Raw genomic sequence first — 55,565 nt, forward strand, 5'->3', positions numbered from 1 at the left:
GCTTTGTGCCGGCGCTGGCAGCGCCGCCAATAGAGGCGCACCGGCAAGCAGTTGGATAAGGCGTCTACGGTTAATCTCCATCACGGCTGTTGAACCCCAGTTGTACATCAAGCGCTTGCATGGCCTGGTTCAGTGATTCATCAAGAGACTTAAACTGTGCGGTCAGCTCAAGCAGGCTGCTGTATTCCCGACCCAGTGCTGCCACCAGAGAGTCGCCCAGCGGCTCCAGTGAGGCCTCAATCTGCCGGAACCGTTGCTCAATCTCCTCAGCCAGTTCTGCATGGCCCTGCTGTTTAAGCATCAGGTCGAGACCCGCGCTCTCGCCCGTATATAAGCGATGGGCCGCCTGAAGGTTGGCGCGAATGTTGGCAAGTGATTGCTCACTCATCCAGCTTTCGGCGCGGTGCGGGTACGTAGCGTCAGGTCCCCGACTCATGACGGCACGCAACTTGGTGTCGCGGATCATCTCAACCGGCTCGACCAGTGATTTCATCAGGTTGATACTCAGCTCTGGAACCGGACCTGACTCCTCATCATCGTCAGGCGTCACAGTGAGCATCGCCTCGTAGCCTTGTTGCCAGTCGTTTGCTACGGACTGGGTCATCTCTGCCACATTGTTGGCGATGGCGCTGGCCAGGCGGCAGTTCAGACCGGGACCCTGCAGTTGGCTCAATGCATCGTCGTTGTACAGGAGCCGCTCCAGTGCGGGGAGGCCCTTGATAGAGACACTGGCCTGGTGGAAAAAGGTCTCATCAAACCGGGTATCGGCCGGCATCTCCAACACGGACTGCAGCTGGCGACGACCGATGCTTTTACGGTCAGGCCAGTACTGAATCGCGTAGTTCCTCATCAGGAACTGGATCGGCCCGAACTGAATAGCGGACACCCCCTGCCAGGCGTACAGAGTGCTGGAAAATGCGCTGTGCACGCTATCCAGATGGGTTTCATCGGTTGAGCGGCAGAGCTCGGAGGTGGCGGTTGCCAGCGTTGACGCCTTTTCGGCAAGGCGTTGGTAGGCCGGCAAAATATCCTGTTCTACGGTTTCGCGGTTGTAGTCATTCCAGCCAATCGCGTCGGCATTGGCGGGAATGGTGTGGAGTAGCCCTGCCAAAACGAAAAAGCCGCCGCTACCGGCTAAAACCGGAAACAGACTGTTGGTAAATAGATGCTTCATAATGACTCCAAAAACCGGAGCAGAGCGGTCCGGTCAGTTTGCTTCATGTTGATAACCCGGTCTCGCGATGCTTGCCCTTCGCCGCCATGCCAGAGAATGGCTTCCAGCAGCGAGCGGGCCCGACCGTCGTGTAGAAAATTGTAATGGCCGTTAATACGTTTTGTGAGGCCCAGTCCCCAAAGTGGCGGTGTGCGCCATTCCCGGCCCATTGCTTCAAATTCGGTGTGACGGTCAGCCAGACCATCGCCCATGTCGTGTAACAGCAGATCGGTGTAGGGTGAAAACATCTGCTCTGAAAGCGCCGGATAATCGTTATCCCTTCGCGTTTTGTGCGTTGGCGTGTGGCAGGCGCTACAGCCTGCCGCGCGAAAAACCCTTTCCCCGCGTTGCGCTATGGGGTCGTGCTGGATACGGGCAGCTGGCACAGCAATATGCGCCGTGTAGTACTCCAGCACCCGCATCATCGTAGCGGAGGCCTCCAGGCCATCCTGTTGTTCGGTATTACCGTTAAGACGCGCCAGGCAAGCCGTCTGGCGGGCGGTGCAATCACCGTAGGCCGAAGGGTAGATCGGGTTGCCGATACCCAGGTCGCTGTTTAACGCGTTGGCATTTTGCTGGGCCAGGGACGGTTGTCCGGCTTTCCAGCCAAAGCGACCCGGTCGCACCTGTTGAAGCGTTTGGTCATACACCCGGTTTATCCGTCCGGAGATGCCGTCCCGGTCAAGATCATCCGGGTCGGCCAGCTCTTCGAGACGGGACTCGGGTATGCGCTCCAGTAAACCCAAACCAATCATGGGGGGTGCCAGGCGGAGGGAGGTTCGCAAGTCGGGATCAAAATCCCCGTAGGCAGGCTCGGTAACCTGTATATGGGGCTTTCTCAGGGTGAGCTCTGTACCATCTGCCAGCGTTACCGGGTGCTCGCTATAGCGGACCCTAATCTTGGCTTCCGGCTGGGCACCGGCGACAGCGAATAGCTGCAGCTGGCCTCCATAGTGAGGATCTCCGACACGCCCCTGATGCTTCAGAGTCAGGTCATCCCGGCCCTTCTGGGGCGCGATACTCAGGCGCAGCAGCGCTGTAACCTGGTGATTTGCATCCATGTCGGGGTGGCCCCGGCCACCCTGTACGTGACACTGGCTGCAGGAGCGGGCGTTATGCAGCGGTCCCAAACCGTCGCTGGCCGTGGTTGAGGCGGGCGCGGGTACCCAGATTTTCTGAAAGATCGCTTCACCCAGCAGAAAATCCATGCGCTCTTCCAGCCCCAGGTTAGCGGCCGGGCGCGAAAACGCCGTCTCATTCGTCTGCGTGACAGTTGTTGCGCCGCCGGCTGCCGGTGAGGCAGCCGACTGACCGTCAGCACTCACCGCCGCGGAGACGATAAAACCGGCAACGAATACCGTTGATGCATAGCAGAGGCGTAAGCGTTTCACGCGCGCTTTTTACTCCGCCATCACGGCCGACGGGTTATCCAGACTGTCGGATCCTTCCACATGCACGTCACTGAGCTCCAGTTTGGCGATCACCTCTTCGGTGACACCGGTCTGAGCCACCAGTGAGTCGACAAAGTTCTGGATCAACTGCCCACCCTCGGTGTTACCCGGCGCGATCATCACATCAAAGGGAGCGCCGGACTGGGCGGAATCCACCATGGCCTGAGCGTTTTGCTGAGTGGTATTCAAGTGCTGGCGCATTTTTTGATCCAGCGCCGGGTCAGCTTCCGCCACCAGGTCGGACAGAGAAGGGCCATCAACCAGAGTGCCATCTATCCGGGTGTACTGACCCAGATAAACGTTCTGAATGCCCTTGGCGTCGTAGTAGTGGGACCAGTGAGTGTTGTCAGAGAAGCAGTCGTGCTCCTCCTCCGGGTCGTGCAGCATCAGGCCCAGCTTGGTACGCTCGCCGCCCAGCTCACCGTAGGCCAGGCTGCCCATGCCGGTCGTAATCACCGCCAGCCCCTCTTTGCCGTTCTTGCCGTCCAGGAACTGGCGCGCTTCACCGCCCTCTTTCCAGGCACCGACCATCTCTTCCAGGTCGCTGATCAGCAGGTTGGTGGCGCTAAGCAGGTATTGGGAGCGACGCTCACAATGGCCGTGGGTACAGTTGGTGGTATCGAAGTCGGTCCAGGGCCGTTCGCCTGCGCCGGGTTTGGTACCATTCAGGTCCTGGCCCCAGAGCAGAAACTCGATGGCGTGATAGCCGCTTGCCACATTGGCCTCAACACCGTCGATCTCATGCAGCTGTTGGATCAGCGCAGGCGTAATCTCCGTGGCATCGATGGTCTGGCCGCTGATCTCAAGTTTGGGGTTGGCAATGACGTTAGCTGTGTAGAACGGATTCTCGTAGGACTCACTGCCATAACGATCAGTGCTGACGTAGTCGATCAGGCCTTCATCCAGTGGCCAGGCGTTAACGCGGCCCTCCCAGTCATCAACAACCGGGTTGCCGAACCGGAAGGCTTCTGATTGCTGATAGGGCACACGGGCATCGATCCAGGCGCTGCGCGCTGCGCGCAGAGTCTCTTCCGAGGGTGAGGCGATCAGTGCTTCGACAGCGGATTTCAGCGCTTGGGCGCTGGTCAGTGAATCCTCATACTTGGCCAAAGCGATATCCGCGTAGTGTTCTACAACGGCTTCGGCAGTGGTCGCGGCATGGACAGCGCTGGATAGCGCGAGAGGGCTGAACAGTGCGGCGCCGATCAGGCCGGCGCCGAGAGTACGACGGAAGTTCATCGGAAGGCTCCTGTAAATGTTTTGATAGTACCAATCTAAATGAAAAACGTTATCAATAGCAATACAGGAGCGTAAATCCGTTCACTTTTTGTGGTAAACGGATCGACGCATTGTTATCCCCGTGCCTTCATTCAATCCAGCGCCGCCCACTCCTCTGCCAGGTGTTTGTCCTTGAGCTTCACATAATTGTTCGCCGTATAGGTGAAAAACTCGCGCTCTGCTTCTGTCAGCTCCCGTTGTGGCTTGGCAGGCCGGCCCACATAGAGGTATCCGCTTTTGAGGTGCTTACCCGGCGGAACCAGCGACCCGGCACCGATAATCACTTCGTCATCTACCACGGCACCGTCCATAACTGTTGCGCCCATGCCCACCAGCACCCGGCTGCCGATCTTGCAGCCATGCAGCATCGCCTGATGACCCACGGTGACGTGATCACCGATCTCCAGCGGGAAACCGTCCGGGTTATAGGGGCCGGCATGGGTGATATGCAGGATTGAGCCATCCTGAATGCTGGTGGAATGGCCAATCCGAATACGGTGCATATCGCCGCGAATGACCACCAGCGGCCATATTGAGCAGTCATCACCAATCTCCACATCGCCTAGTACAACCGCGCTGGGATCGACAAAGACTTTATTGCCCAACTTGGGGGTCATGCCCTGATAGCTGCGTATCTTCATGCTTCGCTCCTGTTGAAAAGGCTGATGATGCCCTCCATTGTATAGCAATAGACGGGGCGACCGGCCTGACAGATGAGGCGTGATCGCAGGATACAGTTTTCGGAGGCTTTACCTGATGTCCAATCCATTGCTCGAACAGCATCTCTTACCCCCTTTTAGCCGCATTAGCGCTGCAGATGTGGAGCCGGCGATTGATGAATTGCTCGATCGCAACCGCAAGCGTATTGCCGAATTGACCGAGAGCAGCGGTTCGCGGGACTGGGATTCTCTGGTTGCTGTACTTGAGCAGCTTAACGATGAGTTGAGTCAGGCCTGGGCGCCGGTTTCCCACCTGAACTCTGTCATGAACAGTGATGAGCTGCGTGAAGCCTATAACCGTTGCCTGCCCAAACTGTCAGAGTATTGGACCGAACTGGGGCAGAACCAGGCGCTGTATCACGCCTATCAGGCGCTGGCCGACAGTGAAGCGTACAACGCATTGAGCCAGGCCCAGAAAACGGCCATTGACCACGCGCTGCGCGATTTCAGGCTCTCCGGTATTGCGCTGCCCGAGGCGGAGCAGAAGCGCTATGCCGAGTTGCAGAAACGTTTATCGGAGCTGACCACCAAGTTTTCGGAAAACGTGCTCGATGCGACCCAGGGCTGGTACAAGCATGTGACCGATGAAAGCCAACTGGCAGGGTTTCCAGAGCATGCGGTGAGCGCTGCGCGCGAAGCCGCACAGGAGAGAGAGCTGGAGGGCTGGGTTATCACGCTAGATTTTCCTGCTTATTACGCAGTGATGACCCATGCCGAGGATCGCAGTCTGCGCGAGGAGCTTTATCGGGCTTACAGCACGCGCGCGTCCGATCAGGGGCCGATGGCGGGTCAGTGGGATAACTCGGCGATTATGACCGAGATCCTGGATCTTCGCGTTGAACTGGCCAAGCTGCTTGGCTTTAACAGCTACGCTGACTATTCACTGGCCACCAAGATGGCGCAGACACCGGATCAGGTGATCGGTTTTATTGAGGACCTGGCCGCAAAAAGCCGGGCGATGGCTGAGCAGGAGCTCGGCGAGCTCAAGCAGTTTGCACTTGAGATCGATGGCCTCGATGAGCTTTGCGCCTGGGATCTCACCTACTACGGGGAGAAACTCAAACTTGCCCGTTTCGATATTTCACAACAGGCGCTGCGCCCCTACTTCCCATTGCCCAAAGTTCTGGAAGGTTTGTTTGCGGTGGCCGGGCGTCTGTTTGACGTTCAATTCGAACAGGTCCATGACTTTGACAGCTGGCACAAGGATGCTCGCCTTTACCGCCTGAGTCGTGATGGTGAAGCGATCGCGTACTGCTATCTGGATCCGTTCGCACGCGCTAAAAAGCGCGGAGGCGCCTGGATGGCCGATTGCCGTGTTCGCCGCAAGCTGGAAAACGGTTCAACCCAGCTACCCGTGGCCTTTCTGGTGTGCAATTTCACCCCCCCCACCGGCGATCAGCCTGCGCTGCTGACCCATGATGAAGTCACCACCCTCTTCCACGAATTTGGGCACGGTCTGCATCATATGCTGACCAAGATCGACTGTGCTGATGTCAGTGGCATAAACGGCGTTGCCTGGGATGCGGTGGAACTGCCCAGCCAATTCCTAGAAAACTGGTGCTGGGAGCCCCAGGCGCTGGCGCTGATTTCCGGACATCACGAAACCGGGGAGCCGCTGCCGCAGGAGATGCTCGACAAAATGCTGGCCGCCAAGCATTTCCAGTCTGGCATGATGATGCTGCGGCAGTTGGAGTTCGCGCTGTTCGATTTCCGTCTTCACCACGAATATCAGCCCGGTCAGACCGACGTTCAGCAGGTGCTGGATCAGGTTCGAAACGAAGTGGCCGTATTCCAGCCGCCCCGGGAAAACCGCTTCCAGCATGGCTTTAGCCATATATTTGCCGGTGGCTATGCAGCCGGATACTACAGTTATAAATGGGCTGAAGTGCTGTCCGCGGACGCCTTCTCCCGCTTCGAGGAGGAAGGCATCTTCAACCCGGATACGGGGCGCGCGTTCAGAGAGGCTATCCTTGAACAGGGCGGCTCCCGTGAGCCGATGGAGCTTTTCGTAAACTTCCGGGGGCGTGAACCTAAAGTCGATGCGCTTTTGCGCCACTCCGGTATCCAGTAAGCGTACAATAGAGCGCTTGTTACTGATAACGGCGGGTGGAACGCCCGCCGGAGAGAGAGCTGATGACCGTAAAACGTTTTATTGCCGGTGCCGTTTGCCCGCGTTGTGCGGAGATGGATTCGGTGCGGATGTACAGGGATGACGAGCGTGAATACCGTGAATGCGTAAAGTGCGGATTTGAGGACTCATTACGCCTGGATGGCCGTCCGGAGCCCGCCGAACTGGAAACCCGCGTCAGCGGCGAGCGCAGTGATAAAGCGCCTGGTGTTGGCGATGGTGAGCGTGAACAGGTGCAGGTGATCAACTTCCACCCTAACCCGGGAGCGCAACGTCGCGACCACTGAGCGAGCAACCATGGATACAGAGCAGAAGCCCTGTGGCTGGGCTATGCAGAGTGATCTGGAGCGCCAGTACCACGACAGTGAATGGGGTGTTCCCTGTATTGATGATCAGCGGCTGTTCGAGTTTCTGGTACTTGAATCGGCGCAGGCGGGGTTGAGCTGGCGCACTGTGCTGCAAAAGCGCGAAGCCTACAGGCACCACTATGCGCAATTCGATGCCAGTCGAGTGGCGGGCTTTGCCGGGAGTGATGTTCAGCGCATGCTCGCCGATCCGGGCTTGATTCGAAACCGCGCTAAAATTGAAGCGTCCATCGCTAACGCGCGGGTTTTTCTGGAGCTGCAATCCCGGCACGGCTCATTTGCCAACTACCTCTGGGCTTTCGTTGATGGAGAGCCGGTGGTGGGACACTGGACTGAGATGAGCCAGGTTCCCGCGCAGACCGATGTCTCCGTGCGTCTGTCCAAGGCGCTGAAGAAAGCCGGTATGCGGTTCTTTGGCCCGACTATCGCGTATGCATATATGCAGTCGATGGGGTTGGTGAACGATCACTTGCGCTCGTGCCCCTGTTTTGAGAAGTGCACCCACCTGGGCGCTAAGATGGCTGCCAGCCCTGTTGACGACTGATTCGCCAGTAGACCCAGCCCCCACTGATGCCACGTGCCGCAAAGAAGCTGACAAAGGCAAGCCATAAACCGTGGTTAGCCAGAGGCTGGCTGAACCACCAAACCGGCAAAAACACCGCGAACACCGAAAACAGCATCGTGTTCTGCATCGCCCTGACCTGCGTTGTACCGATAAAAACGCCGTCCAATAAAAAGCTCCAGATACCGATCAGCGGCAGCGCTACCAGCCAGGGCAGGTAGATCGCGGCCTGTTCGCGAACCGCCTCGATACCGGTCAGCAGGCTGATAATCCCGTTGCCCGCGATACCAAAAACCAGTGTGAGCAGCAGTGCACTGACCAATGACCAGATCCCGGCACCGGCAACGGTGCGATAAAAACGATCCAGCTTACCCTGCCCCAGCGTTCTGCCGCTCAGGGCCTCGGTGGCGTGCGCAAAACCATCCAGAGCATTGGATATCAGTATCAGGAAGTTCAGCAGCACGGCATTGGCCGATAGAATATCGGTGCCCTGTCGTGCGCCCTGAGCCGTGAAAAAGGCGAAGGTCAGCAGCAGCGTTACTGTGCGGATAAACAGATAGCGGTTAACCCGAATCATCGCGCTATAGGCCTGCAACCGCCTCAGTGGTTCCAGCAGCCACTCACCGGGCATTTGGGCCAACAGTCGGCGACAGAACCAGAGCCCCAGTAGCAGACTGAACCATTCAGCAATAACGCTGGCCAGTGCCACACCGTTTGCATGCATGCCAAAGCCGTAAACGAACAGGAGGTCCAGCAGCATATTAAGCAGATTGCTGGAGGTCAGCAGGATCAGTGGAACACGGGTATTTTCATTCCCCACAAACCAACCGATCAGTGCGTAACTGCAGAGCATGGCTGGCGCCCCAAAAGCCCGTATAGCGGCATATTCACGGGCTTCACCGAGAACGTTGGGGGCCGGGTCCATCAGCGTCAGGGCGATCTCCGTTATCGGTGTCCGCAGAACGATAATCAGGGTGCCGATAACCGTGGCCAGTATCAGTGACTGCGCGAGTAGCGAGCGCACGGCGGTGCCGTCATCCCGGCCCGATGCCTGGGCGACCAGGCCGGTTGTACCCATGCGCAGGAAACCAAAAGTCCAGTACAGGATCGAGAAAATCATGCTGGCCACTGCCACAGCGCCCAGGTAATGGGGGGAAGGCAGGTGCCCGATCACCGCCGTATCGACCAGGCCCAGCAACGGTACGGTGATATTGGACAGCATCATGGGCCATGCCAGCGACCAGATGCGCCGGTGCAGCTCAGGTTCCGGCCAGTAGCGCCAGCGTGTAACCGCTCTCATGCCCGCCGCAGACTTTGTGGCGCGGTGTAGAGGACCAGGAATTCAAGCAGAGCGGCTACCACGACAGATGGCCCTGCCGGCGTGTCCCAGAACCAGGAAGCAGAGAGACCGGCGATAACCGCGAGTGCGCCCAGCAGAGAAGCAAACAGCGCCATCTGTTCAGGCGTCCGAGCCAGTCGCCGTGCGGCGGCGGCGGGGATAATCAGCAGCGAGGTGATAAGCAGGATTCCGACCAGTTTCATTGCAACGGCGATCACGGTGGCGATCAATAACATGAGTGCCAGGCGGACTTTCAGTGTTTGTACACCCTCAACCCGCGCCAGTTCTTCGTTGATCGTAATGGCCAGTAGCTGGCCCCAGAGCCGCCAGACCAGGAACATCACCAGAACACCTCCGCCGTAGATCCAGAACAGGTCTTCAGGTGATATGGCCAGCAGATCGCCGAACAGATAACCCATCAGGTCGATGCGGACGTCATCCAGCACCGATACCGCAACCAACCCCAGAGAGAGTGAGCTGTGTGCCATGATCCCGAGCAGCGTATCGGTAGCGACCAGATGTTGGCGTTGCAGGCTGACCAGGATCACTGACAGCAGCACACAGCAGGCAACCACCGCCAGGTTCAGGTTGATATCGAATAGAAAACCGATAGCGATACCCAGCAGCGCGGAATGGGCCAGCGTATCGCCAAAATACGCCATTCGACGCCAGACGACGAAGGCGCCCAATGGGCCTGCAACGGCGGCGATACCGACACCACCCACCAGAGCCATTATCAGAAACTCAGCCATGGTAGATCAGTGTCCCTTGCAACTGGATGAATGTGAATGCTCACAAACCACATCGCCATGAATGGTATGGCGGTGGTCGTGGTGGTGATTATATAACGCCAGGGCATTGGCCTGGGCCGGGCCGAACAGTTCACGGAATGAGGGATCATTACTGACCGTTTCCGGATGTCCGGAGCAGCAGACATGGTGGTTCAGGCAAACCACATGATCCGTCGCAGCCATAACCAGGTGAAGGTCATGGGAGATCATCAGGACACCGAGCTTGCGCTCCCGGCGGATACGGGCAATCAGATTGTAGAGCTCGATCTGGCCGTTGATATCCACCCCCTGCACCGGTTCATCGAGCACCAGCAGGCGAGGTTCGCGCAGCAGTGCCCGCGCCAACAGAACTCGCTGCATCTCCCCGCCGGACAGGTCGTGTAAGGAGCTGGAGAGCAGGTGTCGTGCACCGACTGCGGCCAGGGAGTCGCTGATAACCCCTTTCTCGATCTTCTTCGGGATGCACATAAAACGGTGGACGGTAAGCGGCAAGGTGTTATCCACGTGCAGTTTTTGGGGCATATAGCCGATTCTCAGGTCTGGGGCGTGCCACAGATTCCCCTGGCTTGGCTTGAGCAGGCCCAGTACAACACGCACCAGTGTGGTTTTGCCCGCGCCGTTGGGGCCAATCAGGGTTGTGATGCAGTCGTCATGCAGATTCAGATTGATATTGTCCAACACCGGCTTGTCATCGAAAATGACGGAGACTTCGCTTAATCGGATCAGATCACGATTGGGCATCGGCGGCCCCCGCTTGGCAGTCCGGGCACAATCCGACCACCTCCACCATCTCCTGCTCGATCTCGAAGCCCAGGTCTGCGGCGCTTTCCTGCAGAGCGTGGTGCACGTTCCCGGTATTGAGCTCAACGGCCCGTTGGCAGCTACGGCAGATAAGAAAACCACTGCGGTGAGGGCTCTCTGGATGGGGGCAGCCCACATACGCGTTCAGCGAGGCGATACGATGGACGAATCCCTGTTCCTGCAGGAACTCCAGGGCTCGGTAAACCGTGGGAGGTGCGGAGTTGAAGCCGGCATCAGCCAGCGCAGGTAATAGCTCATAAGCACCCATGGGTTGATGGTTTTGCCACACCAGCTTCAACACCAGCTCACGAATAGCGGTCAGCCGTTGGGCGCGCTGATTGCAAAGAACACGCGCCGTATTCAGCGCCTGTTCTATACAGTGTTGGTGGTTGTGGTCGGATTCGAATCCCGGGTCTTCAATCTGCATATTGACTCGCCGATCAGTTTGTATTGTTATAGTATAACATGATGATTTACTTAGGTGAGGTAGCCGTGAAATTTCGGTTTGAAAGAATATATCAGCGGGCAGGCGTTCGCGCATTTTCTGTCGCCACCGTGCTTGGTGTCTGCTCTATTGGCAGTGCTGCGGCAGATGTGGTCTCAAGTATCAAGCCCGTTGGTATGCTGGCGCAAGCGATGGCCACCGGCGTTACCGATGCCCGCGTCTTGTTGCCCGATGGCGCTTCTCCGCATCATTATGCGCTGAAACCATCCGATATGAGACACCTGACCGAAGCGGATCTGGTGTTCTGGGTGGGTCCGGAGCTGGAACGGTTTCTGGTAAAACCGCTGGCTCGTATTGAGGGCCGCGCGGTGAACCTGATGGGTGAAGAGATGATCGAGCCGGGTCATCACGACGAGGAGCATGATCATGATGAAGACGATCATCACGATGAGCACGATCATCATGGCGATGCTCATGATCATGACGGTCAGGATGTGCACCCCTGGCTGGATCCGGGTAAGGCGGTAGCCATGGCTCAGCGTATGCATGCGGCGCTCGTCGATCAGTATCCGCAGCAGCGGGAGCAACTGGATGCCAATCTTGAGCAGTTGAAAACGGAAATTGCTCAGGCTGAAGTGGAGATCGAAGCGCTTCTGCAGCCCGTTCATCAGCGGGGATTCTTCGTGTTTCACGATGCCTATTCGGGCTTTGTCGAGCATTTCGGATTGAATCAGTTGGGGTATTTCACCATCGACCCATCCCGTAAGCCCGGTGCCCGCCACCTGGCCGAGATTCGCGATGAACTTGAAAGTCAGCGTGCTGCCTGTGTGATGACCGAGCCTCAGTTCAGCAGTGATATTGTCCAGACGCTGACCGAAGGTTTGGCGGTCAAGCAGGCGGAAGTTGATCCACTGGGGGCCGGTACGGAGATGTCAGCGCACGCCTATGCTGAATACCTTCGCGACCTGGGTCGCCGTTTTGCGGATTGTCTGACGCCCTGAGGCATAGAAAAAGATTTTCGTGGGGGGCTTCACAACAAAAACACGGCTCTATATAATGCGCCCCACTTTCGACGCAGATGTGGTGGAATTGGTAGACACGCTAGCTTCAGGTGCTAGTGCCTTCACGGGCGTGGGAGTTCGAGTCTCCCCATCTGCACCACTCTAATCTTGTTAGAGTGGTGCCAGAGAAAGTATTGAAAGAGCGGCTAACGCGACGCCGCGGCAACTTGCCAAAATCGCAATTACCGACGCAGATGTGGTGGAATTGGTAGACACGCTAGCTTCAGGTGCTAGTGCCTTCACGGGCGTGGGAGTTCGAGTCTCCCCATCTGCACCACCGGTAACCCCGGTGTCCCACCCAGATTAAAATCTCCTTTTTTATCCGTATTCATGGCACCCTGTCAGTCGCTGTTTCATGCTGTGCGCGGGTAATAAAAAACCCGGCCGAAGCCGGGTAAAAGTATGTAGCCCGAGTGGAAACGTTTAGCCTGTCACCAGCAGATAGAGCTGCATCAGGGCTGGGAAAATAGCCACAAGCAGACCTGCCAGGACCATCAGGCTGGAAGGCAGCATTCCAAGGGTTTCATAGCGGTCGTCGTCGTGTGCGTTAGCCATAATGACTCTCCTGTGCGGATTCAGATTGACGTTCCTGACATTCATATCGCAACAAGAGTGCCAACTTTATTACGCTCGCTAATGAAGGTTAATGCCTTGAATTAAAATGGTATTTTCAGTCGATTTGGAACTGGGGTTGGTATTTGCGTCATAGGTGGCATGACGATTCAGGCAGGGCTGTCTTTTCTGGCAGTTTGCTCCGGGTCGGTTTGGCCTGAGTCCCGGTAGAGTACGGAGCGGTTGCGACCGGCTGATTTGGCCCTATAAAGCGCTTGGTCAGCCTGTTCGATAAGCGCGTGGCTGTTCAACGGAGCGCCGGGCGCACTGTAGCTGATACCGATGCTGACAGTGACGACCTGATGGGGAGAAGCCGGATGTACGCGGGAAAGCGCGGCGACCTGCTGACAGATCCCATCTGCAAGATGCTGTGCCTGAGTGGCGTCCAGGTTCGGCGCAACAATGACGAACTCCTCGCCGCCGTAGCGAGCCGCCAGATCCCCTGCCCTGCGTGCGCTGTCTTTAAGTACCGAGGCGATAGCCGCCAAGCATTGGTCGCCTTTCTGGTGCCCATGCTGATCGTTATAGCCTTTGAAGTGATCCACATCGATCAGCAGCAGGGAGAGTGGCTGGTTTGAGCGCTGAGCCCGGGCCGTTTCGGCATCGATCAGCATGTCAAAGCTGCGCCGGTTGGCAAGCCCGGTCAGTTTGTCTTTGGTGGAGAGCTGATAGAGCTTGCGATTGGCGCTTTCCAGTTCCCGCGTGCGCTGGTTTAAGCAACGGATGCTGTATTTCAGGCGGCTGTTGAGGTTGGCAATATAGATTGCCACCAGAATGACGACGGTAATCACTAGGATGCCCGCCGCGAGTGCCTGGTAGAGCCATTTGGGTACGGGATGATCGGGCTCGAATAGAAAACCTTCCAGCCTGTAGTCGGCAGCCAGGAGCCCGGCGGCGACGAATTTGTCCGCTATATGTCGCCAGCGCTGGGGGTTCATATAGCCTGGTTCGACAATATCACTGTTGAGCAGGTTCAGGGTAACCGTTGCCTCCAGCGCCAGCCAGTTAGGATCTCGGCTCGGTTGGTAGGCCCTGTGGATAAGATTGACCAATTCATCCTGGTGGGTTTGGGCGTAGAGCCATCCGTCTATAAGCGCCCGGCGCATGGCGTCCACTGTTTGCGGTTCGGTTTCCGCCAGCGTTTTTGAGGTGAACAGTGTATCCCCGTAAAAGTTGATACCGATCTCCCGCGGGCTGAATAATCGATAGGGTACCTGGTGTTCTACCGCATCGAACGGTTCGCTGGACAGGTACGCCGACGTCGCATCAATGCCGCTTGGGTCATCCTGTTTCAGGTCGGTGATGTCGCCCGTGTGATCGACCAGCTCAACCTGATCCAGATCGACACCGGCAAGGCGCAGATAGGCGGTAAGCTCTTCCGAGTGCGCCTCCTTCATCAGGGTATGGCCCTCCAGATCCCGAACGGTCATCAGGGCCGGGTCACGGCGAGCGATAATAACAAAAGGTGACTGTTGAAAGATGGCGGCGACCGCGACGAGAGGGAGGCCATTGTTATAATCGATGATCAATGAGGAGTTGCCGACTCCAAACTCCGCGCGGCCCTGTGCCACTTCGAGCGACGGGTTAATGGTTGGGCTGCCTTCGATCAGCTCAACGGCCAGCCCTTCCCGTCTGAAGTAGCCTTGCTCAATGGCGGCATAAAACCCGGCAAACTGAAACTGATGTAGCCACTTCAGCTGCACGCGAACGGGTGTGAGATTATCGGGGTATACCCTGGCCCGTTCGGTATCCGCCAGTGCGTTGCTCAGTGTGTTCAGTAGCAGAATGACTGAAACAATGAAGGGGGAGAGGTTTCTCAACTCCGTAGCCTGTGCTGTTGGTGCCCATTTAGCGTAACCCGACCGGACTGAAAAATATACGGATCACTTTGAAGTGGGTTTCAAACTCCCGGTCACTGAGCTCGTCCAGCCAGTACAAACGTTCCATGCCTCTAAATGCGCCAAGAATCGAATGGTTGAATGACTTGCTGCCGTTACTGCTGATGATGGTTGCATCTTCTACCCGGCCATCCCGGGTCAGGCGTAACTCCGCTGTTGCTTTCATGTCGGAGTCAGCGTCTTCCGGAATATCCCAGGCCGCGATGACGGCCGCTTGAATTCGGCTCAGCACGTCGTTCTGCCGCTTTGTAGGTTGGCCCTGCGCCACCTGCTGGAGTGACTCTATCAACTCGCCCCAGGCTTGCGCTTCACCCCGCGCCTTGGCGGCTTCCTCGGCATGTTCCTGCGCGATGGCCAGGGCGTCCTGTCGTGCCTGCTCGGCTTGTTCGGCACGGGCCAACGCCTCCTGCTGACGCTCCCGCGCAAGCTCAATGTCGGGCTCTACGGCACTTACCGATGAATACGTAAATACGAGCGCCAGTGACAATGCTGACATCCAGGTTCGAACCATCTGAGTCTCCCCAAGCTCCCTATCTAAACCTGTTACTAGCTTGCCCCATTCTGTCTCTGATCGAAAGCACTGGAAGACTGAACATGTGCAGTGCGGACTCACTGCTTTATAGTGCCTCCATCGTTTGGTGAGGAAGGCGGGATGACAAAAACAGTATTGGTAACAGGATGCTCCAGCGGTATTGGCCGCCACTGCGCGATGCGCTTGAAGGCGTGCGGGTATCGAGTGTTCGCGACGGCCCGCCGAAATGAAGATCTGGACGACCTGAAGGCCCAGGGTCTGGAAACGGTATTCTTGGATTTGAATAGCAGCAGCTCGATTAAAAACGCTGTGGAGGAGGTCCTTTCATCCACCGGGGGCACGCTGGATATCCTGTTCAATAACGCAGCCTACGGACAGCCTGGCGCGGTGGAGGACCTCTCGCGTGATGTGATGCGCCAGCAACTTGAAACCAATGTGCTGGGATGGCTGGAACTGACCAACCTGATTATTCCTGCCATGCGCCGTCAGGGACAGGGCCGAATTGTCATGAACTCCTCGGTGCTGGGACTGGTGGCATTGAAGTATCGCGGCGCCTATAACTGCTCCAAATTCGCACTGGAGGGACTCAGTGATACGCTGCGGTTGGAGCTGGCCGGCAGTGGAATTCATGTCAGCCTGATCGAGCCGGGCCCGATTGAAAGTGCCTTCCGTAAGAACGCATTCGCGGCGTTCAAGGCGAATATCGATGTCGAGCACAGTGTGCATCGGGCAACGTATGAGGCGGTGGAAGCGCGTCTGGCACGCGAAGCGCCGGGAAAAGAGCCTGCCTTTACGCTACCGCCGGAAGCGGTTCTCAAGCCGCTGCTGCACGCAATCGAAAGCCGGCGCCCCAGGCCTCGTTACTATGTGACTTGGCCCACCCACTTCATGGGCATTGCGCGTCGTCTTCTACCAATACGGCTGCTTGATCATCTTTTGCGTTGGGCGTCGGATTAGCGGGAGATGCCGACGGTGGATTTATGGGTTGTTCGGAAGGACAGACACAAAAAAGGCCTGCATCTAGTGCAAGCCTTCTAAGTAGTGGTGCCCGGAGGCGGAATCGAACCACCGACACGGGGATTTTCAATTTTGATGAAAAATGTCTAACTAGCATAATTCAACTACTTACGTGGTGCTTGCTGCCCTCATGCGCCTCTTATGCTAGGGTGATATCTGTTGTACATGCTGAAACAGACACAGTTGTGGCACACTTAGTAAGAAGGCTCTTGTCGAAGTCAGGGAGTTGACGATGGATGAAGTTGAGAGAAAGCTTGGTTTAATATCCGAGTCGTTATCGCCGGAAAGGCCTATTCGTTCCACGGAGTACTTGCTCGGACGCATCGAGTCATTCGAGCAGATATGTCGAGAGCTTAATCATTTCCACGGAATACCTTTTGTCTATGGCTACCGAGGAGTTGGTAAAACTTCTCTGTCAACCACCGCGGCTCAGATTGTAACCCCCTCAGACAGAGAGTATGTTTATGTGGCATGTGCCCCTGGCTCGCGGATGCTCGATATTTTTAGGGAGATAGGTGAAAAGCTGATTGAGTTAGCGATTAAGCTTGGGGTTGGTTATACGACCGATGCAAGGTACTCGGTGAAAATATCTCTTAGTCCCGAGCTTGCTGCATCATTTGAAAGTAAAAGTCCAAAGCTACCTCGTTTTGAAAATTCTAATGCAGCAGTGCGTGTTTTAAAAAGCTTGGATGAAATAATCCCAGTGGCAAGTAAAACGGTAATTGTTCTAGACGAACTTGAAGAGCTTGACGATGGGGATAGGACAGACCTGGCTTACCTAATAAAGCAGATAGGAGATCAAAACTTTAATCTAAAATTTGTCTTAGTTGGAATAGCTGAGAATGTGCATGAACTTATTGGGGCACACGAATCAGTACCGAGATATATTAAAGAAGTGTACTTGGAACCTCTTCGTCCTGAATTTTTAATGGAAATCGTTAAAAATGCCGCGGATATGATTCAGGTCGATATTCATCAACAAATACTTTATAGAATAGCAATCATAGGGAATGGCTATCCTCATTTTGCTCACCTTATCGGAAAAGCTATTCTAGTTGAGGCTGCGCTTGAAGGTAGCAATATCGTTGATGACAATATTTACCAGAAGGGTATAACGACCGCGGTAGCTGATAGCTTCCAAGAACTTAGGGTATCTTACGAAGCTGCGACTCAGCGAGGTGCAGATCACTATAAATACTTGGTATGGGCGCTTGCTCATAGCGATGTGGTTGACGTGCGAATTGACGATTGGATCGATTTATATAAAGAACTAGCTAAAATGTACAACTTCCACGTCGAGGATGATTCAAAGCTAAAGACCGCGATAAATAATCTAAAGAATGTAAGTTGTGGTGAAATAATTGAAAATACACCAGCAAGATATGGTGGAGTTGAAAAACGATACCGCTATAAGAGATTTTCAAGTACGTTAATGAGAGGACATGTACGTCTCCAAGCTGAAAAGGAAGGATATAAGTTAGGGCGCGAAACTGGACTTTAGAAAGAGCTACTTGGTTATGGGAAAGGAGTTCGGCTCCCTTTCTAGAGAGCAAGTCAGGCAGATATATGCCAGTCTATATGAACTAAATCAGCAGGTACTTGAACTTGGCCAAGCTGTTGCGGAAGCTGAGAACTTACCCGATCTTGTCACTCCTTGGGCTGATTGGTACGAACTGCCGTTCTCCGAACACATAGCCCGTTTCCTTTTGATCATGGGGTTAGGAGAGTATCTTTTAGCTGCCGCATCGACTGATGATCCGAAGCAAGCCTTCCTCGACACTTTTACACCTGATCTCGCAGACCAAGTAGATACTGATAGTCTTGATGAAGAAGACAAGCAGGTAATCACCGGTTTGGTAATGTCGATTGGTGGGCAATGCCAAGCGTTGCAGCAGTTTAGTCAGCCTATGTCGATGTTGGTCGATAAAGTGAGACAGGGCGATATGGATTCCCTGTTCCGGGCTGTATGGGTTGATCGGTCGGCGGTAGCCTGTCCCACCATTGCAAAAGAAATCTCACTGGCCCAGATGCGCGGTGATGAGTCATTCTTAAATCGATTAGCTAAGGCGCTGACACGGACAAAACCCGCTCGACCTGATCCGAAGTACAATGATTTGCGCTATATGCTTGAGGTCGTTCTGGAGGGCAGTGAGCCAGGGCAGCTTACGACAACAAAACTAGAAGACCTCTTAGCGCATGACCTGGAGCTCTATGCTACCGATGGGGACTACTCCCTACGCGCGTTCCGCAAGTTCATTCAGAAACGACACAAGTTGGTGGGAACCTGAAACCGCCTTTTGAGGTTCACCCCCTCTCCTCTCTCTGATCTGATTATCGAGACCGTGTTCAACAGCCTAAGAGGGCATCAACATGGTCAAGCCAACAGATAAACAACCTGTTCAAGATGCATCGCGCCGCGCGACCGAAGGAGCGCCCGATCGGTGGAGGGCGGACGCCGGCCGCGCGAGCGGCGGCAAGCCCGAGTCTGCCGTTAGCAGTGCGCCCCCTAGTAACACAGCACTCGCAAATTACCACGGAGCCAAAATCCTGCGAGCTGGGATAGACAGCCTGTACGTCTCGTATACCGGTGATCTTCGTTCGGAGCTCGAACCTATCCTCGAAAGCCGGAAACAGGCGGGCCAGTCAGAGGACGCAGAGACTCAGAAAGAAGCTACCGTACTCCTCACTGATCAACCCTTTGCGGTGTCGAGCAAAGGCAAGGGGCGTTTCCCTTATGTACTCACCCACAACTGGTACCACGTCCAGGTGTCGAGCACCCGTGCTACCCGGTTACCACTGGCCTATGTCCAGATTCGTAGTGAGGTGCTTACGTTGGCACCCCTGGCCGATATCCTCGGCTCTCTGAATTTGGCTGCGGAGGTGCTGGGAGGCAAGGTAGTTCAGCCCAAGGTCAGCCGAGTCGATCTGTGTGTGGATTTCGTGACGGACTACGACCTGGAAGCCCTACCCCGAGATCACTGGATAACCCGCGCGGTGGGCTATGCGCGCTATTACGACCGTAGTCGGTTTTCCGGTCTGGTGTTTGGTCAAGGCGGCCCGATCTCCTGCCGTCTCTATGATAAAACCCTCGAAATTCAGAAGTCCCAAAAGACCTACCTCTATGAGCTTTGGAAAGCTCAGGGCTGGGATGGTAGCTCGCCGGTCTGGCGTTTGGAGTTCCAGCTCAAAAGTCAGGTGCTTCGGGAAGTGCTGATCAAATCAGTTCCAACCCTGATTGAGCGGCTGAATGCACTTTGGGGGTATTGCACCACAGCCTGGCTAAAGCTCTGTGAGCCAGACGGTGGTGCAAACCAGAGCCGTTGGCCATTGGCTCCTTTGTGGGATGATCTGAGTCGTGCTCAGTTCAACGAAGTTCCCGCCATCCAGCTTAGGCGCATTCGCAAGGATATGTCCCCGAGTGATCAAAGCCTGTTCGTGAATGGCCTGGGGGCACTTACCTCGTTCATGGCCAGAGAAGGGATCGGGTCGATTCAAGAGGCCTTGCCACTCTATCTGGAAGCCGCTACGGACTATCACCGGCGCAATAGCCGTCTGACGGGTAAAGCGCTTGCTGGTTATGTTCGGGAGAAGGTGGAGCAGAAGCGGACTCGCTTCAATACCCGAACCGTGCCCGAGTTTGATAAGAAATCACGGGGACTCAAATGAATGGATACGCTCGATCTAAAAGCGGCTGCCGCTTTCCTGCATATGGCTCCCGGTACCTTGGGCTACCTAGCACGAACCGGACGGATCAAGGCGGCCAAACCGGGAAAACGCTGGGTGTTTCTAAAAACCGATCTTGTCGCTTACCTCGACCGGCTCTATGCTGGTTCTGGGCAAGCGCCGCGAAGTGGTTGTGAAGAGGAGACTTCACAATGGCACTGTTTAAACGCGGAACCACGTGGTGGGTTAGCTTTACCACGCCCGGCGGGGAAAGAGTACGCCGCTCTGCTGGGACTTCGGACAAAACGCTAGCACTGCAGTACCACGATCAATTAAAGCATGAAGCTTGGCGTATACACATGCTGGGGGAGAAACCCCGGCGCACCTGGCAGGAAGCTGTGGTGCGGTGGCTTGCCGATACGAAAGAAAAAGCGGACCACTCGAAAGATATAGGCAAATTGAAGTGGTTGGACGAACACTTGGGCGATAAGCACCTGGATCAGATCGACCGTGATCTGATCGACAGGATCGGACGCCTTAAGCGGGATGAATCCAGCCCTTCAACGGCTAATCGCTATCTGGCCCTAATTCGCGCCATTCTCAGGATGGCTCGGGATGAATGGGACTGGATAGACCGGGTGCCGCGCTTTCGGCTGTATCGAGAGCCACAAAAACGTGTGCGTTGGCTCAAGCCCAAGGAAGCGGAACGGTTACTGGCGGAACTGCCCCCTCACCTTAAGGCGATGGCGGCTTTTTCTCTGGCAACCGGACTTCGGCAACGGAATGTCAGTTACCTGCGGTGGGATCAGGTAGACCTGGAACGGGGGATGGCGTGGATTCATGCGGATCAGTCCAAATCCCGGAAGGCGTTTGCGGTACCGCTGAATGAGGATGCCTGTGGCGTCCTCATCGGTCAGCAAGGGCAGCATCCAGAGTATTGCTTTACCTACCAGGGGGAGCCGGTGGAGCGGACTTCTACCAAAGCTTGGGCACGTGCACTGGAACGGGCGGGTATTACCGATTTTCGCTGGCATGATCTCAGACATACCTGGGCATCATGGCATGTGCAGAACGGAACCAGTCTGTATGAGCTGATGGAGTTGGGTGGTTGGTCGTCGTTCGACATGGTGCTGCGGTACGCGCATATGGCGGGAGAGCACCTAAAAGCGGCGGCGGGACACGTTGTGTGGCGCGACAAATATTTTACGTAGCTGCGTCACTTAGTTTGGTTTGTAAGTCCTGAGCTCCCGCCCGCCCAGAAGACCCGAGCACTTTAGCCCTCCCTAACCAAATAAGCGGTTTTCATCAAACTCAGGAACCAAGTCGCCAACGATCTCTGGCTGGAGGGCCAGCATTAAGTTTCTTACCACTCGCTGAGCTTGGTCACGTGAAAGGTGGACCGTTATTCCATCAGTCTCATCGAAAGCGTTCTCAACCCTGAGGCCTATCCAGCTGCCATCTTCATCCTTAAATGGGAACGTTATCAGGCGGTGTTCGCTACCGCCTGTAGAGATCTCTTGGCGCGGGGCAGCAACGGCTAATGTTTGAGACATATATAGTACCTCTATGAGTTCTAAGAAATATGCTTTTATTAACTTCCAGATTTCTAACGCCCTGTGAGCTACACTTGGAACCGCATGGCTTGAGCATTGGCCCGTTGTGCTCATACCACGAATCGTTCCGGACGTAGGGGCTAGGGCGAGCCATGCACCTCACCGGGTCACTTGCCCGATGTCCTCCAGTATGTCCAAGAATTTTGAGTGCTCGTTCTCTTCGAATATCCCGGTCGCCATCTTCCCACCGGATACGACCTCTACCCGTACAGTGTTAACGCTAGGCGCTTGTACCTGCTGCCCTGGTTGCTGCTGAGGCGCTTGTTGGCTGTTCACCAGGTTGGATGCCTGGGTTACGATGCCCACAAGATCAGCTTCCAGACCTGCGAAGGTATTGCGCATCGCCAGCAGGCGCTTGGCTGCGTCTACATCCCCGGCAGCGATATCACGCTGGTATTGGGCGAGCTGGTCATATTTGGCCTGCACCTTGTCGGCTTCTTCGATTGCCGACTGCTGCATCATCTCCCACCATCGGTTGTAACCGGCGAGGCCTTGGAACCCGCCCTGCGGCACATTACCCTGGGCGATCTTTTCCAGGAGGATCTCGGCGGCGTCATCGCGGCCCTGGGCGCGTAGGCGACTGGCTACTGTTGAGGAGGTTGAGCGCTGCGAGCGTTTGCCGGATTTTTCATCGTCACCACTATCATCGTCTTCATCTTCGTCACCACTGCCGCCGTCTGCCTTACCCTTCATTTTCTCCGCTTCATCGCCAGCAGTCTTGAAACCATCCGCCAGTCTGCCGACTTCTTTCACCAGCTCCCTTATTTCCTTTAGAAGATCGGTCATGGAGCCCTTACCGGCCTTTCCGGCATCCTCCATGGATTTAGCAAGATCGTCGGTCCCACTGGCGGCATCTTTGGCCTCATCCCCCGCATCCTTGGCGGATTTCGCGAGATCCTTGGCTTTCTCATCAACTCTATCGAGCGCCTGATACATCGTTTTTCCAGCTAGGCCGCCTTCTTCACCTAACTGCTCAACCTTTTCACGGAGATATTCAAGATCCTTATCAGTGGTGGTATCAGCGATCGCTTTATTTAGCGCCTTGGTGATCACCTCGCTGCTGTACTCCCCGGACTCAGCCAGGGTGACCATCGCGTCAGTACTTGTTTTACTGGATTCAGTGATCTGGTTAGTGAGCTGCTCATAGCTCAGACCAAGAGCCTCAAAGGCCTTCTGCTCGGCCTCATTTCGAGCTTTACGGTCATCAGCCAGCTGCTGCTCAAATTCCTGAATCCCGGCGAGCTGAGCGGCCTTTTCATTAGTCTGTTCAGTCTGCTGCTGATGCCCTTCGACGCTTTGCTGTAGCCCCTGTGAACGCAGGTCATTCACGTCTGTGATGATCTGGTGAAGCTGTTTTTCAGCGGCCTTGTACCGCTCTAACTCGGCGCGGGCCTCGATCATTTGAGCATAGCGGTTGCGGCCTTGCTCAATCTCAGCCTGCTCCTCATCAACGCGGGCCTGCCAATATTTCTGCGCATTCTGAAGCCGCTGTTCGTAGGCCTCGTGGCCTTCGCGACTGATCCGGCCAAGCTCTTCTTCGGTCTTAACCTGGGCGTTCATCGCATCCAGGTATTTATGCTGTTCGTCGATTGCGTCGAGTGAGCGCTGTTGCATCTCACCGATTGCGTCTTCCGCCGCCTTTTCGGACTCTCGCCAGCGGTCTGCCACCTCTTTGACTGCGACCGACAGCAGCCCTATACCCGTTAGCAGGCGACCGCCCTTGAGTAGATAACCACCAAGGCGTTTCAGCCCGCCACCTGCTGACTTTAGCCAGCCCCAACCGCCGGATACGCGAGCTTGAGCAGCTGCCAATCCATCGGTGGCCGCTGCCAGCCCGGTGGTGGCTGTTGCCGCTGACTTCAGCTTTGGAATCAGCTTGCCCACACTGCCAATAAAAGCGCCAATCTTGACCGCCACGATCGCACCGGCGAGGTAGGCAAGCTGGGTACTCCACTCAATAGTCCACTTGACCACGCCTTTGATGTTATCGGCGAGAGTGATCAGGCTATCGGAGATCTCCTTCGCCCAGCGCTTGAGAGAGCCATCCGCCGCCATCTGCTTGACGGTATCCAGTAGCTCCTGAAGCTGCTGCTTCATGTAATCCAGGAACCCCGCCTCATTAATATCGTTGACGAAGTTCAACCACATGTCTTTGAGATTGCTGACGAGGCCCGTCCAGGTTTTCATCGCTTCGGACGCGGCACCTTCGGACGATTTACCCATCTCTTGAATCAGGAGCGCGATCTCTCGACGCCCCAACTCACCAGCAGATGACATTTCCTGGAGTTCTGTTGTGGTCCTACCAGTAGCTTTTGCCAGCAGATCCCAGACAGGTACGCCTCGCTCGATCAGCTGAAGCGCTTCTTCGCCCTGAAGCTTCTGCTTGGTCCATGCCTGGCCAACGGCGAGGATCACGCCTTCCATTTTCTCTTGGCTGAAGCCGAGCTTGGAGGTCTGGTCGATGATGGCCTGAAAGCTGCCATCCATCGGGTCGATACCGAAGGCTTTCAGGCGGATGAAGCCCTGAGTGACGCCTTCGATATCAGCCGGGGTGGTCTTGGCAAAATCTTTGATCCACGCAGTTGCCTTCTCACCCTCTTCGATGGAGCCCATCAGGGTGTTGATTTGGACCTGCATGTCCTCGAAGCGGGAGCCGGTGTTGATCAGCCCCATGAGGGCATTCTTCAGCGCATTGATGCCAAGGTAGGTACCTGCCAACGCAATGACCTTGGTGGTCAGTCCACCGATACCGCGACCGGCCCGATCGGCGGCTGAAGGAATCTCGGTGAGGTCACCCTTGAAGTTCTTGGTATCAGTGCTGGCTTTCTTCGCGCCCTGGCTGAAACGCTGCCAAAACTTGGTCCCGCGAGTGTCACCATATAGGCGGGAAGATGACTTGCTGGCTTGATCGACGCTATCGCTAAACTCGCGGGTCTTTTGGCCTGTTTTATCCAGGCTTTCGGATAGGTTGTCCGCCTCGGTACCGGCGTCTTTCACCTCGCCACGGAAGCGTTTGACGACGCCACCAGCCATGTCCTTGGCTTTGATCAGGAGGTTTAGCGCGAGATTACGATCAGCCATGGCGGGTGTATGTCCTGTTCAGATGGGGATTAGCTAGAGCGAAGGATATCTTCGGCCAGAAGGGTGAGCTTGGTGGCGGTAAACGCCTCTTTATCAATACCGGTCAACTGGATAACCTTTACCTCCTCGGGTGTCAGTGCCGTTAGCTGCGCCCATGAGGTTCCCCGTGACCGGCAGAACGCTTCCCGTTTGTTCAGGTAGGTGCTGGTGTTCACATAGGCTCTTCCCAAAGCCTTGCGTTCGGCTGAGGACAGGGCCGCTGCTCCGAGTGATGAAGTAGCATATATTGATACGGACTTCTCAGTAGGTGCTTTCAGGGAAGCAACCGCCGTTAGACCATCCAAACCAGGCTTGTTGACCAACGCCGCACTATGGAGTGAAACGGGTACTCCAGTTTTTTTGTCATACGGGAATACCGCCGAGAGGTAACGATACTCACCGTTTTGGATATAGCCCTTGGCGCGCGGCGTCCAAGTAGGTTTGATCCAAAGGCCAGACCCTTCGCGCCATTCGATCTCTTTGAACCATCCAGCAGCTGGCGCTGGCTTACCGTTTTCCTCGCTCAAAAGTGTTTGGTGCTCATAATCCACGACCAGATCGTTGACTCTCGCTTGAACATCTTGAATGAGCTTTTCAGCGCCCTCACGATTGAGAAACCACATCCCACCTGGCACATCGTATGGACGGCCATCCACTGCTCTAAAATGGCCAGATGGGAGCAGTTGCTGCCAGCCATTTTGTGTTGCAGCTCCATTTAGCGAGAGAACAGACAGGCCCGCACCCTGGTGTGCAGAGTTACTCCGCAAAAAGGCCATGACTTCAGGGCTAAGTGGCATTAGAACACTCCTCTTTCCGATGGCTGCTAAGCCAGGATTCAGGCCTGGCCAAAAATCATGGCAACGAGGCGATCATTTCAGTCAGCAGCTGATCTTTCAGCTGTTTAACGCGGCCCCCTTCCATGCTGCCGTATTTATCAGCAATGGGCCGGTTATAGGGCATTTCACTGAACACGTAACCCTCTGCCGCAGCCTTGGCAGCCATGAGCTGCTCTAACACGTCAAACTGAGCCGCCGGAATATCGAACTGACCAAACAACTCCTCATACTTGAGCTTGAACATGTCTTTGTAAGCGGCTGTCACCCCGGCCATTTTGACATTCCTGTTAGCGCCCCAACCCCGAAGCTTCGCATCCAAGTTGTCTTTCAACTGGATGCAGTCCTGGAGTCCCTGTTCTGCCTCTGTAAGAGCTTGACGCGCAGCCTGCACATCCACCGTTGTCGTGGCTTGCCTTAATGCCAGCGCGGCTTGACTCTTTGTGTTTTCGGCAGTTGTAATCGCTTGCTCAGCCTGAGGAAGTAACACTTGGCTGATGTTGGTATTTTCCGCTTCATCGGTATCGAAAGCGGTTTTCAAATCGACATAATTCTGGATCGCTTCTGTCAGTGTCACGGTTCGTTACCTCAGGTGTAATAGATGACTTCTTCGGCCAGAACGGCCATCTTATTTTTACGGTAGGTTTCCGGGTCTATGCCCGTATTTCTGATGACATCGCGGTCAACGTTATTCAGTCCTTTCAGGGCGGCGACGCTCGTATTATTGTTGACCGCATACTGATTTCGCTTTCTGCGGTACTGATCTTCAGCTACGCCCTTAAGAGCGGCTACATTTAGTTCCTCTGGGGTGATTGGTTCATTCATTTGTGGTGCTCCTGGTTCGTTAAAAAGGGGCGCTCGGGGCGCTCTGGGTTTAGGCGCTCGAAGGCGCTCAGCTGGGTAGTTAAAGTGGTTTCATCTCTCGGTCTCGGGCCTCCTTTTGTTTCTTCCTTTCTTCATGAACGACCCGATATACATGCTGCAATGAAATCCCAAACTGGCGTGCTGTTTTTCTGGGTCTACCGCCAGCGCAGTGCCTCATTATTTCGAGATTTCTGACGCGCTGATCGATCTTTACACCACTGGATATATATACCGCGCCACTTTCCTTTCTGATTGCCCACAAACCTCGAAAAAGCGCGGATGTTATGTTCCAGCGCTCTTTTTCCGGCAAACTTTCAGAAGAGAGCTGCTGATCGAGAAATTCATATAGTTCTGCAATTTCTGTTTGGTATTGCTTTAGATCCGCGTCTTCTGCGCTATTGCTGTATTGACCATTAATCACTTTCTTCAAGGTGGCTTTCGGCATACCGGAAAGATGGGCAACCTCATTCGCTTCTTCGGGGTTCTTCTGCCATAAATCGAAAATTCGCTTTTCTTTTAGGAAATCAAAAGACCTTGCCGTACAGCCAACGAAAAGATAACCAGCACCGAAGTTTTTGCACACCATATACAAAAGAGGACGTATGAACTTGAGTAGTGCAGGCCTGGCTGCCAGCTCATGCTCCATAATGGCGATGACATCCCGGAAGCCGAGGATCCAGACGTCCTCCTCTTTCATGACGGCTTCGTAGTCCCCAACCATCAAATCCTGCAATCTGCTCATAACGTTCTATCCATCCCCCCGATCACCTAACGCAAGTTAAACTTTTTACGCGGCTGGATCGGTACTAACACAGGTTGTACATTTGAAAGACGGAGTTCATGGAGGGATAGACATGAAGCCATGCGCGCTATGTTTGGCACGGAAGCCGTTGAGGAAATCGCACGTCATTCCTAACGCGATATTCAAGAGGATCTTCAAGCAGTCATCCGGGAAGGCAATCAGCATCGCTGACGATACATCGACCCCGGTCAGCTATTCCCAGGACAGCTACTGGGAACACCTGCTCTGTGCTGACTGCGAACACCTGCTGAACATCCAATATGAAGGTTACGCCCTGGATGTGATCAGGGAGCGCCGGGGTAAAGCCGAGAAGCACGATACAGCCACATCGCTGAGCCAGATCGATACGACCCGCCTCCAGCTATTTATTTTGTCTGTCTACTGGCGAGCAGCTGTTTCAACCCACGAAGCATTTGCCAAGGTCTATATCCCCGATCCGTGGCGGGAAGAAATCAGAAAGGCCATTCTCAACAAGACGCCCACCCATCCGCAAATAGCTTCAATAAAGCTATACCGGCTCATCGATCCAACTGAGAATGGCGGATTCAGCGACCAGAACCTGAAGGACGTGATCATTACACCGTTTTCCAGGAAGCTGGATAAGCAATTCTCTTTTCACTTCATCCTGGAAGGCTTCTTCATTGAGATCCACACCCCAGGGCTGCGATATAAAGGCAGGCAAGAACGGGGTGTTTTGTTGAAAGGGCGCAAAGCGCTTCTCATCCCGCACCTGTCTATTTTCGATATCCCTGAAGTCCTGGATGCGATGGTCAGCGGGTACGGCAAACACCTGGAAGGAAACCATCGGCTCAAGGAATAAGCACAAAAAAAGCGGCATCACTGAAGAGCGAGCCGCTTCACTGCCTGCGCAATGCCGTTAGAGTCGCGTTAGGCGTCCTCAGGCGCGAAAGCCGTAGCCGATTCGGCCAACGACTCGGAGAATGTCATGCGCGCCTCTGAGGCGCTCTCAGAGCGTCCGACCAAGCGGCCAAGCTCCAGACTGCGTTCCACTCGATCAACCAGGTTCTTCTGGTGATCACTGAGCTCGCCACAGAGCCACATGCCACTATCGATATGATCGATCACATCATGGCTGAATGACTTATTGGTGGTGTACTCCCTCATCATTTCCGAAACCGCTTTAATCGCCATTGAAGCCTGGGATGCATCCCAAAGCATCTTTTGCAGTGAATCGTGAAACTGTTGTGTCGGTGTACTCATCGCTATCCCTCAACCCGCCTTCTTGGTCTCTTGCGCCACATGGTCATCCAGCTTGGCGACGATCTCCCGCCACTTACTGTCATGGTTACGCGCCCTCCGGCGCGCTTCAAACCCATCCGGGTATCGGCTTGGCCAGATCTCTACCGGCTTTACACCGATCGCATACGCGATCGTACGCTCACCAATCAACCAGGGCTGCTGCAATGCACGGGACATGGTTCCAGGTACTTTATAACCTGCTGCGCGGCTCAAGCGGGCAATGGACCATCCGGCTTTTTCCAAGGCAGCTTTGATATCGGCATTATGCCAGTCAACACTTTCCTGTTTACTCATGACCCTCTCCTCCTTTGTGCGGAGTTGCAGCTGCAACCAACCCACCGGTAATATCATCAAGCCCGATTGAACAAGAGCCATTAACCGCAGCATAATTAATAGCGGCAATCAGAAAGTACTTAACTAAGGCAATTCCTTTAACATCAGGGAAACCAAAGAACTCATACATTTCATCATTAAAAACAGAGCTCTCATCACCGCCTGCACGCTGCATCAGATAGCAAACAAAATTTTGTATCTGTTTCCCGCTTTCTAGTATGTCAAGTTTATGCCTTATCATCATTCTGATATCAGCTTCCTGACAATCAAGCTTAAACAACGCTCTCTCAAGGTTGGTAAAATCATCACCAAAAAGTGCCATCCCAACCCTAGCCCGTAAATTGTCACCTTTAATTGGACTATTCACACCAAAGCATCTCAGCAACATTTCAAGAAACTCAGAAGATCCAAAATCAGCATTATCGATCACAACTATATCGATCTCTCTGGAATTAAGAATACTGAATGCATCTTGAATAACCCTGTCGAATGACTTTGGTACTTCATCGCTATGCTCCTTTATAACTGCTTCGAATACATCCCTCATACATTCTCGGATATCATTTGAATGCAAGTCGGCAATAGCTACGCGAATACCGAGGCTTTTTGCACGATTAAGAAAGTAATTAATTGCCGTTGTCTTACCGCCCCCTGCATCAGCTTTAACCGTTACGAAGCTCTTGTAGGCCGCCGCATGGCACAGGAGCCCGCAACAGTGCTCCAGGTTTGGAGTCACGAAGTAATCATCGGCACTGACCAATGGTTCGATGAATGGGTCGAGGTCGAGCCCAAAATGCTCTAACGCTTTCTGTGTTAACATGTCATCTCCAGATTGTGACGTCGATTTGGTACCGGCCTGGCTGAGGTTGCCGCCTCGGACAGGCCACTCTTCACGCAAAACTATCTGTCGTCTCGCCCGCTTCCGCAGACCAAACTACGGTATTCGTATTCGGATCAAATACTTGCCGCACCCGCTGGATCTGAGGTGGCTTAGGCCCGGTGTATCGAGCAGGTACCAGCCGGTACCGTGCAGCAACAGCACGCCGCCCCCTGGTTGCTGGCCGAGTTTTAACCAGGTACTTCGCTTTGTGCAGGTAATGGATATAGTTCTTGGCATCAGTCGGCTTTATCGGCACCTCTTCAGTGCTGGCCGCCATTGCAAGCTCATGAAAATTGAACTCGCCAATAATGCGCATTGCCCGCCACATGTTTTCGCGGTTACGGCCCTGCGTCACTTCGCTACCGTCTTTGCGCAAGCGCGGTGCCTCCACACCACAGTCACGTATCAGCGTGTAGACATACTCCCGAGTGCCGCCACCGCCTTGGCGCTGATCGTTGTCATCCTGGTTAATCCAGCGCTCCCTGGTAATGTCGATATAGCCGCCGTTCTTAAGGCAGGTGAGGTAACTATCGATTGCCTTCCGGTTGTCGCCTTGGTCGTGGTCCAACGCCAGCCATAGCGACTCACGCGTGAACTCACGCTGTTCTCGGATCTGCGACCAGATGGCCTCCCGGCCAGTCAGCTTACCTTGAGCGCTGGCCGCCACGAGGCTCACCGGTTTACGTCCCCGCCCTTTGCCAATAGCCCGCTCTTGATCGTTTCTAACGGTCATCAACGGACCCTCCGTGCCGGAGCTTTACCGGTGAACAGAGGCTGGTTGCCCCAGGTATTTTGATCGACAGTTTCCAGCCCCTCAGACAAGCCAAAGTTACGGATCCGGCTGATGTTTACGACGACACGACGAACTGACCCCTTTGCGATCGACAGGACTTCATCCATCAGATCCGGCGCTATGGTCACTTCTGGGCAGTACATCTCCTGGAGTACTTCCGCATCATCGGCACTGACCGGCTGGGCAGGAACGAACTCCAGAATTCGACTATGGAAACGTTCCCAGCGCTCCAGCTTGGCTGGCAGCTTCTCCTCACCAATCAAGAGGATTGGCGCAAAGCTGCCCTCATAAATGTCACGCACGATCTCAACCGCGTTCTTCTCGACCACGTGATCCATCTCGTCGATGATCAGCGGGCGCTGAGAGAGCGCCAGCTGTTCGCACACCTGGTCACACATCTCATACAGGGTTTTGGCAGGTTCCAGCCCCATCTCTTTGGCCAGGGCCAGCAACAATGCCTTCTTCGTCCAGCTGCTTTTACAGGTTACGTAGTAGGCACGCGTCTTGTTCGCGGCGTAGCTCGCTGCGAGAGACTTACCGAAGCCAGCGGGGCCATAGAGCACAGCCATGCCGGGTAAGTGCTGGTCACGGTGCATAATGCGCTGTAAGGCACCGATGCAAATACCCACATTGGTAATAGGCGCTACGGTCCCGATCGAAACGCTTTCAGGAACATTGACCGCATTTTCAGCTGTCATATATCATCCTTCTGCTTGATGGTTAATTGCCGCTATTGCAGTAACGGCGAGTTATTTGGCATTCCTTGCCTTGAGCGCCAGATGCATTTCTGCCAATTCCTTCTGCCCCACGTATTCTGGGGATCCGGGGAAGTTTTCGTAGAAACGCAACTGGCGTTCATCCTTAATTTCCATGCCCTGGCGCACCTGGTTGTCCAGTTCCAGCCAGCGCTCATACTTCTCTTTTGCAGTTCCCATGCTGATCACATTGCCGCCATCGCCTTCCGGCTTTTTCGCGTTCTGAAGCGCGGCTTTGGCACGTGCTGCCTGCTCAGGATCTTGCTGGGGAATAGATAGATTTGGGTTACGGGTCTGAGCTGCCAACGCCGCTTCGTCCAGCCCGGCACTGGTATATCTCTCTTCACGTTTGGGAAAAGCCGCCAGCTTTTCGGACTCGGCGATACGATGCTCCAACACCACATCAGCGATGTTCTCGCTCACGTCTTTGCTCATCGCCTTATATTCGCGGCTCTGTTCGCTTAGCAACCGCTTCTGCTTGGCCTTCGCAGCCACTGCGGCTTCCTGTTTGGAGATACCAAGCAACTCATAGCAGGTGAGAACACCTACAAAGGCACCCTCGACATAGGCATATAACCGGCCCAAGTCGTGCTCATCGTACTTGAGCATGGCTTCACGCCCGGCATACTCGAACAGGCTGTCGTTGAAGTAGGTATGGTGATTGAAGCGGACACCTTTCTTGCTAATGGTTCGGGTACCCGCCACCTCAGCCAGCAGCATATCCAGGACGCGTTCATCTTCGATGCGCCGAATAGGTCCTTTGCAGGCAGACACGCACTCAAACGGTGTTTTACCGGATAGGCCGCTGTGCGGATTGTGGCTATAGATGTGCTCAACCCACTGATCAAGGCGTTCCTGCAACTCCGCTGAAGTCATGGCGACTTCAACGACTTCATCAGGCTGCATGATTCGCTCAGCAAAGCTCTTACGCGCCTCAATCTGCTTGCGATCTGCGACCGAGTGACCAATGAATCCAGGTAAAAGATCGAGGATGCCGTGACTCATGGTCTGAAGGGCCCGTTCAATGGTGCCTTTCTCCTCGGAGGCGAACGGAATGCAAACTTCCTGGACAATCTCCATATCACGCAGTACACCGCTAAACTGCTCGGAGACGTAATCCTTACCGTTATCCGTTCTAACACCTTCTGGCACACCCCAATCCAGTACCGCCCGGCGGAAAAGCTGACACACTGCCATCGCCTTCGAAGTCTTGGACACATAGAGCTTTAAGCGGCGTGTATGCAGATCGATCACTCCAATCACGGAGTGGCGACCATCCTCCAGAAGCCAATCGCCTGGCGTGGAATCCATCTCCCACAGCTGGTTCATGTCGGTGATCTGTTCAAAGTGAGAACCCGCCGCCGCCATATACACGTTTTTCCAGCGGTCTGGGTTGGTCATGAAGGTCCAGATCTGAGCGTTTTCCTCCTTCCAGTCCCTCATAAAGCGCTGAATCGACCTCACACTGGGAATATCTATTCCGCTACAGACCGCTTTCAGATACTCCCGCACCTCTGATCCCTTAATATGGGGAAATCGGATCATGCTTCCGAGCACCGTTTTGAACAGCACCGGATCTGATGCGATCTTGGACTGGCCACGGCGCTTTCCGTAACCATCCGTCAGTGCTCCAATGCCGCCTTTTTCGTAGGCCTGGACCCAGTTTTCCAATGTTCTGGCCGTCAAACGGCGAACACCATCTCTGCACGGGATCCATGGCACAACATGGGCGGGCACATGGATCGAACCGCAGTTAACCGCTTCGGTTATTTCTGCACGGCTCTGCTGCGCACCGATTCCGTTATCGCGTTGATATTCATAGGTGCAAAGCACAAACCATTCACGCGCCTTAGCTCGTTTGTACTTATCGCTGTCCTTGGGAAGGGCGCTGAAACGCTTAAGCCCTTCTTCTTTTCGGCTTCGGCGCACTTGAGCTTCGCGCTGGTGCCTGGCCTCTACTTCGGTCGCAAGCTCGACGCCAGCCCGCTCGTGAGGATCGAGATCAGTAGCTTGGGCTTTGGCAGCCGCCGCATCCAGCGCCCTCTGGTAGGCTTCTGCTTTCCGCTTTTTACGGACAGCCGTTTGCACATCCTGAGGCAGCTCATCCAGTACGAAGTACTTACGGCGGCCACCTTGAACCGTTTCGAAATAAGCAGGCCAGGGAGCTTCACCAGCTCGCTTGAGACCGTTAGAGGCTCGCTTTTCAATCGAGCGCTTATCACGACCTAACGCTTCGGCTATTTCATTCGTCAGCACGTGTGCCGTAGGGGCGATTGAATTGCTCACTTCACCAGCACCGACAAGATTTGTTTTTGCTACAGATTGGGTCATCCCTGTTCCTCCAGGCCCAGCTCGGGGACCTGATACACCGCGATATTTCGGCACTGGTAAGCCAGCCCCTCCATGAGTGCGGTGATTGCTGGAATCACATCACCGGCTTCCGCATCGCCCGCATAGAATCGGAGGATCAGTGCTAGGGTCTCATGGGCTTCAAGGCTCAGGGCGTTAAGCTCCAGCGACTGAGCCTTCCGACCAGAGGGCATAGGAACCAGCAGCTTGTTATGGCCGTGTGCCAAATAGCGCGTTAAATAATCAAAGCCGCAGGCACGCTCAAAGGGGAGCACCTTATTAACAGGCATTCGTCCGTTCTGGGCCCACTTATAAAGGTTGTTGGGGCGCGTCTCGATACCAGGCGCGTCGGCGATACGGTCAACGCTGAGGTTGCGTGTGTGTCTGCCGTGCATAAAACAGTAGGTCGTAGCCTGCCCTGGATCGACAGGGGAAAGTCTGTCCCAATTAGGCTGTGTCATCGCCGGACCTCCTGTTACCTGGAATCCAAATAATCTCGGGCATTACCCCTGTGCAGTCTCGGATTTTGTTCCTACGCTGTAACCAGGAAAGGTTGAGGCCGCCAAGGACAATGCCGGAGGTCATTTCAGCACCCACGTTCGCGTGTTGCATTGAACTCCAGCCGGGCCTTGATAGAATGCCATTTGGCACCGGACAGACCGCTACGGCCAGTATTGTGGACCCCGTTGGTGTATCGGCTTGGCCAGATGTCCCACGGGTCACACTCTAGAACATGAGCGATAACGCACTCCGTTAAAGGCCAAGGCTTGTGAAGCGCTTTACCGACAGCGTAGCGGCTAAAGCCTGCGGCAAGGCTGAGGCGGGAAAGGGACCAGCCTCGCTTTTCTAGCGCGGCTTTAACATCGGCTGGATGCCAGTCAGATGACTGGTTATTGGAAATGGCTTCATTAGTGTTCATGAGCTTGCCTCGCGTGTTTGTATATTTGGAATTATGAACAAATTTCGAGATTTGTAAACCCGTTATTTGTGCCGCACTTCCATTTTTTTACTTGCGCCACAAATAAGCGATAAAACCATTTATTTATCAATGGGATGAGGTAAGTGGGGCACGTTTTTCAAAGTGCGGCATTTGTGCCGCACTTCAACCAAATAAAGTGCGGCACAAAATTATGAGCAACAAGAGAACAGATATCGGGGAGAGAATTACTCGGATCCGAGGCGATAAAAGCCAGATAGCATTCGCCAATGAGCTTGGCGTGCACAAGAACACTCTGGGCAATTATGAGCGAGGGAGGAATACACCGGATGCGGATTTCCTAGCCAAACTGGCAGGAATAGGAGTCAATACGCACTGGGTCATCACCGGCGAGGGGCCGCTGTACTTGGAGGAAACTGGAGCAGGGGACGATGCTGCCGACTCAACCAGTCCATCTACGACTGTTAGGAAGCCTGCACCTATCGATTCAGAGCTATTTAAAGAAGTAATTCAACTACTTAGAGATAAAGACAGTTGGACGCATAAGATCAAACTTGATCTGCTGATTGATGACGTAATCCGCATGTACAACGATGCAGTTAGATCCTCTAACAAGCAACGGCAACAGCTGGAGATGCGCCTATATCTCAACTCTCGACACGAGTTGTACTTGGAGCTACAGATCCAGCACTACGAAGACGTCAAGCAAAGAGCTCCAAACGATACGGAGCTTCAACGGGCACAAGATGAGCTCGCTCAAATCTTAAAAACAGAGCTCCTGGAAGTGAAAGAGCAGTCAGCGGTTTTCAGAGCAATGCTGGAAAAAATACCGGAATAATCCGCCCCAAACTAAGTGACGTTTGCCGAAAAATCGGAAAATCTATGTGTCGCAGGCCTGGCACCCGATTTTTTGGCAAGATCCCAACCAGCCCCCGGAAACCCTCGTAATTCCGGGATTTATCCCGCCTAATACCGCAATCTCCCGCTTAACCTGGACCACTCCACGTCACACTAAACTATCTGTCACTTCACACGTTGAGGGCACAATTTCGGCACACGCCGGATACAAAAAAGGCCTGCATCTGGTGCAAGCCTTTTAAGTAGTGGTGCCCGGAGGCGGAATCGAACCACCGACACGGGGATTTTCAATCCCCTGCTCTACCGACTGAGCTATCCGGGCAACGAGGCGCGTATTAAACCCGACTTGATTAAGGGTGTCAACGCTCTGCTTTCACTTTTTTCCGATCAGCTGTTTTCTGAAGGCGGTACGTACCCTTCGACCTGATCGAACTCATCACCGGAGAGGAATTTCTCCATCTCTTGCTGCAGGTATTTGCGGCTCTCCGGATCCATCAGGTTGAGATGCTTCTCGTTGATCAGCATGGTCTGATGTTCGGTCCATGCCTGCCAGGCTTGCTTGGATACGTTTTCGAAGATCTCCTGGCCCAGTGCACCGGGATAGGGTGGGCGCTCGAGGCCTTCCATCTCTTTTTTGTATTTACGGCAGATGACTGTGCGGCTCATGATTGACCTCCTTCGGGGCTGTTTAATTGCTCCAGTAAACGTTTAACCGGTGCGGCCAGCCCCACATTCTGTGGTTGCCGGGTGTTATACCAGAGGGTTGGCGGGCCTTCCATGACAAAATTTATGGGGTCTTTCAATTCGACCAGTGCCGGCGTGATATCAAGATGATAGTGACTGAAGGTGTGCCGAACCGGTGGCATGACCGAGGCGTCGCTAATCTCTATACCGAGCTCTGATTGAGCGTCACGCAGGTCCTGCACCTCTGGCAGGCTCCAGAGTCCGCCCCAAATCCCACTGGGTGGGCGTTGGCTGAGCATTACGCTGCCCTCGCGATCCCGAATGATCAGCATCCAGGTCTGCTTAACCGGCAGTGTTTTTTTGGGGCGCGGTTCCGGCAGTTGGTCGGTGAGGCCTTCGCTGAACGCTTTACATTCTTGCTGCAATGGACAAAGCAGGCAGCTGGGTTTGGAGCGGGTGCAAAGTGTCGCACCCAGGTCCATCATCGCTTGGGTATAGTCACCCGCCCTTGCATCGGGGGTATTGCGTTCGGCATGCTCCCAGAGCTGCTTCAGGACCGCTGTCTGACCGCTCCAGCCCCGTACGGCATAGAAGCGGGCCAGGACACGCTTGACGTTGCCATCGAGTATGGCAGCGGGTTTTCCGGTGGAGATGGACAGGATGGCTCCGGCGGTGGAGCGGCCGATGCCGGGTAGTTCCGCGAGCGCCTCCACGGTTTCTGGAAAACGGCCGTCCTGCTGTTCGCTAATGATACGGGCGGTTTTGTGGAGGTTTCGTGCTCTGGCGTAGTAACCGAGGCCTGTCCACAGGTGCAGGACTTCGTCCAGATCCGCTTGTGCCAGGGCATGAATATTGGGGAAACGTTCCTTAAACCGCTGGTAATAGGGGATCACTGTAGCTACCTGAGTTTGCTGAAGCATGATCTCAGACAGCCAGGTGCTGTATGCGCTTTTATCTGCCTGCCAGGGCAGATCTTTGCGGCCGTGTCGATCGAACCAATCGAGCACGGCCTGCTGGAACTGTTCAGGGGCTAGTGACGGCATCAGTTTCCAAACAGCCCCTTGATCAGAGACTTGGCACCTTCGTCACCCAATTTGTCACCCAGCTTCTCCTGAATTTTAGACTCCACTTTTTCCTGGGCTTTGCGCTTGGCCTCGGCTTTCAGAAGATTGGTGAAGACACTGGCATCGGGGCGGCACAGCTGTGCGGGGGCTGTGTCAAAACTACCTTTACAGTTTACCGGGAACTCGATGCCCTCCAGACGGTTGTTAATGGAGCAGGTCTCATTGAACAGGTTGCTGGTGATTGTAAGTCCCAACCGGTAGTCAATCAGCGCCTGCGGCAGGTCTACCTGGCCGCGGCCGGTCAGTTTCATCGCGTCCAGGCTTGCGGACAGGTCCTGGTTATTGACGACACCGTTTTTGATCGGAAAGGTACCGCCCATGGTGGCGAATGGCGTGGATCTGTCGACCTGGGTACTGTTGATGCCGAGGCTGGCCACATTGTTGATGCCCTGGCAGACGGTCTGGGCCATATCGATACCTTTGATCACGCCGTCTCGGGCGGAGAAGCTGAGATCACCGGTCAGAGAGTTGACGATCGCGTGCAGGGAACTGCCGCTGGCGCTTAATTCCGCCCTGGAGCCGAAGGTACCTGTCATCTGCGCTTCACCAGCGAGGTCGGTGAGCAGTTCTCCGATCTGTATGCCGTCCAGGTTTTCCGAGATCAGAAGGCGTGGCGGGGACTGGCGGACGTCCAGCGTGGCGCTGTTATTCAATTTCCCGGAGTACAGGTTTGCTTGCAGGCGTGAAAGCTTGACCAGTCCGTTGTTGGCACTGAGCGTCACGCCCAGATTATTGATTTGCATGCCGGAGACCAGCAACTGCTTTAAATCCAACGTCGTATTCAGATTCAGTGTCTTAAGCGCTTCTACCGGAATGATCTCCTCTTTGGACCAGCGCTCCGCCGCGTCCTTTTGACCGCTGGTGGCTTCCGAACTTGCTGTTTCCGTGGACTCCGGAGGCAGATATCGGTCGGCATCGAATGCTTCGCCCTGCAGGGAGATGGACGGTGTCATCGTTTTGAGGTCGACAACAACGGATCCGTTCAGCTGGGTGTCATCAATATGCAGGGTCAGCGGATCCAGAGTCAGTGTACCGGCAGGCCCGCCGAGCGCTGCCCCCAGCCCTATGTGTTGCAGGGCCTTGCCGTCCCGGGTCTGAGGAGCGGGCTGTCCGAGCTCTTCCATCAGCTGCTTCAGGTCAAAATCAGCAACGCGAATTTCGCCCTTGATGGTGGGCGACTGGAAGTTGTCGACGCTGACCTGGCCCTGTGCCTCGAGGTTTGCGACGGCCAGACGTTGGAGCCCCAGGTTGATGCGCTGGTCATCGATATCGGTATCGATGTTTGCTGCCAGATTCAGGGTCAGTGATTTGCCGGCGGCCGGTACGTCCAGCAAGACCACGGTGCCTTCCAGGCTGTTGAGCTGGTAGCGCTGAGTACGCAAATCAAGCAGCGCATCCGTCGCAAGATTGACCTGTCCTTGCGCGGTCACATCGGAGCCGCTGAGCTGACGTACCTGCCCCTCTATAGTCAGGGGGATGGGGATATCGGGCGCGAGTCGACCTGTGGTCAGGTTGAGTGCGTTAATTTCGAGGCGCGTGTTGGCGGCCTCATCGAGATAGCGGACCTGTGCATTGCTCAAAGTCACCGACTCGATATCAAACCCCTGCAGGGGCGCCTGGCCTGCGCGACTCGTTGTGTCTGCCTCATCAGCGCTATTGGTGTCAGCCGTCTCTGAAGCCATGCTCCAGTTGTTGGCGCGGCCGGTTGTGATCAGGTTGAGTTTAAGCCCATCGATAACGATGGCGCTCATCTGCAGGTTACCGGAGAGCAGGGGCATTACCTGTACTGAGAGACGGGCCTCCTCTAAAGAAGCAAGCTGAGGTTGTCCGGGATAGCGAGCATCGATGCGCCCGAGCTCCAGGCCCAGGTTGGGAAAGAGCGACCAGCCGATGTCGCCCTGAATATCCAGCTCAATACCGGCACCCTCCAGCGCAGCACGCTCGATCCGGTCGCGATAGTCATTGGGGTCGACGAAGAAGCCGAGCAGTACGCCGCCGGCCACGACGAGGATCACGACCAGCGAGATAAATCCAAGCAACAAGCGCGTCATTATTTTCATAGATCAGCTGTCCATTAGCGAGTGTGATCGTTTAGCTGCCATTGTAACGAATCAGGTGTCGTGGGGGGCAAACTTGATTACTATGGCAGCAAAATGCGTTGAAGGTTTACTGGCCCTGCTTAAAACAGAGCGTCGAGCGGAACTTCTGCCACACTTTACAAGATCACTATGCAACGAAACGGGTCCAGAGAGGGGGTAGAGCGAGGTTTCCCCGGACAGGCCTGTTGGGAGAAAACGAGATGAATACGGGCTTTTCCGTCGTCCTCTTGGTGGAATCACAGCAGCGTCATGATCAGTTGGTTCAGGTGCTGACGAAAAGCTGCCGGGATTTTATGATCGTGCATGATGTAGAAGCGTTGATAAAGCGTTTGCATCGCAAGCCGGCCAATGTCCTCCTGTTTGGGCTCTCGACCATTGAGCAAAATGAAGTGGCTTACTTTCGACTGCTGAAAACCGACCCTGAGGTCGAGCAATATGTCGGGTCTACGCTTCTGTTTTGCGGCAAACCGGAAGTCAAGCAGGCTTTTCAACTCTGTCGGAAAGGGTTGTTCAACGATTACTTTATCGCCACGCCGCTCTATGACCCCTACCACCTGCTGCTGCGCTTCCGCCATCTTAAGGCGCAACAGGATGGCGAGGCTGGCGCTGTGCCGATGACCAATAACTCTATCAGCGCGGTGTGCCAATCGCTGGAGCAGATAGCCCAGGGAGACAGCCAGATTTCGGGAATCAATACCGAAATGCTGCAGCGTTTGGGCGAGACGATTACCCTGGCAATGGAATCTCTCGGCCGGATGATCGAGCAGCAGCTTGGTGAGGGAAGTTCGGCCAGTGAAACCCGGGAGCTGATTTCGCGCCACTCAGGCGAGCTGGTCGGAGAGCCTATCCGGGAAGATGTGCGGGAGGCTGTAGCCAAGGTCAAGCAGGTCACGGCGGAAATGGCGGAAATTGCAATTGACCAGCGGGTTTCGATCAGCCGCGAGCATCCGGGTATGCCGCCGCGCAATAAACGAGTGATTGTGATCGAGGACAACGCTCAGGCTCAGCAGGAGGTGGTCACAGCGCTCGAGAAAAACGAATGTGAGACTGTCGTCTATAGCTATGCCGGTGACTTCGTTCGCGATATGGATTCGCTCAGCGCCGATATCGTTATGCTGGATCTGACCCTGCCGGATATGCCCGCCTTCCATGTCATCGAAAAGCTGAAAAGCTCAACGTCCCTCTCCCATGCCCGGCTTTTCGTGATGATCCAACAGGGGGACCGGGAGAAAGTGGATCTCGTCATGGGCATGGGGGTGAATGAGATTATCATGAAGCCGATCGATGAGCAGATGATGGCGTTCAAACTCAAGCACTACTGATGTTGAGGCCCGGTTCTCTGTATAATGTGGGTTTGGCAATAAAACCCACGCGCAAAGGCGGAGACAGAGATGGCCGATCGTACCGCCAGAGTGACTCGTAACACTCTGGAAACCCAGATCACTGTATCAATTAATCTCGATGGCACAGGTCAGTTCGAGTCCGATACCGGCGTCCCCTTTCTTGACCATATGATGGATCAGATCGCCCGTCATGGTCTGATCGATATGGAGATCAATGCCATCGGTGATCTGCATATCGATGATCACCACACTGTCGAAGATATCGGCATCACCCTGGGCCAGGCGTTTAAGCAGGCGGTGGGCGATAAAAAAGGGATTCGTCGCTACGGCCATGCCTATGTGCCTTTGGATGAAGCGCTTTCCCGCGTTGTGATCGACTTTTCCGGTCGTCCGGGTCTGGCGATGGATGTGGAGTTTACCCGCGGTCGAGTGGGCGCTTTTGATGTGGATTTGTTCAGTGAGTTCTTCCACGGGTTTGTTAACCACGCCCAGGTGACCCTGCATATCGATAACCTCAAGGGCAAGAATACTCACCACCAGGCCGAGACGATCTTCAAGGCGTTTGGCCGTGCGCTGCGCATGGCGTTGGAAGTGGATGAGCGGGCCGCCGAGATAATGCCGTCGACCAAGGGGTGCCTGTAAATTATGAGCAGTATTGCAGTTATCGATTACGGCATGGGTAACCTGCACTCGGTGGCCAAGGCGCTGGAGCATGTGCAGCCGGGCGTGGAGGTTCGTGTAACCGCGGACCCCGAGCAGGTTCGCACCGCTGATCGCGTATTGCTGCCGGGCGTTGGTGCGATCCGCGACTGTATGGCTGAAATTCTCCGTTTGGATGTGGATAAAGAGGTCCGTGAGGCGATCGCTTCCGGCAAGCCATTTCTGGGGATCTGCGTCGGCTATCAGGCGTTGATGGAGTTCTCCGAGGAGAACGGCGGCGTCGACTGCCTGAGTGAGTTTGAAGGGCGTGTGAACTTCTTCGGCGATGATCTGCATGAAGGTGAAAACCGCGATCGCCTGAAGGTTCCGCATATGGGCTGGAATGAAGTGGAGCAGCGCATCGATCATCCCCTGTGGAAAGATATCGACAACGGCACTCGCTTCTATTTTGTCCACAGCTATTACGTCAAGCTGGCTCAGCGTGAACAGGTTGCGGCAACCTGCCATTACGGTGTGGATTTCGATGTGGCGCTGGCGCACAAGAACGTGTTTGCCACGCAGTTCCACCCGGAGAAGAGCCACACTGCCGGCTTGCAGTTACTGAAAAACTTCCTTAATTGGGATGGCCAGTTCTAAGGCCATCCACAAGACAGACTTCAAGGTTTTATCCACAATGCTGATTATCCCCGCGATTGATCTCAAGGACGGCAAATGCGTACGCCTGCGCCAGGGCCGTATGGACGACTCCACCGTTTTCTCCGATAACCCGGTGGATATGGCCACCAAATGGGTTGAAGCCGGCTGCCGCCGTCTGCACCTGGTGGACCTGAACGGTGCGTTCGCCGGTAATCCCGTTAACGGTGAGATCGTGAATGCGATCGCCAGGGCGTATCCGGATCTGCCGATTCAGATTGGCGGTGGCATCCGTTCAGCGGAAACAATCCAGGCCTATCTGGATGCGGGTGTTGACTACGTCATCATCGGCACCAAGGCGGTAAAAGAGCCGGAATTTGTCACCGAGATGTGTAAACAGTTCCCGGGCCATATTATCGTTGGCCTGGATGCTCAGGACGGCTACGTGGCTATTGACGGTTGGGCCGAAGTCACCGACGTGAAAGCGGTGGATCTGGCCAAGCGTTTCCGCAATGACGGTGTCAGTGCCATCGTCTACACCGATATCAGCCGTGACGGCATGATGCAGGGTGTGAACGTGGAGGCCACCGTGGAGCTGGCTCGCGAAGCCGGAATACCGGTTATCGCCTCCGGTGGGGTGACTGATATCGAGGACATCCGCAAGCTGGCGGCAGTCGCCGATCAGGGAATTCTCGGTGCCATTACCGGCCGTGCCATCTATGAAGGCACCCTGGATGTGGCTGAAGCACAGAAACTCAGTGATGAGCTGAGCAAGTAAGTACGCTAGCAAAGGGTAAGAGCATGGCACTGGCAAAACGCATCATCCCCTGTCTTGACGTCGAGAACGGGCGCGTCGTGAAAGGCGTGAAATTTCTCGATATCCGTGATGCCGGCGATCCGGTGGAAGTGGCCAAGCGTTACAACGAACAGGGTGCCGACGAGATCACCTTCCTCGACATCACCGCCAGCCATGAAGAGCGCGATACCATGGTTCACACCGTGGAGCGTATGGCAGCCGAGGTGTTTATCCCGCTGACGGTAGGGGGCGGTATCCGCACCTGCGAAGATATCCGCAAGATGCTCAACGCCGGTGCCGATAAGGTATCGATCAACACGGCCGCCGTGTTCAACCCCGAGTTCGTGCGTGAGGCTGCAGAGCGTTTTGGCAGTCAGTGCATTGTCGTCGCCATCGACGCCAAGAAGGTGTCCAAAGAGGGCGAGACGGACAAGTGGGAAATCTTCACCCACGGCGGTCGCAAACCGACCGGTCTGGACGCCGTCGAATGGGCGAAGAAAATGGTCGAGCTGAGAGCTGGTGAGATTCTGCTCACCTCCATGGACCAGGATGGCGTCAAGAACGGTTACGACCTCGGGGTTACCCGTGCTATCTCCGAAGCAGTCCCCGTTCCGGTCATCGCCTCCGGGGGGGTTGGTAATCTGGACCACTTGGTGGAGGGCTGTATCGACGGCAAAGCGGATGCTGTGCTGGCGGCGTCAATTTTCCATTTCAACGAGTACACCATTCCGCAAGCGAAAGCGTATATGCGCGAGCGGGGGGTTGAGGTCCGGCTTTGACAATGATGTCCGCCAGGTAATAGTAGAAAAGGCTCCCTAAGGGGCCTTTTCTATGGCCAACAGCCATACAGCGTCAGAACGGACTCTGCCTTTCGGGTACACCCTTAAAGCTGTGGGTCATAAATCCGTATAAACCGCGCAAAACGTGGTTTTCCATGGGCGGTAAAGCCGTTATACCGGTAGGTTACCCAGGCGCCTAGCGACGGTGGATCTGCCCGTTCAGCATCGCTCAGCCCTGAGCCCAATCTAAACTGCATCCCGGCTTCCGTTTCCACGATTAACGCGCCGGTCATGCCGTTATATTTGCCCTGCCCTGGCGTGTAGCCGATCACGCGTGCTTCAGCATCTTCATAGCCCTTGTACTTCAGTAGCGCGTGGCTTCGAGTATGGATGTAACGGGCGGTCCGGTGATGGAGCATCAACCCCTCGCCACCCTGCTTGTGGATATCTGTCAGTACCCGTGAGAGCTCTTTACGGGAGTTAATTGTTCGCTGTTCGACCGCCTGTATCTGCGGGTTATCCACAGCACGAGTCAGTTTTTGAAGTGCCTGGTCTCGCTCAGCAAAACCGCCGGGATGGGCTGGCAGGTCAAACAGTTGCAAGCTGACCTCTTTCCACAGCGGCGACTCCGGTCGATGGGCGCGCACAAGGGCGCTTACCTCATGAAATCGTCCGCGGCCCAGCCACAGCTCTCCATCCAAAGGAATTGGCGGTAGGCTCGCAGTCAGCGCCTTGGGAGCGTGAATCGTATATCCGCTGCGGGTAATCAGCCGAGATCCTGTCCAGCGGGCACGAACGCCATCGAGTTTTTCACTGACAAGATAAGCGGGTAGATCCAGGTTATTTGCCGAAGATAGGGATTCCGCGCTCATCAGCTGGGGCGCGGGTGCCGCTGCTACACAGGTAGGCAGGGTCAGGCCGACCGCAATTGCGGCAGGCATGCAGATGGACGGGTGCATTGTCGATCTCCTGTTCCTTGGAGTTACCAAGAGCATCCTGCTCTTTGGAAGATTCCCGGATACCGCTTTCGCGTTATCCGGGGTCTGCGTCGCGGGTGTAGCCCGGCAGCAGCCGTAAGGCGCGTGCCGGGACGTCTTATGATTAATCCAGCAGATCCAGGTCCCGTACTGCGCCTTTGTCGGCCGAAGTTGCCAGTTTGGCGTAAGCTTTCAGCGCGGCGGACACCTTACGTGGGCGCTCCTGGGCCGGTTTCCAGCCCAGCTTATCCTGTTCGGCACGGCGCAGGGCCAACTCTTCATCCGATATCAGGACATCGATGGTTCGGTTAGGAATATCGATGCGGATACGATCACCGTTTTTTACCAGGCCGATAGCGCCGCCGGCAGCCGCTTCCGGGGAGGCGTGGCCGATGGAAAGCCCGGAGGTACCGCCGGAGAAACGGCCGTCCGTAAGCAGCGCACAATCTTTACCCAGGCCTTTGGACTTCAGATAAGAGGTGGGGTACAGCATCTCCTGCATACCCGGCCCCCCTTTCGGACCCTCGTAGCGGATGATGACCACGTCGCCGGCTTTAACTTCATCGTCCAGGATCTTGCGCACCGCTTCGTCCTGAGACTCCATCACGTTGGCGTTCCCTTCGAACACCAGAATGGAATCATCCACACCGGCCGTTTTTACGACACAGCCATCCAGTGCGATATTGCCATACAGCACCGCGAGTCCACCTTCCTGGGAAAACGCATGATCGATGGAGCGGATACAGCCCTCGGCACGGTCGCCATCCAGGCTCGGCCAGCGAGTCGACTGGCTGAAAGCCTCTTGAGTGGGGATGCCGGCGGGGCCTGCCTTGAAGAACTCCATCACCTCAGGTGTCGGATTGCGCATGATATCCCACTGATCCAGTGCTTCTGCCAGGGTGGCGGAATGCACGGTCGGAACGTTGGTATGCAGTTTTCCGGCGCGGTCCAGTTCACCGAGGATCGCCATAATACCGCCGGCCCGATGCACATCTTCGATATGATATTTCTGGGTATTCGGCGCCACCTTGCATAGCTGTGGAACGCTGCGGGAGAGGCGATCGATATCCTTCATGGTGAAGTCGATCTCTGCTTCCTGGGCGATGGCCAACAGGTGCAGAATGGTGTTGGTGGAGCCGCCCATGGCGATATCCAGCGTCATGGCGTTTTCAAATGCTTCGATACCCACAGCACGTGGCAGGATGCGCTCATCACCGCCTTCGTAATACTTCCTGGCCAGCTCGACGATGGTGCGACCGGCACGCAGGAACAGCTGTTTACGATCGGCGTGAGTCGCGACCACGGTACCGTTACCCGGCAGCGCCAGGCCCAGCGCTTCGGCCAGGCAGTTCATGGAGTTGGCGGTGAACATGCCGGAGCAGGAGCCACAGGTGGGACATGCAGAACGCTCAACGGCGTCGACCTGTTCGTCCGAAGCGTTCGGGTCCGCGGCCAGCACCATGGCATCGACCAGGTCCAGCTTGTGCTCCGCCAGCTTGGTTTTGCCCGCTTCCATCGGTCCGCCGGTGACAAAGATCACCGGGATGTTCAGGCGCATGGCGGCCATCAGCATTCCCGGGGTGATCTTGTCGCAGTTGGAGATGCAGACCAGGGCATCGGCACAGTGAGCGTTGACCATGTACTCCACGGAATCGGCAATAATGTCGCGGCTCGGCAAAGAGTAGAGCATGCCGTCATGACCCATGGCGATACCGTCGTCCACGGCGATGGTGTTGAACTCCTTGGCGACACCGCCTGCGGCTTCGATCTCACGTGCCACGAGTTGCCCCATATCCTTGAGGTGGACATGGCCCGGTACAAACTGGGTGAAGGAGTTGGCCACGGCGATGATCGGTTTCTGGAAGTCATCGTCTTTCATGCCGGTGGCGCGCCAGAGGGCGCGGGCGCCCGCCATATTGCGGCCCGCCGTTGAGGTCTTGGAACGATACGCTGGCATCTGCAGATCCCTCGATAGCAGGTTGAAAAAAGGAGGCCAGAGTATAGCAGATCAGAACTCTACGGTAGGCCATCGGAGGGAATGGTTTGGTGAAACGTGAAAAATACGATTTAACGTCTAAACTGCTGTGGAGAAGAAAAATACACCGAGTGTCCCTCAAAAGGCGGGAGGTATCTTATGCGTATTGGCGTACCAAAAGAAATTAAAGTTCACGAATACCGGGTCGGTCTGACGCCGATGGGTGTGAAAGAATTGATCGATCAGGGCCATCAGGTTGTGGTGCAGGCCAACGCGGGCAGTGCCATCGGTTATGAGGATGATGCCTATCGGGAAGCCGGAGCGACGATCGAGCCCCAGGCGGAGAAGGTATTTCGTGACAGCGAAATGGTGGTGAAGGTTAAGGAGCCGCAGCTGGGTGAGTGCGAGTGGCTGAGTGAGGGCCAGGTACTGTTTACCTATCTGCACCTGGCGGCAGACCGGCCCCAGACCGATGCTTTGCTCAACAGCGGGTGCACCGCCATCGCCTATGAGACCGTGGAGGATCGTCAGGGCGGTCTGCCGCTGCTGGCGCCGATGAGTGAGGTTGCGGGGCGTATGGCCGTACAGGCGGGAGCTCACTGCCTGGAGCGCGAACAGGGTGGGCGCGGCGTCCTGCTCTCCGGCGTGCCGGGCGTCACCCCGGGGCGTGTGACGATCATCGGTGGCGGTGTTGTGGGCGGCCAGGCTGCGCGCATCGCTCAGGGTATGGGTGCCCAGGTAACCATTCTCGACAAATCTCTGCCTCGTCTGCGACAGCTTGATGATATGTTCGGCGGACGGGTGAAGACGCTTTACTCCACCGGCGAGAATATTCGTCAGCAGCTGACTCAGTCCGATCTGGTGATCGGTGCGGTGCTGTTACCGGGGGCCAAAGCGCCAAAACTGGTGAGTCGGGATATGCTTGGGCTGATGCCTGCCGGTGCCGTTCTGGTTGATGTGGCCATCGACCAGGGTGGCTGTTTCGAGACCAGCCGTCCGACGACGCATGCGGAGCCGATCTACGAAGTAGATGGGATCATCCATTACTGCGTTGCCAACATGCCGGGGGCGGTAGCCAGAACAGCAACCCAGTCATTGACCAATGCAACCCTCCCCTATGTGGAAGCGCTGGCGAACAAGGGCTGGCGCTCAGCACTTGCGCAGGTTCAGGGGTTGGCGCCAGGGCTCAACGTACATGCAGGTGAGCTCTATTGCCAGGGTGTTGCCGAAGCCTTTGATATGCCACTGGCATCGCTGGATGCGTTGCTCAGTTAGGCCTCGGCTCAGGTCATCAGTTAATCCCGCGTTCATCTGAGCTTTGACAGACTGTCTGCCTGGTCGGCCGAGATCGGAGCCGATCCTGGCGGCGGTCTGTCCAGCGCGAGCGGGCCCTCGACTGCCTTGCCTGTCCGGCGCACACTATGGGCTGATTCCCGCCAAGTGTGTGCTGCCGGGAAAACTGCAGTATTATCGGCTAATGATCATCGCTGCCTGCTAGGGGCAACGGATGATCGGTCGAGTCTAATCAGGCTATACGCGAGGAGAGGGTGAGTTATATGGCGCGAAGGAGACGGAGTTCGATGGTTGGGCCGGGAGTGCTCCTGCTGCTGACGATGCTCTCCCCGGTTTGCGCCTGGGCCCAACAGTCACCCCCGGCGTCATCACTGCTGGTGCAAAGCGAAATCGATCTCAAACGTGCCGTGCAGATTGCCATGGAGGCTTTTGGCGGTGAGGTGGTTAAGGCGGATGAGATTGTCCGGGACGGGCAACGCCTGTTTCAGATCCGTCTGGTCAACAAGGGGCGGGTGCGTGATGTCCTGGTGGATGCCCTCTCCGGCAAAATAATCAACCCGTGACGGGGAAGCACGATGAAACTGCTGGTTGTCGAGGATGATCCGGATCTACGCCGTCAGCTGAATACCGGCCTGTCGGATCGAGGCTATACCGTAGAGGAAGCCTGCGACGGCGAAGACGCGCTCTATATGGGGCGCGAGTATCCCTACGATCTGGCCATTGTCGATATCGGTTTGCCCAAGCTCTCAGGCATCGAGCTGATCCAGCGCTGGCGCAGTCAGGGCATCAACTTTCCGATACTGATTCTGACCGCACGGGGTGATTGGCAGGATAAAGTCGAGGGGCTGGAAGCCGGTGCCGACGATTATTTAGTCAAACCCTTTCATACAGAAGAGCTGGCAGCGCGTCTCAATGCCCTCCTGAGACGGGCTGCTGGTCACGCGGTGCCTCAGCTCTGCTTTGGTCCGTTAACCCTGGATACCACGGCACGGACCGTGGCGCTGAAAGGCCAGCCGGTCAAACTGACCAGCTATGAATACCGGACGCTTGAATATCTGGTGGTTAACGCCGGTAAAACAATCTCCAAGACCGAACTGACCGAGCATCTGTATCATCAGGACTTTGATCGGGACTCCAATGTGCTGGAGGTCTTTATTCGGCGTTTACGTCAGAAGCTGGACCCGGACCAGACGCTGCAGCCGATCGAGACCGTGCGGGGTCTGGGTTATCGCTTTGTTCTGCAGGCCGATGACAACGGCGGATGACATTTTCCTCCCTGATTCCCCGATCCCTGAAGGCGCGTCTGTTCTGGGCGTCAGTCGTGCTTCTGCCGGTGGTCACTCTGTTTGCTGGCGCGGCACTGCAGCGCGCTTTTCACAACAGTCTTAAGGCCTCCGAGGCCAGTCAGGCGCGGCTGCATGTGTATCTGCTGCTGGGTGAGGCGGAGCTGCGAGACGGTCAGCTCTGGCTTCCTAACAGCGTGCAGGAACCGCGTTTCAGTCAGGTTCAATCAGGGCTGTATGCCAGCGTTCACGCGCGCGGGGGCGAACTACTCTGGCGATCACCCTCTGCGGAATTACTGTCAGAGGAGCTGCTGGGCCGACTTGCGGTGAGCAACCTGGAGCCGGGCCAAACCCTGTTTACTCATCTGGCGGGAACGGGCCTGTTTGTCTTTCAGTATCCGGTGGTTTGGGAAGTCGAGGGCGGTGAACGCCACTTTTTGGTTTCCGTACTTCACACCGATGCCAGTGTAGAGCGCGAGATGCAGGCGTTTGCCACTCAGCTCTGGGGTTGGCTGGGTGGCGTTTACCTGCTGGCACTGGTGGTTCAGTACCTGATCATGCGCTGGGGTCTCAAGCCTCTGGATCGGTTGGCTGAAGATCTGGAGTCGATCGAGCAGGGTCAATCGGAAAAACTCAAAGGCGCCTATCCGCTGGAAGTGCAGGCGGTGACCGATAACTTGAACCGGTTGATCGAAAGTGAACGGCGGCAGCGGGAACGTTATCGCAATACTCTGGGAGATCTGGCCCATAGCCTCAAGACGCCGTTGGCGGTGATCCGGGGCGCAGCGGATGAGGCGATAGATTCGGATCGTTACCGTCAGTTGGTCAGTGAACAGACCGCGCGCATGACGCAGATCGTGCAGTACCAACTTTCCCGTGCCGTCAAATCACCGGGAGGTGCGCTGGCCGCGCCTGTGCCGGTGGGTCCGGTGGTCTCCCGTATATTATCGGCCTTGTCCAAGGTCTACGCCGAGAAGTCGGTGGCTGTGCAGTGTGAGCTCGGTGAAGAGCTTAACTTCGCAGGCGACGAGCACGATCTGATGGAGCTACTGGGCAATATCCTGGAGAACGCCTTCAAGTATGGGCGGCATCAGATCGCCATCCGTGGCTGGATCGCCGATGGAGTACTCTGGTTGGAAGTCGCTGATGATGGCCCGGGGGTTAGTCCGGACCGTCGACAGACCATTCTGGAGCGCGGCGCCCGGCTGGACTCCTCCGCGCCGGGCCAGGGCATTGGCCTATCGGTGGCCGTGGATATTCTCAGCAGTTACGACGGCGCGCTGGAGATCCGTGACAGCGATTCATTGCCAGGCGCCGCATTTCTTATTCAGTTGCCTACGTTGGCTTAACATTCCAAGAACAATGTAATCTTTGATCAGACTTGCGATGCCAGGTTTTACAACGGCTTTATGAATACCTTGGAGTTGCGCTGGAAGTTGTAGAGCTCTTTACGTTGCCCTGGCAATGAATCCAGCGGGGCGGCTCTGAAGCCGCGCTCCAGGAACCAGTGTGCAGTACGGGTGGTCAGCACAAACAGGGACTTAAGCCCCTGACTGCGGGCGTCATCCTCGATATGCTCCAGCAGCAAATCACCCCGTGCCCCACCGCGATACTCGTTGCTGATCGCGACACAGGCCAGCTCCCCCATACGGTCATCCTGGAACGGATAGAGTGCGGCACAGCCGATAATTGCGCCGTCGCGAACCACGATGCTGAAGCGTTCGATTTCCGCCTCCAGCAGCTCCCGGGAGCGGCGTACCAGAATACCCCTCTCCTCCAGAGGCGCAATCAGTTCCAGAATCCCACCGACATCCTCAATGGTGGCTGCGCGCACCTGCTCGTAGGATTCTTTGCTGATCATGGTACCGGTGCCATCGCGGGTAAACAGCTCGATCAGCAGTGAGCCGTCCTGCGCGTGGCTGACCAGGTGGCAGCGTGGTACGCCCTTATCGCAGGCATCGACCGCAGCCTGCAGCAGACAGGCGGTTTCGGTCCAGGGCGCTTCCGGGTCATTGGCAACGCTGGTCTCATAGTGATGGACAAGTCGGCGTGCCGTCTCGGCCAACAGCTCACTGCGCAGCTCGCCGCTGGAGTCGCGAATCCCCTCCTGCTGGCCAAACAGAATCAGCTTGTCGGCTTTCAGTGCGACGGCAGTCCCGGTGGCCACTTCCTCGACGGACAGGTTGAACACTTCGCCGGTGGGCGAATAACCCAGGTTGGAGATCAAAACGATATTGTTCAGGTCCAGCTGTTTCTGAATAGCCTGGCTATCGACCCGTCTGAGCTCGCCGGTATGGCCCATATCAACCCCGTCGAGCACACCCAACGGACGTGCGGTCACGAAGTTGCCGCCACAGACGCGGATGCGAGCGCCGTGCATGGGGGTGTTGGCCAGCCCCATGGAGAGCTGGGCCTCGATTTCGGTTCGCACGCGGCCGACGGCCTCAATCACGCAGCGCAGGGTCTGGCTGTCGGTCACCCGCTGGTCGTGGTGGAGACGCGTTTCCAGCCCGGCTTCCCGGGTGCGCTCATCGATCTGAGGACGCGCGCCATGTACCAGCACCAGCCGTACACCGAGGCTGTTCAGCAAGGCAATATCGTGCACGATGCTGGCCAGGCGACTGTCGTTGATCGCTTCACCGCCGAGCATCAGGACAAACGTCTTGCCCCGGTGCGCATGGATGTAGGGGGAAGAGTGGCGGAACCAGTTGACGAAATCGAGTGTGGTGTCGTTCACGTGGGTAACCTGTCAGGGGGCCTGTTTAGAGGCAGTAGCGGGTAATCATCTGTTTGAGTATGTCGAGGGTCGGCTGGATCTGGTCCAGTGCCAGGAATTCATCGGGCTGATGAGCCTGATCGATGGAACCCGGCCCCATGACGATCGTATCCATCCCCAGTCCCTGAAGGAAGGGGGCTTCCGTACCGAACGCCACAGCCTCGCTGGTGTGGCCTGTGAGCTTTTCCGCCAATGCAACCAGCCCCTGAGTCTCCGGGTTTTCAAAGGGTGGAATGCCCGGGAACAGGGAACGAGCCTCCAGCTTTACGCCGAAGCGCTCGCCCAATGGCAGCAAGCGTTCGCTGATCGCATCGCGCAGCCCTTCCATGGTCATGCCGGGCAGAGGGCGCAGGTCGAACTCCAGCTCACACTGGCCGCAAATTCGGTTGGGGTTATCGCCCCCGTGGATACAGCCAAAGTTCATGGTGGGGTAGTCGACGCGGAAGTGGCTGTTACGGTGGCGCTCTTTCAGTTCCTGGCGGAAGGCGGAAAGCTCGTTAAGCACGCCATGCATCGCATCAAGGGCATTGGCCCCCAGTGAAGGGTCTGAAGAGTGACCGGCCCGGCCTTCGATCCGCACGGCCTCCATCATCATCCCTTTATGCATCCGTACCGGGCGCAGGCTGGAAGGCTCGCCAATGATCGCTGCCCGCGCTTTCGGTTTACCCGCCTCGGCCAGCGCCCGGGCGCCGGACATGGAGCTCTCCTCATCGGCGGTCGCCAGGATGATAAGAGGCTGTTTGAGCGGCTGATCGGCAAACTCTTTGGCCGCTTCTATCGCCAGCGCCAGAAAACCTTTCATATCGCAGGTGCCTAGCCCATACAGGCGCTGGTCACGCTCGACCATCCGAAACGGATCGCTGAGCCAGAGTTCCGGGTCACAGGGTACAGTGTCGGTATGGCCGGACAGGACCAGTCCACCGGAGCCTGAGCCCAATGTGGCGATCAGGTTGGCTTTGTTCTTTTCTCCGGGTACGGGCATCACCTCACAGTTAAAGCCCAGCCCGTCCAACCAGGTGTGCAGGTGCTCGATAACGGCCAGATTGCTCTGATCCCACTGTGGTGTGGTTGAGCTGATAGAGGGTGCGGCGATCAGTTCGCGCAGCATCGCCAGAGCGTTGGGTGTAGTGCGAGACATGATGGACTCCGCTCGTTGGCTGAAGGGTCAGCATGGGCAAAGCGATATTGTGCAGGCTTTACCGTGCAGCGTCCATTATAGACGCCGACCGCCCAGGGCGGTCGGCGCAGAGGGCCCGGGGATCAGGAAAAGATGCCCTTGAGCATGAAGAAGAACAGGATAGAGAGCAGTGCGCCGGCGGGCAGGGTAACGACCCAGGACACGAAGATTGTGCCTACCACCCTCAGGTTCAGAGCGGCCATACCCCGTGCGATACCGACCCCGAGTACGGCGCCGACCAGCGTATGGGTGGTGGAGATCGGTAGCCCGGTGCCCGACGCGACCACAACGGTCGAAGCGGCCGCCAGTGTTGCCGCAAACCCACGGCTCGGGGTTAGCTCGGTGATATTGGTACCCACCGTCGCGATAACCTTATGACCGTACATGACAAGCCCTGCCACGATGCCGCCGCCGCCGAGCAGGAGAATCCATGCCGGCATGGCCGATTTCTGCGCCACACCGCCATCGGCAGCAACGACGCCGACCACGGCCGCGAGCGGGCCCACCGCGTTGGCCACGTCATTGGAGCCGTGGGCGAACGCCATGGCACAGGCGGTAAACAGCATCAGGATACCGAATACCTTTTCCACACTGGTGAAGTGATACTCTTTGTCCGCCTTGGGGTCTTCCTTGATACGGCGCAGCATAAAGACGCCCAGCGCCATTACGCCCAGCGCTACAACCGCAGATATCAGCGCGCTCTGACCCCAGCTAAGATGAAGACCGATGTGCTTGAGCCCCTTGGTGAAGGTAACCATCGCAACGATAAAACCCACCAGGAACATGTAAAAAGGCACATAGCGCTTGGCATTACTGAACGGGTCGTTGGTGTCAAAGATCAGCCTTTGTACGCTCCTGAAGAGCACAAACCCGATAATACCGGCAGTGACGGGCGAGACGACCCAACTGGCAACGATGGTTCCGACCTTGCCCCAGTGCACCGCCTCCACGGAAATTCCCACCGCCGCAAAGCCAACGATGGCACCGACGATAGAGTGGGTCGTCGACACAGGCCAGCCGAAGTGGGTGGCGACCAGCAGCCAGACACCGGCCGCCAGCAGTGAAGCAAGCATGCCGTACACCAGCAGCTCCGGACTACCAGCGAGAATACCGGGCTCGATAATCCCCTTCCGGATGGTTGCGGTTACCGCGCCACCGGCCAGGTAGGCGCCGGCGAACTCAAACAGAATAGCGATGATGATCGCTTGCTTAAGCGTGATCGCGCGTGAGCCAACCGAAGTGCCCATGGCATTGGCCACGTCGTTGGCACCCACGCCCCAGGCCATGAAAAAACCGAAGACGCAGGCCAGGATGACAAAGATCTCACCGTGCTGAACTATGATTTCCATTGGTTCCTCGTTCGACAGCTATTAACGGGCCAGAAGCAGCTGCAGACGGCTGCCTACCTGTTGTGCGCGGTTTGCCAGGTCTCCGACCCAGCTGATGATCTGGTAAAGAAACATCACATCGACCGGATACAGGTCACGCTCTACGGCGAACAGGGCACCGCGCAGATCGCGCTCGTGCTTGTCTGCTTCGTATTCAAGGCGGTCCAGTTCGGTCAGCAGCTTCTCGACCACCTCGATCTCATGGCCACGGAAGCCCGATGTCACCAGCTCGTCGAGCTCATGAAGCGCTTTCCTGGCCTGGTCGGTGGCTTGGAGTGCCGTATCGAGGAGTTTGAGCATACCTCCCTGCAGAGCGACGGGAATCGTCATTTGCCGACCCAACACCAGCCCGGCGATATCCTTGGCTTTATTGGCGATCTTGTCCTGCATACGGATCAGATCGAGCAGGTCGGTGCGAGGGACGGGCAGGAACAGGTTGCCTGGGAGGTTCTGGCGAATCTCTCGCTTGATGGCGTCTGCCTGGTGCTCCAGTTCGGTAACCTGCCGTTGGTGCTCAGCGGCTTTCTCCCAGTCCTCCTCGATCACCGCCTGGAAAAACGGGACGAGTTCAGCGGCGCTTGCCTGCGCCTTATCGATATGTTCCTGCATCGGCATGAAGGGAGAACGGGCGAACATCTGGAAAAGGGGGCTGTTTACCATTGATGTGTACCTGATTTTTTGCCGGTTGGAATTGGGGCGAAGTATACGTATGAAACCCGCTTTTTTGTAATAAAAGCGCAATTAAACTGTCATAACTCATCTAAATATCGCCGAATTTGGGGATTGGACATGGATGCCTGGTTGGTGCCCGGTCTTATCGGACCTAAAATGGAATAAAACCAACTCAGTGGAGCCAAGTAATGGGAGCGGAAACAGAACTGAAACTGGCCATTTTGCCGGAATATGCGCAGGACGTGGCCGGTCTGGCCCTGCCGGGGGCCGGTGAGAAGGAGCCGGGAGACGCTCTGGAACTGACCAATATTTACTACGATACTCCAGGCTGTGACCTCCATCTGGCCCGCTCGGCGCTGAGGATTCGGCGTCAGGGGGCGGGCTACATCCAGACACTGAAGAGTGCAGGTAATGGCCAAGCGGGGCTGTCTATCCGCAACGAATGGGAGTGGCCCCGTGATGAGCCGACACTGGACCGTGCGGTATTGGCAGACCATCTGCCGGATTCACTAACGGGGGGCGAAGGACTCTTACAAACGCTGGTCCCTGTTTTTGAGACTAATTTCCAGCGCCGGATTGTGATGCTTGAGGGTGATGAAGCCGGTGGCTGGCGTGTCGAGATGGCGTTCGACCA

Annotated in this window: 57 protein-coding genes and 3 tRNA genes (2 of these 60 cut by a window edge); 24 read left to right on the forward strand and 36 right to left on the reverse strand. The window is 55.8% G+C overall.

Annotated elements, in window-relative coordinates; translation table 11 throughout:
• The 5 genes from G403_RS0107730 to G403_RS0107750 all read right to left on the reverse strand — a co-directional run.
• Positions 1 to 81, reverse strand: the 5' end (the start) of a protein-coding gene (locus G403_RS0107730; RefSeq protein ID WP_027853483.1) for a DUF1513 domain-containing protein. 1,038 nt of this gene lie to the left of the window's left edge; the window shows 81 of its 1,119 coding nt (coding positions 1–81); it begins with the start codon at positions 79 to 81; its stop codon lies off the left edge, out of view.
• Entirely contained in the window at positions 71 to 1,174 is a 1,104-nt protein-coding gene (locus G403_RS0107735) for an imelysin family protein (protein ID WP_027853484.1), read from the reverse strand. Before G403_RS0107735 ends, G403_RS0107730 begins: the two co-directional genes overlap by 11 nt.
• Positions 1,171 to 2,604 carry a di-heme oxidoreductase family protein gene (locus G403_RS0107740; RefSeq protein WP_027853485.1) on the reverse strand — a complete coding sequence of 478 codons (1,434 nt, stop codon included), beginning with the start codon at positions 2,602 to 2,604 and terminating at the stop codon, positions 1,171 to 1,173. The genes G403_RS0107735 and G403_RS0107740 overlap by 4 nt, the downstream gene beginning before the upstream one ends.
• Positions 2,605 to 2,613: 9 nt before the next feature.
• Positions 2,614 to 3,903, reverse strand: coding sequence for an imelysin family protein (locus tag G403_RS0107745; RefSeq protein ID WP_027853486.1), 1,290 nt, complete (start codon positions 3,901 to 3,903; stop codon positions 2,614 to 2,616).
• Between the two features lie 131 nt (positions 3,904 to 4,034).
• Complete coding sequence (locus tag G403_RS0107750; protein ID WP_027853487.1) at positions 4,035 to 4,583, reverse strand: gamma carbonic anhydrase family protein; 549 nt, start codon at positions 4,581 to 4,583, stop codon at positions 4,035 to 4,037.
• A gap of 115 nt (positions 4,584 to 4,698) precedes the next feature.
• Here G403_RS0107750 and prlC point away from each other — a divergent pair, with 115 nt between their 5' ends.
• From prlC to G403_RS22610, 3 genes are all read left to right on the forward strand, one after another.
• Positions 4,699 to 6,732 (forward strand): oligopeptidase A, encoded by a 2,034-nt coding sequence (gene prlC, locus G403_RS0107755; protein ID WP_027853488.1) that lies wholly within the window; start codon positions 4,699 to 4,701, stop codon positions 6,730 to 6,732.
• Between the two features lie 62 nt (positions 6,733 to 6,794).
• Positions 6,795 to 7,076, forward strand: coding sequence for a YheV family putative zinc ribbon protein (locus G403_RS0107760; RefSeq protein ID WP_027853489.1), 282 nt, complete (start codon positions 6,795 to 6,797; stop codon positions 7,074 to 7,076).
• Between the two features lie 10 nt (positions 7,077 to 7,086).
• The gene (locus G403_RS22610) at positions 7,087 to 7,698 is read left to right on the forward strand and encodes a DNA-3-methyladenine glycosylase I (protein ID WP_036233024.1); all 612 of its coding nucleotides are present in this window, start codon (positions 7,087 to 7,089) and stop codon (positions 7,696 to 7,698) included.
• Here the strand turns inward: G403_RS22610 and G403_RS0107770 are convergent.
• The 4 genes from G403_RS0107770 to G403_RS0107785 are packed head-to-tail and all read right to left on the reverse strand — an operon-like array spanning position 7,667 to position 11,074.
• Positions 7,667 to 9,016, reverse strand: coding sequence for an MATE family efflux transporter (locus G403_RS0107770; RefSeq protein WP_036233029.1), 1,350 nt, complete (start codon positions 9,014 to 9,016; stop codon positions 7,667 to 7,669). The two genes, G403_RS22610 and G403_RS0107770, sit on opposite strands and share 32 nt — an antisense overlap.
• Positions 9,013 to 9,807 (reverse strand): zinc ABC transporter permease subunit ZnuB, encoded by a 795-nt coding sequence (gene znuB, locus G403_RS0107775; RefSeq protein WP_027853491.1) that lies wholly within the window; start codon positions 9,805 to 9,807, stop codon positions 9,013 to 9,015. Before znuB ends, G403_RS0107770 begins: the two co-directional genes overlap by 4 nt.
• 6 nt (positions 9,808 to 9,813) lie before the next feature.
• Positions 9,814 to 10,587 carry a zinc ABC transporter ATP-binding protein ZnuC gene (znuC, locus tag G403_RS0107780; protein WP_027853492.1) on the reverse strand — a complete coding sequence of 258 codons (774 nt, stop codon included), beginning with the start codon at positions 10,585 to 10,587 and terminating at the stop codon, positions 9,814 to 9,816.
• Positions 10,574 to 11,074 (reverse strand): Fur family transcriptional regulator, encoded by a 501-nt coding sequence (locus G403_RS0107785; protein ID WP_027853493.1) that lies wholly within the window; start codon positions 11,072 to 11,074, stop codon positions 10,574 to 10,576. Before G403_RS0107785 ends, znuC begins: the two co-directional genes overlap by 14 nt.
• Positions 11,075 to 11,139: 65 nt before the next feature.
• On the opposite strand from G403_RS0107785, the gene znuA reads away from it, so the two are divergent.
• The 3 genes from znuA to G403_RS0107800 all read left to right on the forward strand — a co-directional run bounded on the left by znuA (position 11,140) and on the right by G403_RS0107800 (position 12,430).
• On the forward strand, positions 11,140 to 12,093 hold the full coding sequence (gene znuA, locus G403_RS0107790) for a zinc ABC transporter substrate-binding protein ZnuA (RefSeq protein WP_169719891.1): 954 nt from the start codon (positions 11,140 to 11,142) through the stop codon (positions 12,091 to 12,093).
• A gap of 73 nt (positions 12,094 to 12,166) precedes the next feature.
• Positions 12,167 to 12,253: transfer RNA gene (locus tag G403_RS0107795), tRNA-Leu, on the forward strand.
• A 90-nt stretch (positions 12,254 to 12,343) separates the two neighbouring features.
• Positions 12,344 to 12,430, forward strand: a tRNA-Leu gene (locus G403_RS0107800).
• Between the two features lie 146 nt (positions 12,431 to 12,576).
• Here G403_RS0107800 and G403_RS25770 read toward each other — a convergent pair.
• The 3 genes from G403_RS25770 to G403_RS0107815 all read right to left on the reverse strand — a co-directional run bounded on the left by G403_RS25770 (position 12,577) and on the right by G403_RS0107815 (position 15,174).
• The gene (locus G403_RS25770; RefSeq protein WP_281171142.1) at positions 12,577 to 12,708 is read right to left on the reverse strand and encodes a hypothetical protein; all 132 of its coding nucleotides are present in this window, start codon (positions 12,706 to 12,708) and stop codon (positions 12,577 to 12,579) included.
• Positions 12,709 to 12,875: 167 nt separating this feature from the next.
• Positions 12,876 to 14,585: a GGDEF domain-containing protein gene (locus G403_RS0107810; protein ID WP_027853495.1), complete on the reverse strand. Its 1,710-nt coding sequence runs from the start codon at positions 14,583 to 14,585 to the stop codon at positions 12,876 to 12,878.
• Positions 14,586 to 14,613: 28 nt separating this feature from the next.
• Complete coding sequence (locus G403_RS0107815; RefSeq protein ID WP_027853496.1) at positions 14,614 to 15,174, reverse strand: TonB C-terminal domain-containing protein; 561 nt, start codon at positions 15,172 to 15,174, stop codon at positions 14,614 to 14,616.
• 141 nt (positions 15,175 to 15,315) lie between these two features.
• Between G403_RS0107815 and G403_RS0107820 the strand changes: the two genes are divergently transcribed.
• The 6 genes from G403_RS0107820 (at position 15,316) to G403_RS22620 (ending at position 21,086) form a co-directional block, all read left to right on the forward strand.
• Complete coding sequence (locus G403_RS0107820) at positions 15,316 to 16,152, forward strand: SDR family oxidoreductase (RefSeq protein WP_027853497.1); 837 nt, start codon at positions 15,316 to 15,318, stop codon at positions 16,150 to 16,152.
• A 292-nt stretch (positions 16,153 to 16,444) separates the two neighbouring features.
• The gene (locus G403_RS0107825) at positions 16,445 to 17,713 is read left to right on the forward strand and encodes an ATP-binding protein (RefSeq protein WP_027853498.1); all 1,269 of its coding nucleotides are present in this window, start codon (positions 16,445 to 16,447) and stop codon (positions 17,711 to 17,713) included.
• A 16-nt stretch (positions 17,714 to 17,729) separates the two neighbouring features.
• Positions 17,730 to 18,500, forward strand: coding sequence for a hypothetical protein (locus tag G403_RS0107830; protein ID WP_027853499.1), 771 nt, complete (start codon positions 17,730 to 17,732; stop codon positions 18,498 to 18,500).
• Between the two features lie 478 nt (positions 18,501 to 18,978).
• Positions 18,979 to 19,878 carry a hypothetical protein gene (locus tag G403_RS22615; protein ID WP_156899660.1) on the forward strand — a complete coding sequence of 300 codons (900 nt, stop codon included), beginning with the start codon at positions 18,979 to 18,981 and terminating at the stop codon, positions 19,876 to 19,878.
• Complete coding sequence (locus G403_RS25850; protein WP_084403982.1) at positions 19,879 to 20,187, forward strand: helix-turn-helix domain-containing protein; 309 nt, start codon at positions 19,879 to 19,881, stop codon at positions 20,185 to 20,187.
• The gene (locus tag G403_RS22620) at positions 20,088 to 21,086 is read left to right on the forward strand and encodes a tyrosine-type recombinase/integrase (RefSeq protein WP_036233031.1); all 999 of its coding nucleotides are present in this window, start codon (positions 20,088 to 20,090) and stop codon (positions 21,084 to 21,086) included. The genes G403_RS25850 and G403_RS22620 overlap by 100 nt, the downstream gene beginning before the upstream one ends.
• A gap of 72 nt (positions 21,087 to 21,158) precedes the next feature.
• On the opposite strand, the gene G403_RS0107850 is transcribed toward G403_RS22620, so the two are convergent.
• The 6 genes from G403_RS0107850 to G403_RS0107875 all read right to left on the reverse strand — a co-directional run bounded on the left by G403_RS0107850 (position 21,159) and on the right by G403_RS0107875 (position 27,047).
• Positions 21,159 to 21,542 (reverse strand): hypothetical protein, encoded by a 384-nt coding sequence (locus G403_RS0107850; protein WP_027853500.1) that lies wholly within the window; start codon positions 21,540 to 21,542, stop codon positions 21,159 to 21,161.
• A 45-nt stretch (positions 21,543 to 21,587) separates the two neighbouring features.
• Positions 21,588 to 24,569, reverse strand: a complete 2,982-nt coding sequence (locus G403_RS0107855) for a tape measure protein (protein WP_027853501.1) — start codon at positions 24,567 to 24,569, stop codon at positions 21,588 to 21,590.
• Positions 24,570 to 24,598: 29 nt separating this feature from the next.
• Complete coding sequence (locus tag G403_RS24430; RefSeq protein ID WP_051298708.1) at positions 24,599 to 25,405, reverse strand: phage protease; 807 nt, start codon at positions 25,403 to 25,405, stop codon at positions 24,599 to 24,601.
• A gap of 55 nt (positions 25,406 to 25,460) precedes the next feature.
• Entirely contained in the window at positions 25,461 to 26,018 is a 558-nt protein-coding gene (locus tag G403_RS0107865) for a hypothetical protein (RefSeq protein WP_027853502.1), read from the reverse strand.
• An 11-nt stretch (positions 26,019 to 26,029) separates the two neighbouring features.
• On the reverse strand, positions 26,030 to 26,266 hold the full coding sequence (locus G403_RS0107870) for a hypothetical protein (protein WP_027853503.1): 237 nt from the start codon (positions 26,264 to 26,266) through the stop codon (positions 26,030 to 26,032).
• Positions 26,267 to 26,345: 79 nt separating this feature from the next.
• Positions 26,346 to 27,047, reverse strand: coding sequence for a Mor transcription activator family protein (locus G403_RS0107875; protein WP_027853504.1), 702 nt, complete (start codon positions 27,045 to 27,047; stop codon positions 26,346 to 26,348).
• A 112-nt stretch (positions 27,048 to 27,159) separates the two neighbouring features.
• On the opposite strand from G403_RS0107875, the gene G403_RS0107880 reads away from it, so the two are divergent.
• On the forward strand, positions 27,160 to 27,927 hold the full coding sequence (locus G403_RS0107880; RefSeq protein ID WP_051298711.1) for a hypothetical protein: 768 nt from the start codon (positions 27,160 to 27,162) through the stop codon (positions 27,925 to 27,927).
• Positions 27,928 to 27,995: 68 nt separating this feature from the next.
• Here G403_RS0107880 and G403_RS0107885 read toward each other — a convergent pair whose 3' ends face one another.
• From G403_RS0107885 to G403_RS25855, 8 genes are all read right to left on the reverse strand, one after another.
• Positions 27,996 to 28,328, reverse strand: a complete 333-nt coding sequence (locus tag G403_RS0107885; RefSeq protein ID WP_027853506.1) for a hypothetical protein — start codon at positions 28,326 to 28,328, stop codon at positions 27,996 to 27,998.
• 9 nt (positions 28,329 to 28,337) lie between these two features.
• Positions 28,338 to 28,661: a helix-turn-helix domain-containing protein gene (locus tag G403_RS22630; RefSeq protein WP_084403975.1), complete on the reverse strand. Its 324-nt coding sequence runs from the start codon at positions 28,659 to 28,661 to the stop codon at positions 28,338 to 28,340.
• Positions 28,654 to 29,520: an ATP-binding protein gene (locus tag G403_RS0107895; RefSeq protein WP_027853507.1), complete on the reverse strand. Its 867-nt coding sequence runs from the start codon at positions 29,518 to 29,520 to the stop codon at positions 28,654 to 28,656. Before G403_RS0107895 ends, G403_RS22630 begins: the two co-directional genes overlap by 8 nt.
• Positions 29,521 to 29,590: 70 nt before the next feature.
• Positions 29,591 to 30,313, reverse strand: a complete 723-nt coding sequence (locus tag G403_RS22635; RefSeq protein WP_051298712.1) for a hypothetical protein — start codon at positions 30,311 to 30,313, stop codon at positions 29,591 to 29,593.
• On the reverse strand, positions 30,313 to 31,071 hold the full coding sequence (locus G403_RS0107905) for an AAA family ATPase (RefSeq protein WP_027853508.1): 759 nt from the start codon (positions 31,069 to 31,071) through the stop codon (positions 30,313 to 30,315). Before G403_RS0107905 ends, G403_RS22635 begins: the two co-directional genes overlap by 1 nt.
• A gap of 51 nt (positions 31,072 to 31,122) precedes the next feature.
• Complete coding sequence (locus G403_RS0107910; RefSeq protein ID WP_027853509.1) at positions 31,123 to 33,459, reverse strand: DDE-type integrase/transposase/recombinase; 2,337 nt, start codon at positions 33,457 to 33,459, stop codon at positions 31,123 to 31,125.
• A complete protein-coding gene (locus tag G403_RS0107915; protein WP_027853510.1) occupies positions 33,456 to 33,938 on the reverse strand; it encodes a hypothetical protein in 483 nt (160 codons plus the stop codon). Before G403_RS0107915 ends, G403_RS0107910 begins: the two co-directional genes overlap by 4 nt.
• A 125-nt stretch (positions 33,939 to 34,063) precedes the next feature.
• Positions 34,064 to 34,396, reverse strand: a complete 333-nt coding sequence (locus G403_RS25855) for a helix-turn-helix domain-containing protein (protein ID WP_084403976.1) — start codon at positions 34,394 to 34,396, stop codon at positions 34,064 to 34,066.
• A gap of 211 nt (positions 34,397 to 34,607) precedes the next feature.
• Between G403_RS25855 and G403_RS24435 the strand changes: the two genes are divergently transcribed.
• Positions 34,608 to 35,252 carry a helix-turn-helix domain-containing protein gene (locus tag G403_RS24435; protein WP_051298717.1) on the forward strand — a complete coding sequence of 215 codons (645 nt, stop codon included), beginning with the start codon at positions 34,608 to 34,610 and terminating at the stop codon, positions 35,250 to 35,252.
• A 266-nt stretch (positions 35,253 to 35,518) separates the two neighbouring features.
• Here the strand turns inward: G403_RS24435 and G403_RS0107935 are convergent.
• The 4 genes from G403_RS0107935 to G403_RS0107950 all read right to left on the reverse strand — a co-directional run bounded on the left by G403_RS0107935 (position 35,519) and on the right by G403_RS0107950 (position 39,140).
• Positions 35,519 to 35,594 (reverse strand) — tRNA-Phe (locus G403_RS0107935).
• A 65-nt stretch (positions 35,595 to 35,659) separates the two neighbouring features.
• Positions 35,660 to 35,938, reverse strand: coding sequence for an oxidative damage protection protein (locus G403_RS0107940; RefSeq protein WP_027853512.1), 279 nt, complete (start codon positions 35,936 to 35,938; stop codon positions 35,660 to 35,662).
• A complete protein-coding gene (gene mutY, locus G403_RS0107945; protein WP_027853513.1) occupies positions 35,935 to 36,999 on the reverse strand; it encodes an A/G-specific adenine glycosylase in 1,065 nt (354 codons plus the stop codon). The genes G403_RS0107940 and mutY overlap by 4 nt, the downstream gene beginning before the upstream one ends.
• Positions 36,999 to 39,140: an AsmA family protein gene (locus G403_RS0107950; RefSeq protein WP_027853514.1), complete on the reverse strand. Its 2,142-nt coding sequence runs from the start codon at positions 39,138 to 39,140 to the stop codon at positions 36,999 to 37,001. The genes mutY and G403_RS0107950 overlap by 1 nt, the downstream gene beginning before the upstream one ends.
• 239 nt (positions 39,141 to 39,379) lie before the next feature.
• On the opposite strand from G403_RS0107950, the gene G403_RS0107955 reads away from it, so the two are divergent.
• From G403_RS0107955 to hisF, 5 genes are all read left to right on the forward strand, one after another.
• A complete protein-coding gene (locus tag G403_RS0107955) occupies positions 39,380 to 40,501 on the forward strand; it encodes a response regulator (protein ID WP_027853515.1) in 1,122 nt (373 codons plus the stop codon).
• Between the two features lie 69 nt (positions 40,502 to 40,570).
• A complete protein-coding gene (hisB, locus tag G403_RS0107960) occupies positions 40,571 to 41,164 on the forward strand; it encodes an imidazoleglycerol-phosphate dehydratase HisB (protein ID WP_027853516.1) in 594 nt (197 codons plus the stop codon).
• A 3-nt stretch (positions 41,165 to 41,167) separates the two neighbouring features.
• A complete protein-coding gene (hisH, locus tag G403_RS0107965; protein WP_027853517.1) occupies positions 41,168 to 41,818 on the forward strand; it encodes an imidazole glycerol phosphate synthase subunit HisH in 651 nt (216 codons plus the stop codon).
• A gap of 37 nt (positions 41,819 to 41,855) precedes the next feature.
• Positions 41,856 to 42,593: a 1-(5-phosphoribosyl)-5-[(5-phosphoribosylamino)methylideneamino]imidazole-4-carboxamide isomerase gene (gene hisA, locus G403_RS0107970; RefSeq protein ID WP_027853518.1), complete on the forward strand. Its 738-nt coding sequence runs from the start codon at positions 41,856 to 41,858 to the stop codon at positions 42,591 to 42,593.
• Between the two features lie 23 nt (positions 42,594 to 42,616).
• Positions 42,617 to 43,390, forward strand: a complete 774-nt coding sequence (hisF, locus tag G403_RS0107975) for an imidazole glycerol phosphate synthase subunit HisF (protein ID WP_027853519.1) — start codon at positions 42,617 to 42,619, stop codon at positions 43,388 to 43,390.
• 104 nt (positions 43,391 to 43,494) lie between these two features.
• Here hisF and G403_RS0107980 read toward each other — a convergent pair whose 3' ends face one another.
• Together G403_RS0107980 and ilvD are read right to left on the reverse strand one after the other, a co-directional pair.
• Positions 43,495 to 44,349, reverse strand: coding sequence for a DNA ligase (locus tag G403_RS0107980; protein ID WP_051298719.1), 855 nt, complete (start codon positions 44,347 to 44,349; stop codon positions 43,495 to 43,497).
• Positions 44,350 to 44,491: 142 nt separating this feature from the next.
• Positions 44,492 to 46,324 (reverse strand): dihydroxy-acid dehydratase, encoded by a 1,833-nt coding sequence (ilvD, locus tag G403_RS0107990; RefSeq protein ID WP_027853521.1) that lies wholly within the window; start codon positions 46,322 to 46,324, stop codon positions 44,492 to 44,494.
• A gap of 177 nt (positions 46,325 to 46,501) precedes the next feature.
• Between ilvD and ald the strand changes: the two genes are divergently transcribed.
• From ald to G403_RS0108010, 4 genes are all read left to right on the forward strand, one after another.
• Positions 46,502 to 47,617 carry an alanine dehydrogenase gene (gene ald / locus G403_RS0107995; RefSeq protein ID WP_027853522.1) on the forward strand — a complete coding sequence of 372 codons (1,116 nt, stop codon included), beginning with the start codon at positions 46,502 to 46,504 and terminating at the stop codon, positions 47,615 to 47,617.
• A 305-nt stretch (positions 47,618 to 47,922) separates the two neighbouring features.
• On the forward strand, positions 47,923 to 48,198 hold the full coding sequence (locus G403_RS0108000; protein WP_027853523.1) for a PepSY domain-containing protein: 276 nt from the start codon (positions 47,923 to 47,925) through the stop codon (positions 48,196 to 48,198).
• A gap of 12 nt (positions 48,199 to 48,210) precedes the next feature.
• Positions 48,211 to 48,900, forward strand: a complete 690-nt coding sequence (locus tag G403_RS0108005) for a response regulator transcription factor (RefSeq protein WP_027853524.1) — start codon at positions 48,211 to 48,213, stop codon at positions 48,898 to 48,900.
• Positions 48,897 to 50,267 (forward strand): ATP-binding protein, encoded by a 1,371-nt coding sequence (locus tag G403_RS0108010; RefSeq protein WP_051298721.1) that lies wholly within the window; start codon positions 48,897 to 48,899, stop codon positions 50,265 to 50,267. Before G403_RS0108005 ends, G403_RS0108010 begins: the two co-directional genes overlap by 4 nt.
• A gap of 47 nt (positions 50,268 to 50,314) precedes the next feature.
• Here G403_RS0108010 and argA read toward each other — a convergent pair whose 3' ends face one another.
• The 4 genes from argA to G403_RS0108030 form a co-directional block, all read right to left on the reverse strand.
• Positions 50,315 to 51,655: an amino-acid N-acetyltransferase gene (argA, locus tag G403_RS0108015; protein ID WP_027853526.1), complete on the reverse strand. Its 1,341-nt coding sequence runs from the start codon at positions 51,653 to 51,655 to the stop codon at positions 50,315 to 50,317.
• Positions 51,656 to 51,680: 25 nt separating this feature from the next.
• Positions 51,681 to 52,832, reverse strand: coding sequence for an acetylornithine deacetylase (argE, locus tag G403_RS0108020; protein WP_027853527.1), 1,152 nt, complete (start codon positions 52,830 to 52,832; stop codon positions 51,681 to 51,683).
• Positions 52,833 to 52,954: 122 nt separating this feature from the next.
• On the reverse strand, positions 52,955 to 54,220 hold the full coding sequence (locus G403_RS0108025) for an inorganic phosphate transporter (protein WP_027853528.1): 1,266 nt from the start codon (positions 54,218 to 54,220) through the stop codon (positions 52,955 to 52,957).
• Positions 54,221 to 54,241: 21 nt separating this feature from the next.
• Positions 54,242 to 54,919 carry a TIGR00153 family protein gene (locus G403_RS0108030; RefSeq protein ID WP_027853529.1) on the reverse strand — a complete coding sequence of 226 codons (678 nt, stop codon included), beginning with the start codon at positions 54,917 to 54,919 and terminating at the stop codon, positions 54,242 to 54,244.
• A 200-nt stretch (positions 54,920 to 55,119) separates the two neighbouring features.
• Between G403_RS0108030 and G403_RS24440 the strand changes: the two genes are divergently transcribed.
• Positions 55,120 to 55,565, forward strand: the 5' end (the start) of a protein-coding gene (locus G403_RS24440) for a CYTH domain-containing protein (RefSeq protein WP_051298723.1). The gene runs 613 nt beyond the window's last position; 446 of the gene's 1,059 nt are visible here — the first part of the coding sequence; it begins with the start codon at positions 55,120 to 55,122; its stop codon lies off the right edge, out of view.

It is taken from the genome of Marinobacterium litorale DSM 23545, from assembly GCF_000428985.1.
Classification (GTDB): domain Bacteria; phylum Pseudomonadota; class Gammaproteobacteria; order Pseudomonadales; family Balneatricaceae; genus Marinobacterium_D; species Marinobacterium_D litorale.

What these genes read in the sequence shown, in the direction of transcription:
- G403_RS22620 (WP_036233031.1), top strand. Translation starts at nt 20,088, where the DNA reads ATGGCACTGTTTAAACGCGGAACCACGTGGTGGGTTAGCTTTACCACG.
- G403_RS0107735 (WP_027853484.1), bottom strand. Translation starts at nt 1,174, where the DNA reads ATGAAGCATCTATTTACCAACAGTCTGTTTCCGGTTTTAGCCGGTAGC.
- G403_RS0108030 (WP_027853529.1), bottom strand. Translation starts at nt 54,919, where the DNA reads ATGGTAAACAGCCCCCTTTTCCAGATGTTCGCCCGTTCTCCCTTCATG.
- G403_RS0108010 (WP_051298721.1), top strand. Translation starts at nt 48,897, where the DNA reads ATGACATTTTCCTCCCTGATTCCCCGATCCCTGAAGGCGCGTCTGTTC.
- mutY (WP_027853513.1), bottom strand. Translation starts at nt 36,999, where the DNA reads ATGCCGTCACTAGCCCCTGAACAGTTCCAGCAGGCCGTGCTCGATTGG.
- hisF (WP_027853519.1), top strand. Translation starts at nt 42,617, where the DNA reads ATGGCACTGGCAAAACGCATCATCCCCTGTCTTGACGTCGAGAACGGG.
- G403_RS0107950 (WP_027853514.1), bottom strand. Translation starts at nt 39,140, where the DNA reads ATGAAAATAATGACGCGCTTGTTGCTTGGATTTATCTCGCTGGTCGTG.
- G403_RS0107905 (WP_027853508.1), bottom strand. Translation starts at nt 31,071, where the DNA reads ATGACAGCTGAAAATGCGGTCAATGTTCCTGAAAGCGTTTCGATCGGG.
- G403_RS0107980 (WP_051298719.1), bottom strand. Translation starts at nt 44,349, where the DNA reads ATGCACCCGTCCATCTGCATGCCTGCCGCAATTGCGGTCGGCCTGACC.
- G403_RS25770 (WP_281171142.1), bottom strand. Translation starts at nt 12,708, where the DNA reads ATGGCTAACGCACACGACGACGACCGCTATGAAACCCTTGGAATGCTG.
- G403_RS0107825 (WP_027853498.1), top strand. Translation starts at nt 16,445, where the DNA reads ATGGATGAAGTTGAGAGAAAGCTTGGTTTAATATCCGAGTCGTTATCG.
- G403_RS0107820 (WP_027853497.1), top strand. Translation starts at nt 15,316, where the DNA reads ATGACAAAAACAGTATTGGTAACAGGATGCTCCAGCGGTATTGGCCGC.
- G403_RS0107885 (WP_027853506.1), bottom strand. Translation starts at nt 28,328, where the DNA reads ATGAGTACACCGACACAACAGTTTCACGATTCACTGCAAAAGATGCTT.
- argE (WP_027853527.1), bottom strand. Translation starts at nt 52,832, where the DNA reads ATGTCTCGCACTACACCCAACGCTCTGGCGATGCTGCGCGAACTGATC.
- G403_RS0108000 (WP_027853523.1), top strand. Translation starts at nt 47,923, where the DNA reads ATGGTTGGGCCGGGAGTGCTCCTGCTGCTGACGATGCTCTCCCCGGTT.
- G403_RS22610 (WP_036233024.1), top strand. Translation starts at nt 7,087, where the DNA reads ATGGATACAGAGCAGAAGCCCTGTGGCTGGGCTATGCAGAGTGATCTG.
- G403_RS0107875 (WP_027853504.1), bottom strand. Translation starts at nt 27,047, where the DNA reads ATGAGCAGATTGCAGGATTTGATGGTTGGGGACTACGAAGCCGTCATG.
- G403_RS22630 (WP_084403975.1), bottom strand. Translation starts at nt 28,661, where the DNA reads ATGAGTAAACAGGAAAGTGTTGACTGGCATAATGCCGATATCAAAGCT.
- G403_RS0107785 (WP_027853493.1), bottom strand. Translation starts at nt 11,074, where the DNA reads ATGCAGATTGAAGACCCGGGATTCGAATCCGACCACAACCACCAACAC.
- G403_RS0107870 (WP_027853503.1), bottom strand. Translation starts at nt 26,266, where the DNA reads ATGAATGAACCAATCACCCCAGAGGAACTAAATGTAGCCGCTCTTAAG.
- G403_RS0107955 (WP_027853515.1), top strand. Translation starts at nt 39,380, where the DNA reads ATGAATACGGGCTTTTCCGTCGTCCTCTTGGTGGAATCACAGCAGCGT.
- G403_RS25855 (WP_084403976.1), bottom strand. Translation starts at nt 34,396, where the DNA reads ATGAACACTAATGAAGCCATTTCCAATAACCAGTCATCTGACTGGCAT.
- G403_RS0107850 (WP_027853500.1), bottom strand. Translation starts at nt 21,542, where the DNA reads ATGAGCACAACGGGCCAATGCTCAAGCCATGCGGTTCCAAGTGTAGCT.
- G403_RS0107915 (WP_027853510.1), bottom strand. Translation starts at nt 33,938, where the DNA reads ATGACACAGCCTAATTGGGACAGACTTTCCCCTGTCGATCCAGGGCAG.
- hisB (WP_027853516.1), top strand. Translation starts at nt 40,571, where the DNA reads ATGGCCGATCGTACCGCCAGAGTGACTCGTAACACTCTGGAAACCCAG.
- ilvD (WP_027853521.1), bottom strand. Translation starts at nt 46,324, where the DNA reads ATGCCAGCGTATCGTTCCAAGACCTCAACGGCGGGCCGCAATATGGCG.
- G403_RS0107760 (WP_027853489.1), top strand. Translation starts at nt 6,795, where the DNA reads ATGACCGTAAAACGTTTTATTGCCGGTGCCGTTTGCCCGCGTTGTGCG.
- G403_RS0108025 (WP_027853528.1), bottom strand. Translation starts at nt 54,220, where the DNA reads ATGGAAATCATAGTTCAGCACGGTGAGATCTTTGTCATCCTGGCCTGC.
- G403_RS0107745 (WP_027853486.1), bottom strand. Translation starts at nt 3,903, where the DNA reads ATGAACTTCCGTCGTACTCTCGGCGCCGGCCTGATCGGCGCCGCACTG.
- prlC (WP_027853488.1), top strand. Translation starts at nt 4,699, where the DNA reads ATGTCCAATCCATTGCTCGAACAGCATCTCTTACCCCCTTTTAGCCGC.
- G403_RS0107910 (WP_027853509.1), bottom strand. Translation starts at nt 33,459, where the DNA reads ATGACCCAATCTGTAGCAAAAACAAATCTTGTCGGTGCTGGTGAAGTG.
- znuB (WP_027853491.1), bottom strand. Translation starts at nt 9,807, where the DNA reads ATGGCTGAGTTTCTGATAATGGCTCTGGTGGGTGGTGTCGGTATCGCC.
- hisA (WP_027853518.1), top strand. Translation starts at nt 41,856, where the DNA reads ATGCTGATTATCCCCGCGATTGATCTCAAGGACGGCAAATGCGTACGC.
- hisH (WP_027853517.1), top strand. Translation starts at nt 41,168, where the DNA reads ATGAGCAGTATTGCAGTTATCGATTACGGCATGGGTAACCTGCACTCG.
- G403_RS0107750 (WP_027853487.1), bottom strand. Translation starts at nt 4,583, where the DNA reads ATGAAGATACGCAGCTATCAGGGCATGACCCCCAAGTTGGGCAATAAA.
- G403_RS0107940 (WP_027853512.1), bottom strand. Translation starts at nt 35,938, where the DNA reads ATGAGCCGCACAGTCATCTGCCGTAAATACAAAAAAGAGATGGAAGGC.
- G403_RS22635 (WP_051298712.1), bottom strand. Translation starts at nt 30,313, where the DNA reads ATGACCGTTAGAAACGATCAAGAGCGGGCTATTGGCAAAGGGCGGGGA.
- G403_RS0107815 (WP_027853496.1), bottom strand. Translation starts at nt 15,174, where the DNA reads ATGGTTCGAACCTGGATGTCAGCATTGTCACTGGCGCTCGTATTTACG.
- znuC (WP_027853492.1), bottom strand. Translation starts at nt 10,587, where the DNA reads ATGCCCAATCGTGATCTGATCCGATTAAGCGAAGTCTCCGTCATTTTC.
- G403_RS25850 (WP_084403982.1), top strand. Translation starts at nt 19,879, where the DNA reads ATGGATACGCTCGATCTAAAAGCGGCTGCCGCTTTCCTGCATATGGCT.
- G403_RS0107770 (WP_036233029.1), bottom strand. Translation starts at nt 9,016, where the DNA reads ATGAGAGCGGTTACACGCTGGCGCTACTGGCCGGAACCTGAGCTGCAC.
- G403_RS0107830 (WP_027853499.1), top strand. Translation starts at nt 17,730, where the DNA reads ATGGGAAAGGAGTTCGGCTCCCTTTCTAGAGAGCAAGTCAGGCAGATA.
- G403_RS0107895 (WP_027853507.1), bottom strand. Translation starts at nt 29,520, where the DNA reads ATGTTAACACAGAAAGCGTTAGAGCATTTTGGGCTCGACCTCGACCCA.
- G403_RS0107880 (WP_051298711.1), top strand. Translation starts at nt 27,160, where the DNA reads ATGAAGCCATGCGCGCTATGTTTGGCACGGAAGCCGTTGAGGAAATCG.
- G403_RS24430 (WP_051298708.1), bottom strand. Translation starts at nt 25,405, where the DNA reads ATGCCACTTAGCCCTGAAGTCATGGCCTTTTTGCGGAGTAACTCTGCA.
- ald (WP_027853522.1), top strand. Translation starts at nt 46,502, where the DNA reads ATGCGTATTGGCGTACCAAAAGAAATTAAAGTTCACGAATACCGGGTC.
- G403_RS24435 (WP_051298717.1), top strand. Translation starts at nt 34,608, where the DNA reads ATGAGCAACAAGAGAACAGATATCGGGGAGAGAATTACTCGGATCCGA.
- G403_RS0107855 (WP_027853501.1), bottom strand. Translation starts at nt 24,569, where the DNA reads ATGGCTGATCGTAATCTCGCGCTAAACCTCCTGATCAAAGCCAAGGAC.
- G403_RS0108005 (WP_027853524.1), top strand. Translation starts at nt 48,211, where the DNA reads ATGAAACTGCTGGTTGTCGAGGATGATCCGGATCTACGCCGTCAGCTG.